The organism is Marinovum sp., from assembly GCF_034669705.1.
Taxonomy (GTDB): domain Bacteria; phylum Pseudomonadota; class Alphaproteobacteria; order Rhodobacterales; family Rhodobacteraceae; genus Marinovum.
The window spans coordinates 1-57,671 of record NZ_JAXMOR010000014.1 but is presented as its reverse complement, the minus strand read 5'-3'; the positions used below and the strand labels follow the sequence as shown (position 1 = coordinate 57,671).

The following is a 57,671-nucleotide window of genomic DNA, read 5'->3' as shown; positions in this document are numbered from 1 at the left end:
CGGGGCGCGATCCGCAGATGTGGGAAGACCCCGACCGGTTTGATCCGAATCGTCACCCGAAGGCGCATGTGGCCTTTGGCGCCGGCCGGCACTTCTGCGTCGGCGCCCCGCTGGCGCGGCTCGAATTGCGCATCGGCTTGCAGGTTCTGTTCGCGCGGTTTCCCGCGCTGCGGCTGGCCGAGACACCACGCTATGCAAACCTCTACCATTTTCACGGGCTTGAGCGGCTCGTGCTGTGCCGGGAATGAACCGGGACGCGCGATATCGCCGTCTTGTCAGGCGGCGGGGTCGGCATACCTCTGCCGGGATGATATGTGGCATATTGGCCGGACGTGACGTTGCACGTGGAAAAAATTCACGTTTAGCGCTAACAGTGCCGCAACGAAACCGCTGTGAGCAGGTAAGATGAAAGACGAAATTCTCCACCATATCCGTTATTCGCTGGGCAAGGACGCCGAGCATTCCTCGGTCTACGACTGGCGCATCGCGCTGTCGCTGGCCCTGCGCGACCGCATGGTCGACCACTGGTACCGCTCCACCCGCGAGACCTATGCCGCGAACACCAAGCGGGTCTATTACCTCTCGCTCGAGTTCCTGATGGGCCGGCTGGTCGAGGACATGGCCGCCAACCTCGGGCTCGACAAGGAGGCCCGCACCGCCATCGAGGCGCTGGGTCAGGACTACGAGGAAATCGTTCATGACGAGCCCGATGCGGCGCTAGGCAATGGCGGCCTGGGCCGTCTGGCCGCGTGCTTCATGGACTCGCTGGCGACGCTCGGCATCCCGGCCTATGGCTACGGCATCCGCTACGAGCACGGGCTCTTCGAGCAGAAATTCTCTGACGGCAAGCAGGTCGAGACCGCCGAAACCTGGCTGACCCAGCGCCACGCCTGGGAATTCGAGCGCCCCGAGGTGAAATACCGCATCCAGTTCGGCGGCCATGTGGAGCACCACGAGGGCCAGGCCCGCTGGATTTCCTCCGAGACCGTGCTGGCCACCGCCTATGACACCCCGGTGATCGGCTGGAAGGGCACCTGGGGCAATACCCTGCGGCTCTGGTCGGCCAAGGCGCCGGGCGCCTTCGATCTGGAAAGCTTCAACCGCGGCGATTATCTGGCCGCCGGCCGCAACGAGGCGCTGGCGCGCACGATCTCCCGCGTGCTCTACCCCGATGACACCACCGATGCCGGCAAGCAGTTGCGGCTGAAGCAGGAGTATTTCTTCACCGCCGCCTCGCTGATGGATCTGATGCGGCGCTACCTGTCGGATCATGACGACATCCGCGCCCTGCCCGATCACGTCGCGATCCAGCTCAACGACACCCACCCGGCGATTGCCGGCCCGGAACTGGTGCGCCTGCTGGTCGATATGCATGGGCTCGAGATGCCCGAGGCGATCGAGATCGCCCGCAACTGCCTGGGCTACACCAACCACACGCTGTTGCCCGAAGCGCTGGAGAAGTGGCACGTCGGTCTGATGGCCTATGTGCTGCCGCGGCACCTCGAGATCATTCGCGCAATCGACCACGCCCACCAGGAAGAGCATCCCGGCAGCCCGCGGATTATCGATCATGACCACGTGCACATGGGCGAGCTGGCCTTCATCATGGCGCATAAGGTCAACGGCGTCTCGGCGCTGCACAGCGAGCTGGTCAAGGAAACCGTGTTTGCCGACCTGCACAAGATCCACCCCACCCGGATCATCAACCAGACCAACGGCATCACCCCGCGGCGCTGGCTCTATACCTGCAACCAGCCGCTGTCCGACCTCATCACCCGTGAGATCGGCGAAGGCTGGGTGGCCGATCTGGAGCAGTTGAAGAAGCTGAACGCCAAGGCCGACGATCCGGCCTTCCTGGCCGAGTTCCAGGCCGCCAAGCGCGCCAACAAGGTGCAGCTGGCCCAGTGGATCAAGCAGACCTGCGGCGTCGAGGTGAACCCCGACGCGATGTTCGACGTGCAGATCAAGCGGATCCACGAGTACAAGCGCCAGCTGATGAACATTCTCGAGACCATCGCGCTGTGGAACGAGATCCGCGACAACCCCAACGCGGAATGGACCCCGCGGGTCAAGATCTTTGGCGGCAAGGCGGCCCCGGGCTATCACGTGGCGAAACAGATCATCCGGCTGATCAACGACGTCGCCGCCAAGATCAACAATGATCCGGTGACCGGCGATCTGCTCAAGGTGGTCTACCCGCCGAACTACAACGTCACCATGGCCGAGGACCTGATCCCCGCCGCCGACCTGTCCGAGCAGATCTCGACCGCCGGCAAGGAAGCGAGCGGAACTGGCAACATGAAGTTCGCTCTGAACGGCGCGCTGACCATCGGCACGCTCGATGGCGCCAATGTCGAGATCCGCGACCATGTCGGCCCCGAGAACTTCTTCCTGTTCGGCCTGACCGCCCAGGAGGTGCAGGAGCGCCGCCGCGAGCACGGCTTTGCCCGCAACGCGATCGAAGCCAGCCCGCGCCTCAGCCGGGTTCTGGGGCAGATTGTCGACGGAGTGTTTTGTCCTGACGAAATTACGCGGTACCATGAGCTTGTCGGGAATCTCTACGATCACGACTATTTCCTCGTGACCTGCGATTTCGACAGCTACTTCGATGCGCAGCGCCGCGTCGATACCGCCTATCGCGACGAGAGCGGCTGGGCGGCGATGGCGCTCAGGAACACGGCCAACATGGGCTGGTTCTCGTCGGACCGCACGATCCAGGGCTATGCGCGTGACATCTGGCACGCGGGCCCGGTCAACAATGGTGGAATGGAGAAAACTGCATGACTGACGCCCCCCTGATCCACCCCGAGGAAGCAACCGCCCTGTCGGATGGCTCGCATGGCGATCCGTTTTCGGTGCTGGGACTGCACGAGGCCGGCGGCAAGCTGGTCATCCGCGTGTTCCGGCCCGAGGCCGACAGCGTCGAGGTGATCGACGCCAAGACCGGCAAGGCGGTGGTTCCTCTGGAGCGGGTCGAGGGGGGCGACGGCGTCTTTGCCGCGGTGGTGCCGCGGCGCAAGAGCCGCTTTGCCTACAAGCTGCGGATGACACGTGGCGGCGACAGCTGGACCGAGCATGACCCCTATTCCTTTGGCAACGTGCTGGGCGAGTTCGACGAATACCTGTTGGGCGAAGGCACCCATGGCTATCTCTGGAAGGCGCTCGGCGCGCATGTGATGACCCATGAGGGCGTCGACGGCACCCACTTCGCGGTCTGGGCGCCGAACGCGCGCCGGGTCTCGGTGGTGGGCGATTTCAACGGCTGGGACGGGCGGCGCTTTATCATGCGTCGGCGCGGGGCCTCGGGCGTGCATGAAATCTTTCTGCCCGGCCTCGCCGACGGCACCACCTACAAATACGAGGTTCTGGGCATCGACGGCCAGCTGATGCCGCTCAAGGCCGACCCCGTAGGCTTTGGCGCCGAGTTGCCGCCGCGCACGGCTTCGGTGGTGCGCGACCTGTCGGACTACGACTGGCAGGACGGCGCATGGATGTCGAAACGCGGCGGCGAGCACCGCATCGATCGGCCGATCTCGGTCTACGAGGTGCATTTGGAAAGCTGGCGGCGGGTGCCGGAGGAGGACGCCCGCTCGCTCTCTTACCGCGAGATGGCCGACGAGCTTGTGAGCTATGTCAAGGAGATGGGGTTCACCCATATCGAAACCACGCCGATCAGCGAATACCCCTTCGGCGGCTCCTGGGGCTATCAGCCGGTCGGGCTCTTCGCGCCGACCTCGCGCTTCGGCACGCCGGATGACTTCCGCTATTTCGTCGATGCCTGCCACCAGGCCGACATCGGGCTGATCATCGACTGGGTGCCGGGGCATTTCCCGACCGACCAGCACGGCCTCGGCCGGTTCGACGGCTCGGCGCTCTATGAGCATGCCGACCCGAAGGAAGGCTTTCACCCCGACTGGAATACCCTGGTCTACAACTACGGCCGCACCGAAGTGGCGAACTACCTGATCGCCAACGCGAAATTCTGGGTGCAGGAATATCACATCGACGGGCTCAGGGTCGATGCGGTGGCTTCGATGCTCTATCGCGACTATTCCCGCAAGGAGGGCGAATGGGTGCCCAACGTCCACGGCGGGCGCGAGAACCTCGAAGCGATCAGCTTCATGCAGCGGATGAACGAGGCGGTCTATGCCGACGAGCCCGACATCATGACCATCGCCGAGGAAAGCACCGCCTTTCCGGGCGTCTCGGCGCCCACCGACACCGGCGGGCTGGGCTTCGGCTTCAAGTGGAACATGGGCTGGATGAACGACACCCTGCGCTACATGGGCGAGGATCCGATCCACCGGAAGTACCACCACGACAAGATGACCTTCGGGCTGCACTATGCCTTCAGCGAAAACTTCGTGCTGCCGATCAGCCATGACGAGGTGGTGCACGGCAAGGGCTCGATGATCGACCGGATGCCGGGCGACGAATGGCAGAAGTTCGCCAACCTGCGGGCCTATTACGGCTTCATGTGGGGCCACCCGGGCAAGAAGCTGCTCTTCATGTCCTGCGAGTTCGGCCAGTGGGACGAGTGGAATAACGAAAAGAGCCTCGACTGGCACCTGCTCGACTACCCCACCCACAAGGGCGTGCAGTCGCTGGTCCGCGATCTCAACCATCTCTACCGCGACACCCCGGCGCTCTACGAGCTCGACAGCAAACCCGAGGGCTTTCGCTGGATCGACGGCGGCAATGCCGGCGAGTCGATCTTCAGCTGGATCCGCGAGGGCAAGGAGGGCACCGACCCGGTGCTGGTGGTCTGCAACTTCACCCCGGTCACCCGGCCGGGCTATCGCATCGGCGTGCCGCGCGCGGGGGTCTGGGAGGAAGCCCTCAACACGGACGCGACCGAGTATGGCGGCAGCAACCAGGTCAACGCCACGCCGCTCAGCACCAGCGCCGAGCCGGCGCATGGCTGCGAGCAGTCGATCGAGCTGACCATACCGCCGCTGGCCGCGACGTTCCTGCGCTTCAAGGGGGCGTGATTTCATCAGTTCATTAGATCATTCGATCAAGTCTGGGAGGACCCGATGACAGAACCAAGACATATCCTGGCGCAGCAGACCATGGCCTATGTGCTTGCCGGCGGACGCGGCAGCCGGCTCAAGGAAATGACCGACATCCGCGCCAAGCCGGCCGTCTATTTCGGCGGCAAGACGCGCATCATCGACTTTGCCTTGTCCAACGCCGTCAACTCCGGCATCCGCCGCATCGGGGTGGCGACGCAATACAAGGCCCACAGCCTGATCCGCCACCTGCAGCGCGGCTGGTCGTTCTTTCGCGCCGAGCGCAACGAGAGCCTCGACATCCTTCCCGCGTCGCAGCAGATGGGCGCCGACAACTGGTATGAAGGCACCGCCGACGCGGTGACGCAGAACATCTCGGTGTTGCGCGGCTACGGCCCGAAGTACATCCTCGTGCTGGCCGGAGACCACATCTACAAGCAGGACTACTCGGTGATGATCGAGCAGCACGTGCGGACCGGCGCCAAGGTCACCGTGGGCTGCATCGAGGTGCCGCGCGACGAGGCCAAGGCCTTTGGCGTGATGGGCGTGGATGAGAGCGACAAGATCCTCGAATTCGTCGAGAAACCCGAAAATCCCCCGGCGATGCCCGGCGACGAGAGCCGGTCGCTGGCCAGCATGGGGATCTATGTCTTCGAGGCGGAGTATCTCTATTCCCTGCTCGAGAAGGATGCCGCCGACGAGTCCTCGAGCCATGACTTCGGTCATGACATCATCCCCGACATCGTGGCACAGGGCGGCGCCTATGCGCATCCCTTCGGCCGGTCCTGCGTCATGTCGGGGCTGGAAGACACGCCCTACTGGCGCGACGTCGGCACGATCGATGCCTATTGGCAGGCCAATATCGACCTCACCGATTTCCGGCCCGAGCTCGATCTCTATTCCCATGACTGGCCGATCTGGACCTACTCCGAACTCGTGCCGCCGGCCAAGTTCATCCACAACGAGGAGGGCCGCCGCGGCTCTGCCACCTCGTCGATGGTGGCCGGGGGCTGCATCATCTCGGGCTCTGCGCTTGACCGCTGCCTGCTGTTCACCGGGGTCTGCACCCACAGCTTTGCCGAGCTCGAAGGGGTGATCGCCCTGCCCTACGTCGATGTCGGGCGCAAGGCGCGGCTGAAGAACTGCGTCGTCGACCGTGGCGTCAAGATCCCGGACGGGCTGGTCGTCGGCGAGGACGCCGAGGCCGATGCCAAGCGGTTCCGCCGCTCCGAAGGGGGCATCTGCCTGATCACCCAGGCGATGATCGACAAGCTGGATGGCTGAGATGAATGTCCTGATGGTCACCTCGGAATGCGCGCCCTTCATCAAGACCGGCGGGCTGGCCGATGTGGCGGGCGCCCTGCCGGGGGCGCTCAAACCTCTCGGCATCGAGGTGCGCACCATGCTGCCGGCCTATCCGGCGCTGATGCCGCTGGTGGCGCGCGGCACCGAGGTGGCCAACTTCGGCGATCTGCCCGGCGGTGCCGGGCGGGTCGTCCAGGTCGAGGCCGAGGGCATCACGCTGCTGCTGCTTGACGCGCCGCAACTGTTTGACCGGCGCGGCGGGCCCTATACCCACGAGGGCGGTCAGGACTGGAACGACAACCACCGCCGCTTCGCCTCGCTGGCGCAGGCGGCGGCGCGGATCAGCTTTGACGGGCTGGCCGACTGGAAACCCGACGTGGTGCACGCGCATGACTGGCAGGCCGGTCTGACGCCGGTCTATCTCAAGCAGCCCGGCCTGCCGGTGCCCAAGACGGTGATGACGATCCACAACATCGCCTTTCAGGGCCGCTATGCCCCCTTCGAGGGCCAGCAGCTGGGCCTGCGCTGGGACTGGTTCACCCCGGAGGGGATGGAATATCACGGCGACATCTCTTTCCTGAAGGCGGGGCTGGCCTATGCCGACCGGATCACCACCGTCAGCCCGACCTATGCCCGCGAGATTCTCTCGCCGCGGTTCGGCATGGGGCTCGAAGGGGTGCTCAACGCCCGGCAGGAGGTGCTCTCGGGCATTCTCAACGGCATCGACACCGACGCCTGGAACCCCGCCACCGACCCGGCCCTGGTGCGGCCTTTCGATGCCACCAGCCTTGCCGGCAAGCAGGCCAACCGCGCCGAGATCTGCGCCCGCCTCGGGCTCGACCCGGCGCATGAGGGGCCGCTGTTCTGCGTCATCAGCCGGCTGACCGAGCAGAAGGGACTTGATGCCCTGGCCGAGGCGATCCCGCATCTGGTGGAAAACGGCGGGCAACTGGCGGTGCTGGGGTCCGGCGCGCCAGAGCTCGAGACCGCCTTTCGCGAGGCCGCAGAGACCCATGCCGGCAAGGTCGGCACCTATATCGGCTATGACGAGGGCTTCTCGCATCTGCTGCAGGGCGGCAGCGACGCCATCCTGATCCCCTCGCGGTTCGAACCCTGCGGGCTGACCCAGCTCTACGGTCTGCGCTATGGCACCCTGCCGATCGTGGCGCGCACCGGCGGGCTGGCGGACACGGTGATCGATGCCAATCTCGCCGCGCTGCGCGCCGGCACCGCCACCGGTTTCCTGATCGACGAGGTCAGCGCCACCGGGATTTCCGACGCGCTCGACCGGGCCTTCAGCGTCCACGCCGCAGGCGATGACTGGCAGAGGATGCAGCGGGCGGCTATGTCTCAGGAAGTGGGCTGGGACATCTCGGCCCGTGCCTATGCCGATCTGTACAAAGAGGTTCTGACCGAATGAATACCCGTGCGCCGATGACGGTCGAAATCCGTCCGGGCCGCTCACATCAACTCGGAGCACATTTCGACGGCGAAGGCACCAACTTCGCCGTCTTTTCCGAGAACGCCACCAAGATCACGCTCTGCCTGTTCTCTCCCGACGGCAAGCGCGAGGAGCATCGCATCGAGCTGCCCGAACGCAACGGCGCGGTCTGGCATGGCTATGTGCCGGGGCTGATGCCCGGCGCGCTCTACGGCTACCGCGTCGACGGCCCGTACGAGCCGTCGCGCGGGCACCGTTTCAACGCCAACAAGCTGCTGGTCGATCCCTATACCCGAGAGTTGCACGGCAGCTTTGCCGACCATCCCGCCACCTATGGCTATGACGCCACCGGCGGCGACGACCTGAGCTTCTCCGACAGCGACAGCGCCCCGCATGTGCCGAAATCCGTGGTCTCGGACCCCAAGCTCTTTCCGCTCGATGCCAAGACCCTGACCTGCGGCCATGACGGCGGGCTGATCTACGAGGCGCATGTCAAGGGCACCACCATGCTGCACGACGGCGTGCCCAAGGACCTGCGCGGCACCTATGACGGCATGGCCTCTGACGCGATGCTCGAACACCTGACCCGGCTGGGCGTCGATGCGGTCGAGCTCTTGCCGGTGCAGGCGCTGAAATCAGAGCCGATGCTCAAGGGCAAGGGGCTGGTGAACTACTGGGGCTACAACACCATCAGCTTTTTCGCCCCCGAACCACGCTATTTCGGCCCCAAGGGCGTCGCCGGCTTCCGCGCCATGGTGGAACGCTTCCACAAGGCCGGGATCGAGGTGATCCTCGACGTGGTCTACAACCACTCGGCCGAGGGCGATCAGCTGGGCCCGACACTGAGCTTCAAGGGTTTCGACAACGCCTCTTACTACCGTCTGCTTGACGGTCAGCCGCGCTATTACGTCAATGACACCGGCTGCGGCAATACGCTCGACACCACGCACCCCTTCGTGCTGCGGATGATCATGGACTCCTTGCGCTTCTGGGTGCAGGCGATGGGTGTCGACGGCTTCCGCTTCGATCTGGCCACCACGCTCTGCCGTTCGCGGCAGGGGTTCGACCAGGCCGGCAGCTTTCTGACCGCGCTGCGCCAGGACCCGGTGCTGGCCGGCGTCAAGATGATCGCCGAGCCCTGGGACATCGGCCCGGGCGGCTATCAGCTGGGGAACTTCCCGCCGATCTTTGCCGAGTGGAACGACCGCTACCGCGATACCGTGCGCCGGTTCTGGCGCGGCGATGGCCACAGCGCGCAGGATCTGGGCTCGGCCCTGTTGGGGTCAGCCGATCTGTTCGACCAACGCGGCCGACGGGCCTGGTCCTCGGTGAACTTTGCCGCCGCCCACGACGGCTTTACCCTCGCCGACACCACGGCCTATGTCGAGCGTCACAACGAGGCCAACGGCGAGCACAACCGCGACGGCCACCACGCCAACCACAGTGACAACTTCGGCGTCGAGGGCGAGACCGACGACCCGATGATCATCGCCGGGCGCAAGCGACGCCAGCGCAATATCCTGGCGACGGTGATGCTGTCGCAGGGCACGCCGATGATGCTGGCGGGCGATGAGGGCGGCCATTCCCAAGGCGGCAACAACAACGCCTATTGTCAGGACAACCCGACCGCCTGGATCGACTGGAACGCGCTCGACCAGGAGCAGATCGGTTTCACCTCGGCGCTGATCCGGTTCCGCAAGGCGCACCTGCTGGTGCGGCAGAAATGCTTCCTGCACGGCGCCGAACGCCCCAGCGACGGCGAGCGCGACGTCTCGTGGATGGCCTATGACGGCGGGCCGCTGAACTGGCGCGATCCCGGGCTCTCGAGCCTCTGCCTGATCCTACGCGGCTGTGCCGAGCACCCGCTGGGCAACGTCCTGTCCGACACCGTGCTTCTGGCCTTCAATCGCGAGGCGCGGACCGAGGTGCTGGTGCTGCCGGAGCCCGGCGAGAGCCGACAGTGGGTGCGCGAGATCGACACCTCCCAGGCCGACCAGGCCCCGGCGGTGATGCCGGTGCGCCGGACGCGGGTGGCGGCCAATTCGGTGGCGGCCTTCGTGCTGCGTGACCTGCCGCGCGACGAGGCCCCGGAATGAGCGCCGATGCGGCCCTGCGCCAGCTTGCCCTCGCCTGCGGCGTGCATCTCGACTTTCACGACCTGACCGGCACCCGCCGCGAGACCCCGGTGCCCACCCTGCGGGCGCTGCTGCGGGCGCTGGGGGTCGAGGCCGAGAGCGGCGCCCAGGTCGCCGAGGCGCTGGCCTGCCGGCAGGCCGACACCGCCGACCGCCACCTGCCCGAGGAAATGCTGCTGCGCGCCGGCCAGCCCACCGAGATCACCCTCGCCGCGCCCTGCCGCTGGCAGGTGGTGGGCGAAGACGGGCGCGAACTGGCCGCCGGCAAGGCCGAGACGCAGCTGACGCTGCCGCCGCTCGAGGTGGGCTATGCCAGCCTGCATCTGACCGGCGAAGGCTGGCGCGAAGAGAGCTTCCTGCTGCTGCGCCCGCCGCATGCGCCGCTCTTGTCAGAGACCTCTGGCCATCACCGCAGCTGGGGCGTCACCGCGGCGCTCTACGGGTTGCGCTCGGGCTCGAACGGCGGGCTCGGCTCCTATGACGACCTCGCCAAGGCCGCCGGCGCGTTGGGCCGGCACGGGGCGCAATTTCTCGGCATCAACCCGGTCTCGGCGCTGGGCTGGGCGGCCGAGGACACCATCAGCCCCTATTCGCCGACCCACCGCGGCTTCTTCAATGCCGATCACATCGCCGTCGAAGGCGGTCTCGGACCCACGCCGGAAAACGCGCTGATCGATTACAAGGCGTTCAGGGCGCGGCAGCGCCCGGCGCTTGAGGCCGAGTATGCCCGCACCGCGACGAGCAAGGATTTCAAGGCGTTCTGCGCCAAGGCGAATGCCTCGCTCGAGGATTTTTCCTGCTACGAGGCGATCAGCGAGCGGCACGGCACCGATATCCGTCAATGGCCCGCCGCACTGCAACAGCCGGGCCCCGCGGCGATCAAGGAGGCCGGCCGCCGCGCCGAGTTCCACCGCTGGCTGCAATGGCGCGCCGAGCGCGAGATCGACGCCGCCCAGGCCGCGGCGCGGACCTCCGGCATGTCGCTTGGCCTCTACCTCGACCTGGCGGTGGGCGCGCGCCCCGGCGGCGCCGAGGCCTGGATGCATGACGACACCATCGCCCGCGGCGTCACCATCGGCGCGCCGCCTGACCAGCTCAGCCCCGAGGGCCAGTCCTGGGACCTGGTGGCCCATGCGCCGGGCCGGCTGGCGCAGGCCCGCTACACGCCGCTGCGAACCATGCTGCGCAAGCTGATGGAGAAATGCGGGCTGCTCAGGATCGACCATGCTCTGGGGCTGATGCGCAGCTACTGGCTGCCCGATGACGGCAGTCCGGGTGCCTATGTCACCCAGCCGTTCGAGACCCTGCTGGCGGTGATTGCCATCGAGGCGCATCGCGCCCGCTGCGTGGTTGTGGGCGAAGACCTCGGGCTGGTGCCTGACGGGTTCCGGCAGACGATGAACACCGCCGGGCTCTATTCCTACGCGGTCTGGCAGTACGAGACCTTCGACGACGGCACGCTGCATCCCGCCTCTGACCTGCGGCCGTTCAGCCTGGCCTGTTTCTCGACCCATGACACCCCCACCCTGCGCGGCTTCTGGTATGGCGCCGATGTCGAGCTCTGGCGCGACATGGGCTGGATTTCCGACGCCGAGGCCGCCGGTCGCCATGGCCATCGCAGCCACCAGCGCGCCGGGCTCAGGCGCGATTGCGCCATCGCGCCCGCCGCCGGCCCGGAAGAGATCGCCGGGGTGATCCACGGCGCGCTCACCCGCTCGCCGGCGGCGATGGTGGCGGTGCAGCTTGATGACCTGCTGGGCCAGACCGATGCGCCCAACCTGCCCGGCACGATCGACGAACACCCCAACTGGCGCCGCCGCACCGGCCTGGCCGTCGAAGATTTCGCAACCGCGCCGCAGCTTGCCGAAAGTGCCGCCACGATGCGGACCGGCAATCGCCAACCTCCTGTTCCAGCAGAGAAAGGACCGATATCATGTCCAGAGTAACCCGCTCCTGCACCCCGTTCGACGGCCAGAAACCCGGCACCTCCGGCCTGCGCAAGAAGACCCGAGTCTTCATGCAGGACCACTACCTCGAGGCCTTCGTTCAATCGATCTTCAACGCCATCGGCGGCGCCGAGGGCAAGACCTTCGTGATCGGCGGCGACGGCCGCTATTTCAACGCCGAGGCGATCCAGACCATCCTGCGCATGGCCTCGGCCAATGGCGCGACCCGCGCTGTCGTCGGCCAGAACGGGCTGCTCTCGACACCCGCCGCCTCGAACCTGATCCGCCAGCGCGGCACCGACGGCGGGCTGATCCTCTCGGCCAGCCACAATCCCGGCGGCATCGACGAAGATTTCGGTCTCAAGTTCAACACCCCCAACGGCGGCCCGGCACCGGAAAAGGTGACCGAGAAGATGTTCGAGCAAACCAAGACGCTCTCGGAATACCACACGCTCGAGACCGCCGACATCGACCTCGGCGCCATCGGCGAGACCAGCCTTGGCAAGATGGCGGTCGAGATCGTCGACCCGGTCGAGGATTACACCGCGCTGATGAAGACGCTGTTCGATTTCGACGCCATCCGCGCCCATATCAAGGGCGGCTTCAGCCTGAAGTTCGACGCGATGCATGCGGTCACCGGCCCCTATGCCACGGCGATCCTCGAGGGGGAGCTGGGCGCGCCAGAGGGCACGGTGATGAACGGCGTGCCGAAGGTGGATTTCGGCAAGGGCCATCCCGATCCCAACCCGATCTGGGCCAAGCCGCTGGTCGATCTGGTGATGAGCGCCGATGGCCCGGATTTCGCGGCCGCCTCGGATGGTGACGGCGACCGCAACATGATCCTCGGCAAGGGCCTTTACGTGACGCCGTCTGACAGCCTTGCGGTTCTGGCCGCCAATGCACATCTGGCGCCGGGCTATGACAAGGGGCTGGCCGGGGTGGCGCGTTCGATGCCCACCTCGCAGGCCGCCGACCGGGTGGCCGAGAAGCTGGGGATCGAGTGCTTCGAGACCCCCACCGGCTGGAAGTTCTTCGGCAACCTGCTTGACGCTGGCCGCGCCACGCTCTGCGGCGAGGAGAGCGCCGGCACCGGCAGCGACCATGTGCGCGAGAAGGACGGGCTCTGGGCGGTGCTGCTCTGGCTCAACATTCTGGCGGTGCGCAAGGTCTCGGTGAAAGAAATCCTGATGGATCACTGGCAGACCTATGGCCGCAACTACTATTCGCGCCATGACTACGAGGCGGTTGACAGCGACAAGGCCAACACGCTGATGGCCGATCTCGAGGCGAAACTGGCCGATCTGCCCGGCACCGAGGTGCATGGGCTCACCGTGAGCGAGGCCGATCAGTTCGCCTATCACGACCCGGTCGACGGCTCGGTCAGCCGCAACCAGGGCATCCGCATCCTCTTCGAAGGCGGCTCGCGCGGGGTGCTGCGGCTCTCGGGCACCGGCACGGAGGGCGCGACGCTCAGGGTCTATCTCGAGCGCTACATGCCGGCCGACGGCGATCTGGAGATCGAGACCCAGGCGGCGCTCAAGGACGTGGCGGCGGCAATTGGCGAGATCAGCGGGCTGCACGCGCGGACCGGCCGGGACGCTCCGGACGTGATGACCTGACGGAGGGTGGGTTTCCAACCCACCGTTCCGCGCGGTACAGTCACCGGCGAGGGCGGCGAGAACGCGGTGTTCCGCGTAGGGTGGGTTTCCAACCCACCTTCCGGCGGCCACGTTGATACAAAGGTGGGTTACAAACCCACCCTACGTGTGCCGCGCGCGGGACGGCGAGCGGCCCCGCCCTGCCGCCTCACCCGGCCTGACATTCCGGTCTTGCAGACCCGCGCACCTCGGGCGAAACATGCGCCATGAGGAACGAGGAGACACCCATGGTCTGGACCGCATCCGACACCCGCTACGACACGATGACCTACCGCCGCTGCGGCAAGTCCGGCCTCAAGCTGCCGGCGATCTCGCTGGGGCTGTGGCACAATTTCGGCGACGACACCCCGCATGAGACAAAGCGCGCGATCACCCGCACCGCCTTTGACCACGGCATCACCCATTTCGACCTCGCCAACAACTACGGCCCCCGCCCCGGCGCCGCCGAGCAGGCTTTCGGCGCGCTGATGCGGCAGGACTTCGCGCCCTATCGCGACGAGATGATCATCTCGTCGAAGGCCGGATATCGCATGTGGCCCGGCCCCTATGGCGAGATGGGCAGCCGCAAGTATCTGGTCTCCTCCTGCGACCAGTCGCTGAAGCGGATGGGGCTCGATTACGTCGACATCTTCTATTCCCACCGTTTCGACCCCGAGACGCCGCTGGAAGAGACCATGATGGCGCTCGATCACATCGTCCGCTCGGGCCGCGCGCTCTATGCCGGGATCTCGTCGTACAACGCGCAGCGCACCCGCGAGGCGGCGGCGATCCTCAAGGACCTCGGCACCCCCTGCCTGATCCACCAGCCGTCCTATTCGATGCTCAACCGCTGGGTCGAGGAGGACGGGCTGCTCGATGCGCTCGACGACCTCGGCATCGGCTCGATCGTCTTCTCGCCGCTGGCGCAGGGCATGCTGACCAAGAAATACCTCGGCGGCATTCCCGAAGACAGCCGGGCGGCGCAGGGCAAGTCGCTGCGCGAGGGCTTCCTGACCGAGGAGGCGCTGGACAATGTGCGCGCGCTCAATGCCATCGCCGAAGAGCGCGGCCAGACCCTGGCGCAGATGGCGCTGGCCTGGGTGCTGCGCGGTGGACGGGTGACCACGGCGCTGATCGGCGCGTCGAAACCGTCTCAGGTGGTGGATTGCGCCGGCGCTGTGGGCAACCTCGAGTTCTCCGAGGACGAGCTGGCGCGGATCGACCAGCACGCCAAGGATGCCGATATCAACCTATGGGCCGCCTCGGCCGAGCGCGAGGGCCCGTCGCGCTGATGCGCGCCTCGCTGGAGATCATCGAGACCGGCAGCGGCAAGACCCGGGTGGTCTTGCAGAGCGACCGCCACATCGAGGCGCCGAACTGGACACCGGACGGCACGGCGCTTCTGGTCAACGCCGAGGGCCGGCTCTACCGGGTCGACCTTGGCGATCCGGCGCTTGTGCCGGTCGACACCGGCCGGCACGGGCGGCTCAACAACGACCACGGGATCTCGCCGGATGGACGCCTGCTGGCGTTCTGCGACAAGACCGAGACCGCGGCCTCCTGCATCTACACCATGCCTGTGGCCGGCGGGGTGCCGCGGCGGGTGACGCCGCGCTGCCCGAGCTGGTTTCACGGATTTTCGCCGGAGGGCACGCGGCTGGCCTATGCCTGCGTCCGCGACGGGCAGTTCGGCATTGCCAGCTGTGCGCTCGACGGCAGCGACGAGACGCTCTTGGTGACCAGTGCGCATCACTATGACGGGCCGGATTACACGCCGTGCGGGGAGTGGATCTGGTTCAACTCCGACCGCGAGGGCGCGATGAGCCTGTGGCGGATCCGGGTCGATGGCAGCGGGTTGGAGCGGATGAGTTTCGGGGGGTCTGTTGACTGGTTCGCGCATCCTTCACCCGATGGGGAGCAGGTCTGCTACCTGGCCTATGCGCCGGGGACCGAGGGGCATCCGGCGGGCTGCGACGTCGAGCTGCGGTTGATGCCTGCCACGGGCGGTGCGCCGGAGACCCTGCTGGCGTTTCACGGCGGGCAAGGCAGTCTCAACGTGCCGAGCTGGGCGCCGGGCGGCGGGCGGTTTGCCTTTGTGAGGTATGCAGCGTCCGCTTAAGCCCCCAAGCGCGCTAAACACGACCGCAAGTTGCCGCGCTGGCTGCGATTGGTTCCCAGCGCGTTGACGGCGGACTGCAAGCCCGCCGCGCATCGTCATGCCGTAGGCATGCCTCTGGCAGGACGCCGCCCCCAGGCGCGGCGATTTGGCTGCCGCAACCGCGACGACCTGAGCGCTTACGGGCTTTGCAGGGATAAACTGCCATACAGAAAAGTCGGATCGCCGCACCGCGGCCCGGTAATGCGCAGCTTCGCAGCGACCGCGCAAAAAAAGGCCGGGGAAACCCCCGGCCTTTCAAACTCAAGCAGCCTTGCGGCGACGCGGGCGGCGGCGTTTGCCGCCGTCACCAGCGGGCGCCGCGGTGTGGCCGCCCTGCGGACCCCGCGACCGGCCACGGCCACCGCCGCCACCACCACGACGCTGGCCACGGTTGCCGCCACGGGTCGGATCCTTGACCGCTTGGGGCATGGTGCCACCGGCCACCGGGATCTCGATCTTCATCAGCTTCTGGATCTGCAGCAGCAGATCGACATCTTCCGCCGAACACAGCGCAATCGCCTCACCCTCGCGACCGGCCCGCGCGGTGCGGCCGATGCGGTGGACATAGCTGTCGGGCACTTCCGGCAGATCATAGTTGACCACATAGGCCACACCCGGAATGTCGATGCCGCGCGCGGCGACATCCGTCGCCACCAGCACATTGATATCGCCGTCGCGGAAGCCCTTGATCGCGCGGTCGCGCTGGCCTTGGCTCTTGTTGCCGTGGATCGAAGCGGCGTTGTAGCCATCGGCCACCAGCCCCTTCATCAGCTTCTCGGCACCGTGCTTGGTGCGCGAAAACACCAGCGTCAGGGCATCGAGGTCGCGCGACAGGATCTCGCGCAACTTGGTCGGTTTGGCGGCCTTGTCGACAAAGATCACCGACTGGGTCACCTTGTCGGCGGCCTTGCCCGGAGGCGAGACCTGCACCCTGCGCGGATCGGTCAGATAGGCGCGCGACAGCTCTTCCATCTGCTTCGGCATGGTGGCCGAGAACAGCATCGTCTGGCGCGGCGTGCCCAGCCGCGGCGCGATTTTGCGCAGGGCGTGGATGAAGCCGAGGTCGAGCATCTGGTCGGCCTCGTCGAGGATCAGGTGACGGACTTGCCCGAGGTCGACCGCGCGGCGGTCCATCAGGTCGATAAGACGGCCGGGCGTGGCCACCAGTATATCGGTGCCGCGCGCCAGAGCGTTGATCTGGCGGTTGATCGACTGGCCGCCAACCACGGTGACCACCTTGATGCGGGTGTCATGGGTCAGGGTCTTCAGGCTCTCGGCGATCTGGTTCACCAGCTCGCGGGTCGGAGCAAGGATCAGCGCCTTGGAGGTCTTGGGCAGCGGCTTGCCCGGCTCGGCCAGCATGTGGTCGATCAGCGGCAGCCCGAAGGCCAGCGTCTTGCCGGTGCCGGTCTGGGCCAGACCGAGGATGTCATGGCCTTCCATCGCCAGCGGGATCGCCTTGGCCTGGATCGGGGTGGGTTTGTCGAATTTGGCGCGGGTCAGCGCATCGTTGAGCGCGGGCGCGAGGCCCAGCATGTCGAAATCGAACAAGTCATATCCTTCGGAGCCACACCGAAAGCGCCGGCGGGCCCGTTATTGCAGGCCGCATCCGCAGCCTAGGGAGGGTGCGCGGGGCCTCTGGAGGCACGGGCGTGTCCCGTGGCATCCGGCCGTCGCGTCAGGAACCCTGCGTGATGGGGAACTGAAACAGTGTGTCGCCGGGAGCCCCTCGAAGGGGCGGCATGCTCACGCGGCAGCGCAGCGACACCTGTCAGATGCCCTCTCGCGGCAGGAAAGTCAAGCGGTGTGACAGGGGTTTGCCCAGGACGGACCCCGACAGTGACCCTACGTCACACCCACGGTTGACCCCGGCCCTTCGGCTGGCGCAGGGTGCCGGGGCCGGCCGGAGGCAAGGCGCGGCGGTGCCAGTCCAAAGGAGGCCCCATGGCAGACCCGGAGATCACCCGCGAGCAAACCCAGAGCAAGGGCCGCTACAGCCTGACGCAGGAGGGGCATGAGGCCGAGCTGACCTATTCCCGGGTCGGCAGCAGTGCGATCATCATCGACCATACCGGCGTGCCGGAGGCGTTGCGCGGCACGGGCGCGGGACGCAGGCTGGTCGAACGTGCGATCACCGATGCCAGGACCGAGGGCCTCAAGGTGATCCCGCTCTGCCCCTTTGCCAAGGCCCAGATCGAGCGCACGCCTGAGTGGCAGGACGTGCTGCAGGGCTGAGCGCTCAGAACCGGTCGACGCGATAGGCCGACATGTCGATCGGCGGCGCTGCCCCGGTGACCAGATCGGCCATCAGCCGCGCCGTCGTCGCGGCCTGGGTCATGCCAAGGTGGCCGTGGCCGGTGGCATAGAACACCCCCGGCACGCGTGCCGAATGCGAGATCACCGGCACGGTGTCGGGCAGCGACGGGCGGTGGCCCATCCAGCGGCTGTGATCCACCACCTTGAGCCCGGGCAGGATCGACCGCGCCCGCTCGACCGTGATCCCGGCGCGGCGCCAGTCGGGCGGTGCGTCGAGGCCGGCGAACTCCACCGTGCCGCCAATGCGGATGCCGCCGCCGGTGGGCGAGACCATGAAGGCCCGCGCCGGCCAGATCAGCGCATGCCGCAGCTCGATCTCCGGGCGCATGATCTGGGTGTGATAACCGCGCTCGGTCTCGAGCGGGATCGGCTCGCCCAGCCGTCGCGCCAGCGTCGCGGTATGGGCGCCGGCGGCCAGCACCACGTGATCGGCCTCAAGACTGTCGCCGCTTTCGAGCCGCAGCCGGGTGAGGCCGGCGTCGCTGGGGATGACTTCGGTGACGGTGTCCCGCAGCAGGCGGCCGCCGCGCGCCGCCACCACCTCGGCCAGCCGGGTGACCAGCGCAAAGGGATCGCGCAGGGTGCGGTTGTCGGGCATCAGAACCGCCCGGTGGAGGCCCGGCCCGAGCGCGGGCTCGAGCTCGCGAAGCGCATCCGGGGTGAGGATCTCGTGGCGAAAGCCGAAGCGGTCGAGCATCTCGAGCGCGGCACGGTCGGCAGAGAACTCGCCCGGGGTGGCATAGAGCGAGAGGCAGCCGGTCTGGCTCAGGTGATCCGAGAGCCCGATATCGGCCAGCAGCGCCCGGGTATCGCCAAGCGCGCGGCCGCAGAGCGCCGCGCCCGCGGCCTGCAACTGCCGCAGCTTCTCGGGTCGACCGGCCCAGAGGAACCGCAGGATCCAGGGCGCCACCCGCGCCGCATAGCCAGGCGCCACGCGGATCGGTCCGCCGGGGTCGAGCAGCCAGAGCGGTGCCTGCAGCCAGACCCTAGGCCGTGACATCGGCATGAAGCCCGAGACGGCGATCGAGGCCATATTGCCGAAGGAGGCCCCCTTCCCCGGCGTGCCCCGATCGATCAGCGTGACCGCATGGCCGCGCTGCTGCAGCGCATGGGCGATGCTGGTGCCGATGATCCCCGCACCCACCACCGCGGTTCTGGTCTGCCCGTTCTGGTTCACGCCTTGTCTCCTGCCGCGTCGCGCCCGCCCGATGAGCGCCACTGTGCGACAATTCGGCGACGCGACGACAGTCTTTTCGACGCCGCGGCGCCTCGAAGGCGCCGAAACGGACAGAACCGAAGCGCCGGCGGGCGCGCTGATCCATCTTGGCAGTGCACGCCTAACATACGCCGGCGGCCGCGATGGCGCGCGCTTCGGGCCTGACAGCGCATCGCCGGTGGGCTGCCTGCGCGGCGCTCAGCCCATCCGCTCGGAGGCGTAGGAGCCCGGCGAGGCCGGGAAGACGACCGTCTTGTTGCCATTGAGAAACACCCGGCGGTGGATATGCGCATGGATCGCGCGGGCCAGCACCTGACTTTCGACGTCACGGCCGAGCGAGACATAATCCTCGGGCGATTGCGCATGGGTGACGCGGACGATGTCCTGCTCGATAATCGGCCCCTCGTCGAGATCGGCGGTGACGTAATGCGAGGTCGCGCCGATCAGCTTCACCCCGCGCTGGAAGGCCTGCTTGTAAGGGTTGGCGCCCTTGAACGACGGCAGGAAGGAATGGTGGATGTTGATGATCCGTCCCGACATCTCCTTGCACATCCGGTCCGAGAGGATCTGCATGTAGCGCGCCAGCACGATCAACTCGGCGCCGGTGTCCTCGACCACCTGCATGATCGCCGCCTCGGCCTGCGGCTTGTTCTCTTTGGTCACCTTGATGCAGTGGAACGGGATATCGTGGTTCACCACCACCTTCTGGTAGTCCATGTGGTTCGAGATCACCGCCACGATATCGATCGGCAGCGCGCCGATGCGCCAGCGGTAGAGCAGATCGTTCAGGCAGTGGCCAAAGCGCGAGACCATGATGATGACCTTCATCTTCAGGGCCTCGTCATGGAAATCCCAGGTCATGTCGAATTTCTTCGCGGTCTCTTCAAAGCCTGCGCGCAGGGCGTCGAGGTCCACCCCCTCCTCGCTGGTGAAGCTGACGCGCATGAAGAAGTTGCCGGTCTGCATGTCGTCGAACTGGGCGCTGTCGGTGATGTTGCAGCCGTTGTCGACCATGTAGCCGGCGATGGCGGCGACGATGCCGCGGGTCGAACGGCAGGCAACGGTGAGGGCGTATTTGCTCATGTGAGGCTCCGGGGGGTGAAGAATGTCCTGCGGCGCGAGGCGCGCCGATGTCATGCGTTTCCCACCACGCCCGGGCGGCCGGCGCCAGACGGAAACGACAGGCTTGGGGCGAAAACAGGTGCGTCGCGGACGTCGTCTCGTTCCAATGGCGGCGGCAGGGTTCCTTTAGTGGACGACCGCCCCGATCAGGAACGCTCCGCGGGGCGGCGCGGGCGATGGGGTTTGCACTTCTGGGGGGACTTGCTTGAGGCGGGTACCGTGGCGGAGGAGGTGTCTGCAGCACTATATGCATAACACATTGGTACTCACGAATTTCCTACGACAGCATGAAAATCGTACAACACGTCCTACCACACATGGGCTGAGAAATGGCGTTTTCGGAGCGAGCTGCCGCGCGCTCTTTTTGGTCGGCAAGTGGCCTGATGAAATCACTCTTTCGTATACCTCGCAAAACCGCGTTGAAACAGGGGGGTATGGAAAAGTCTTCAGGATATGCATCAGGGACTGGAGGGGTTGCCGTTTTTTCGCGCAACCACAATTGAGGAATTTTGCCAGGTCCCATCACCTGCCAGTTCTTTGGTTTTGAATGCTCTCAAGGTAGATGACCAGATCGATTATTGCCTGGCTCGTCATAATGAGAGCGCCGGTTTCATCTTGAACCGTGACACCTTTGCCTTCGAAGAAATCACGATAAACCGGCATCGGACTTCCGTGTGCAACTAGGGTGTCCCGGCCATCGATTCGGGCGATTACATCCAATATTGGAAAGACGCCTTTGTTAAGGTCCGACAATTCGGTCAAGTCCGGCGGCGGAAGCACAGGGCTCGGAGCCATTGGCCCATTGCCGGTCGCATCGTGTCCGTGGCAGGCAGCACAATATTGAAGAAAGTCCTCCCGGCCCTTTCCAAGGTCCTGAGCCGATAACGGGGCGGAGAGCACGCAGAGTGCCGCAAGTGTGGATCTCAACTGCATGTCGGAGCCTCCTTTCCTGTCCGAGTGACCAAGGCTACGATCATCGCGCCTGAAGACTCGCGCCATGATCGAAGTCAAACTCGGCAGAGAAACGTGCCGGTGGGGTATGCGAATTCTACGCCTCTGAGTGTCACCGCGGGTAGCTATTCAACGAAAGCCATGTTCCATGCCTATGGCTGGACAGAAGGTCCGCAGGCGGGCATCAGGAAAATTTGAAATCCCCAGTTCAGCCTGTGGTGCCATCCCTTACATCCCCTTCATTGACACGACCGCTCGCATTTTCGGTCATCCCGCCTCTTCGGCAGAGATCCGCGACCGGGCGTTCCGTGCCCGCCCTACGTCGAGCCAAACATCTTCTGCGTTTCCGAGAACCTCGATGATTTCATGCGGTTCTGCTCCTCTCCCAGCCAGGATATCTTAGCCGAGAACCCCAGCTTGAGACGGGCTAGTTCTCAGGGTGCAGAGCAGCCTTGTCGATCCTTTCAGAGCGCACGCGCGCCTTGCGCTTTGGCTCTTCTTGCCTGATTCTCCGAGATCATCTTGAGCCCGCGCAGGTTCAGATCCCACGCAGTTTCTAGTTGGCCGGCCACCGCCGCGCGGGCCGCCTCGGGTGTGGCGCCGCTCCGAAATGCGTCTGTCAGGAGCCGGGTTTGACGAAATAGTGAGCCCAGCCCCGTTCCCATACGCGGCGCCCATTGGGCGAGCGCGTCTCCGAGTGCAATCCAATTCGGTAGTCCGGAGACAGGATATTCCAGACGACGCATCTGGGGTGCAATGGTCGACGTTCGCCCCATAAGTTGGGCGCCGCGAGGAATCAGGCTTGCGACCCGTTCGTTCACCATGCTCCGCAAATCCTCGGAATTTTTAAGACGCCCCCGCATGTCTCTTCGGATTGATGTTGTAAGGCGCATCTTGCGCCCATCGATGTCACCATAGAGCGCACCGGTTGGCTCATCCATCGGCACGCTGCCCCAATGCACCTTGCCCGCAGGCTCAGGCAGCGCGAGTTCGAACGTTTGATAGAGGGCGGGACGTCCGGCGTCCTCGATCGACGTGGTTATGCCAAGACCTTGCAGCATGGGCAGTGTCGCTCGGTGCGCGCCGGTGGCGTCAATCACCAGGTCAAAGACCTTTCGATCTTCCCGGCTTGTTGCTTCAAGGCGATTGCCGTGCCGAGCTGTAATGGTAACATCGTCCCAGCTTTCTAACGCAAGCTGCGCAAGCCTCGCGTCCAGAACGGCAACGATCGCTTCGCGCGTGAGGCGCCCAGCCTCGTAACTCGACCACCCTGTGCCGTTGTCGCCGCGCCACTGCCAGCCCGGTTCGATACTGGCGCTAAGCGCCGCGCCCAGCCCTTCGTCGATAACAGAGGCGTTGATCTGTATATCGCAAGATGTCACATGCGTATGATTGCGCGTCGCCGGCAGACCAAGGCCCTTGCGTGGCATGGCCCGAACCACGCTGCCACAACATGCGTGCAGCGCAATGGATGCAAGGCGCGCCGACGGCCCATCTCCGAATATCAGAACGTCCACTGGCACGCCCCTTGCCAATTCCGACCGCTTCGCGCCGGGTACCAATTTTTGTTGCGTTTCAGTTCAAGTTTACTAGTGTTGACCCGTTTACCCTAAAGCGCAATCACAAATTAAAACTGAGGATCGCAATCATGGCGACAGAAGATTTTACCTTCGTATACATCGTTGTTGGCGGCATGGCGCCCTTTCTGGATGTCTTTAACCTAGGCCCCATTGATACCATCGCAAACGAAGTCGACGGGACAATCGACAGTTCGACCGCCATCGGTGATCCGATCGATGAGAGCACCGGCAACCTTGCTGCCTTTGCCGGCGCCCAGCCCCCTTATACACTCGCCGCGACCACTGAAGCTCCCAGTGTCGGAGAGCCGGTACTAGTAGACGTCTTCGGCGACAGGTACATTCTCTCGAACAACCCGATGCTGGGGTCGCCTGTGCTCGTCCAGACCACAGATCCCTACACCTATTGTTTTGCCGCCGACACGCAAATTGCCACCCCGGACGGTGAACGCGCAGTTCAAGACCTCGCGATTGGCGAGGCCATTGTCACAGCTTCAGGCAAGGCCGTCGCCGTTAAATGGATCGGTCGCCAGACGCTCGGCAGACTGTTTGGCGGTCCGGGCCGGCAGCCCGTCCGAATCCGCGCCGATGCACTCGGCAAAGGCTTGCCGCACAGCGACCTGACCGTCACTGCCGATCACGGCATTATCGTGGACGGTTTCGTGATTAACGCCGCCGCTTTAGTTAACGGAGGCTCGATCGACTGGGTGCCGTTGACGGAACTGCCAGAGCGGGCCACGTATTATCACATCGAGACCGAGAATCACGATGTCATCCTCGCAAATGGGGTGGCGGCCGAAACCTTCGTTGATTACGCGGCACGGACGGCCTTTGACAACTACAAGGAGTATCTCGACCTCTATGGCGCAGAACGAATCGTTGCCGAAATGGACCGGCCACGAATTTCGTCAAGTCGATTGGTTCCAAACGCAATCAAGGTCCGGCTCGGTATCAAGACAGACGCCGTGGGATTTGAGGGTTTCGAGAACCTCAGCCTAAGATCTTAAAACGCTTTTCCAGCCCTTGTGCCGGCAATTTTCCAGTTGCCGGCATTCTCTTCATCGAACAGGGCAATTCCACGCATCCTGCTCGGTTGGGCGAAGCTTGCGCGCTCTGCAACCCACGGCCTATGCGCCGGGTCTCAAACGCCCCAATGCAACTATGCTATGAGGCGATTACTCTTTCGCGGCGCGGCCGACGACATCCCCGACAATCGCCTGCCCGCCTTCATTGACGGTCACACGCTCCACCCGGACCACCTGTTGCGCCTTGCGCCGGTATTTCTTCAACGCTTCCATCTGGTAGATATAGAGGCGCGCCAGACGGCACATGAATTTTCCGTTGGCTTCCCGAAATCGGAGGTCGGTTTGAAAGGTCATGCGCCCGGCCGCCTTGGTCATCGATAGATGCGTCGCCGTCATCTGCGCCACCAGCATCGCCTCCGCCGCGTCGACAGGTTCCAGTTCAGCGAACATGGCCGACGCCATGTTGCCGGTATCCTCCACGCCCTTACCCAGCGCTTCCAGCACGGTGCTGAACACCACATTGGCCGCTTCGGGGGTCTTCATGCCCAGCAAGGCCGGGATGGTCTCGTCAGACGCCACAGCGATGTTCAGCCTGCCGTCTCCGTCCATCGTCACCGTTGAAAAATTCCGCGCCTCGGAGCGTGCTGCGCCCGTCTTGTCCACTTCATGTGCCATGCCTCTTTCCCTGCATTGAGTGGTTGGTATCAGTGTTCCGATCCAGAACCGTGCCGCCCCTTGGAAACAGGCCTGACGGGTCTTGAAATGGAACCTGACGCGGCGCTACGGTTTCCGAACGGAACCACACGCGCCCCGCTCTGGCCCGTACCAGAACCGCGTTCCAAATTTTCGCGGCGGTAGCTGCGCCAGTCATGCGTCGGGGTCTCGCGACCGCGCGGGGTCTGCACCGGCTTTGTCGTGATGCGCCATTCGTGCGCCTGCCGATGATACCAGTTGCCTTCCTTCATCAGCACCACCAGCCCCTTGTCCTGAAAGTCCCGGAACGCGCGCTGAACGGTCGCCTTGCCCAGACTTAGCTGCCCCGCTGCCTCGGCAAAAGACAGGCGCAGCCTGCCGTTGTTGCTGCCGTTGTAGCGGGTGTGGAGGAGGAGGAAGACTTTCACCGCAGCGCCCGACAGGTCCAGCCAGGCATCGCTGAGAAGGAGCGCGTAGAAGAGAGGGGCGTATTGCCCCTCCCCTGATTTCTTGCTGCTGCGCCTAGCCATCGGCATCACCTGCCGCGCGATCTATGACACTGCGCCCGAGCGCCTTCATCTCGGCCCGCACCTGCCGGGCCGACCTGGGGTAGTCGAGCGTCAGCACGTTGCAGCCATCCGGCAGGCGATAGTAGGCCACGCGCTCCCTGCCCCGGCATTCCACCTCGATGGGCCAGCCATAGCGGGTTTTCAGCGTGTGGATGATAGCGCCCAGACGCCAGCCCCGCCGCTCCGCGATTTCGTCGCGGTGCGTGAGCGTGCGGCCCATCGCCAGCGCCCGACAGGTCCAGGCTCTCTGCGTCGGCTTGCTGAACCACGGCTCATTCATGGCAGACCCTCCCCAGGTGGAGCGTCAGCGGCTGAACCGAATTGCTGAGGCGATCCCAGTAGAACCGGGCCTCGGACGGGGTTGCGTGAGCGGTGCCGCATGTGGCATCAACTGGACTTGCTACGGTGGCAGTCGATGTCACACGAAAGGCCCCGGCCCCGCCTGCGGTGTTGGGGCTTTTCATTATGCGGCCTCCCCTTTCGGGTCGACGCGCTGGGCGTTGAGATAGGCGTTCAGGTCGCTGCCGTGATAGGCGATGCGCCGCCCGATGCGGATGAAAGCAGGCCCGCGATTGCGGTGCCGCCATTGCGCCAGCTTCTCCACGCTGCCCAGAACGCGGAGTTCTAGGTCTTCGGGGAAGAAGATGCGGTCTTGGTCGAAGATGTCTGCCATCGGCAATCCCTTTCCTTGGGTTGGTTGCGATGGCGATACGTTCGCTAAGCTAGCAATATTTGTGAACAGGTCGGAGTGGAAGAAATTGGAAAGAAGGAATTATTTCGAAACTCTTCCATTCTTCTCGTAGCTCAAAATAGATCGGCCGGTTATCGGAAAACCGGCCTCTGTAAGCTCAGCAGCAATGGCCTCAGCGCTCAGTTCACTCGGAATTCCGCCGGGATATCTCCTCTCGAACTCCCGCTTGGCCGGGGAAGGCTTGGCGCCACGTTTTTTTGACCCTTTCGAAACCTGAGACCTCTCACCCGTATTCTTCCAGTGCCTGTTAACCAACTGGATGGACTCAAACAAACCAAAGAGATCCTCAGGGAAAAGGTCCTCGCCCCATACTACGTACCATCCAAGAAATGGCTTCACGTACCTTTCAAACACGCCACCGTCAGGATTTCCATCCATGGTCCCGCAGAAGTAATTCTCAAAATTTCTTTCGGTTTGGTTTTTCTGCTTTATTAACCCGGTATCACCATCTAGGCAGGAGTACCGGTTCCATAAGTCGTCAGCCCTCATCCTTTTCGCGTCATACTCTTCGAAAATCGTGGATAACTCCGGCATTTGCCTTAAGGGGAATGAAAGGTAGAAATAGAAAAATTGGTCTGGATGAAAGAAAATTGGATGACTAGCCCTTAGCAAATTGCCAGCCGGGGAGCAGATGGCCGCGCCGTAATCTTCGTCAAGCCTGTTCATTATCCAGAACGCGATTAGTTTTATTTCGAATTCTACATCCTCCAGACGCAGTTTATTCTGCGCCGATACATTCTCGCCCAGCGAGAAGACCGCGCGAGCAGGGTTTAGCTCTTCGTCCAATGCTCGCTGAGGGTCTTCGCCCAATATTTCGTATGCGTTTGCCAAGTAAACTCGGCTAGGCTCTGGACTCATTGAGTTTCATAGCCAGTAGATGACGAGTGCGGCCAGCGCGATGGCCGAGAGGAAGACCTTGGGACAGCGGTCGTACCGGGTTGCTACGCGGCGCCAGTCCTTCAGCCTTCCGAGCATGATCTCGATCCGGTTGCGCCGCTTGTTCCGGCGCTTGTCGTATTTGATAGTTTTCTTGCGCTGCTTTCGACCTGGGATACAGGCGCGTATCCCTTTGTCTTCCAACGCTTCTCGGAACCAGTCGGCGTCATAGCCGCGATCTCCGAGGAGCCAATCGACACTTGGCAGGCCGTTCAGAAGCGCCCGTGCGCCGATGTAATCGCTGACCCGCTGCCCGGCAGTTGAAACGCAGTTTCAATGAGAGGGGGACCGGCGGTGACGAACAGATTTAGAGGCCGCCCATGGCTGTCGCAGATGGCGTGCAGCTTGGTGTTCATGCCGCCTTTTGTGCGCCCGATCAGGCGGCCACGCCCCCCTTTTTCACGCCCATGCTGGTCGCTGTCCGGTGGGCTTTGAGGTAGGTCGCATCAATCATCACGGTCTTCTGTTCGCCGTGGTCAGCGGCCAGACCGGCCATCATCCGGGCGAAGATGCCTTTGTCACTCCATCGCTTCCAGCGATTGTACAAGGTCTTGTGCGGACCGTACTCCTCGGGTGCGTCTCGCCATCGCAAGCCATTGCGATTGATGAAGATAATCCCGCTTAAAACTCGTCGGTCATCGACACGGGGCTTGCCGTGGGACTTGGGGAAAAAGGGCTCAAGACGCGCCATCTGGACGTCGCTCAACCAGAAAAGATCAGACATGTTCACCGCTCGTTTTCGAGCCGTGAATCATGCTGTCCGCCGGAAATCAATGGGTCCAGACCCTAGCCCAAGCGTGCGCTAGCGTCTTTACTTCGTGCCAATTTAGATAACCCGGCGGACAGTACATCTTACTTATTACTCCTCTCTCACAGCGCCAACGAATCCACACCACGATGCAGCAAGCGCCCGCCGCCGCTCCAACAAATCCGACCGTGCGTAAGCCCGCTCCACATCCGTTCCGAACTGATGCGCCAGCGCCGCCTCTGCCACCTCACGCGGCGCGCCTGCCGCCTCTGCCGCCCAATCGCGGAAGCTGCTGCGAAAGCCATGCACGGTAAAATCCCCGCGCCCCATACGCCGCAAAAGCATCAGCATCGACATGTTCGACAAAGGCCGGTGCCGCTTCTGCCCCTCGAAGACATAGGTGGACGCCATCGTCCGCATCGGCGTAAGTATCCGCAGCATTTCATCGGTCAGCGGCACCCGATGCGCCACGCCGGTCTTCATCCGCTCTGCCGGGATCGTCCAAAGCCGCGCTGTCTCGTCCACTTCCTCCCACGTCATGCCCAGCACCTCGGAGGTGCGGCAGGCGCTGAGAATGGTGAATTGCAGCGCCTTGGCCGCAGTGGCCGTGCGCCCCTCCAATGCGGCATAGAAGGCTGGCACGTCGCGCCACGGCATCGCGTCATGATGCACCGCCTTGGCTTTCACCTTGGGCAGAACCTCGGCCTCCTTCACCGCCGTGACCGGGTTCTCTCCGTCGCGGAAGCCTGACGACTTGGCCACGTCCAGCACCGTCTTGAGGCGCTGCATCAGCCGCCGCGCAGTTTCATGCTTCACCGTCCAGATGGGCGACAGGCACATCAGCACTTCGGTCTGACCGATGCTGTCCACCGGCATCCGGCCAATCTTGGGAAAGGCATAGTCGCGCAGGGTGTTCAGCCATTGCTGGCCGTGCTTCGGGTTTTTCCACGTCGGCAGGCGGTCGATATGCACCTGCCGCGCCAGTTCTTCGAACGTCGGCACCTCGCGCCGGGCGTTGAAACGCGGGTTCAGCCCCGCCTTGGCCATGCGGCGATATTCCAGCGCCCTCTCGCGGGCTTGGTTCAGCGTGACCACATCCGCTCCTCCCAGGCCAAAGTCGGTGCGCAGCGGCGCGCCCGCGCGGTTTTCCTGCCCCTTCACCGTGACGCGGACAATCCAGCGCCGGGCGCCCGACGGATCGACAACGAGGTACAGCCCCGCGCCATCGCCATGCCGCCCCGGCCCCAGGTTCTCTACCAGCCTTTTCGTGAGTTTGCCGCCAAGCGCCGCCACGGAAGATACCACCATTCATACCACACAAGGAAAGCATACAGGCAGTGCCGAACGAAACCCAACGAAACCTCAGACAAAGAGAAATCCCCGCGTTTGCAGGACTTTGAGCATCTCATGTGCGTTCAGGGAAATCAGGGAAAAGGTGGCCGTGGCGGAGGAGGTGGGATTCGAACCCACGGTACGCTTTCACGCACGCCGGTTTTCAAGACCGGTGCATTCGACCACTCTGCCACTCCTCCGCGTGACGTCTCGTTAAACACCGCCGAGTGATTCTGCAAAGCGCTCTGATGCAGGATTTCCGCCGATCCCGCCTCGCGGGCCTTTTCTTGCATGCAGGCAGAGGATAAGCTGTCGGCGCGCGCAAGGGCGCAGGCAGTCGACAAAAGACCGGAAAACCGGCAAGGCCCCCGAAGGGGCAGCATAGGCAAAAAGGGCAAGATGATGATTTCTCAGCGAGTTAACGCGGTCCGCCGAAGATCCAGGCCGCGCGGTGCGCGGCTGCTGATGGCCGGTACCGCGATCTGGCTGCTGGCAGCCTGCGAAAACGGCGCGCAGCTTCCGGGCTTCCTGCAACCCAAGGACAGCGAGACCAGCGCCGCCGCACCGGCCAGCCGGTCGACCCGGCTGGTGGAACGCGATGTCGAGGCGCCCGACGTCTTTCAGGTCACCGAAAGCGGGCTCTGGGACGGCCGGCCCTCGCTAGGCGGGGTCTGGGTGGCCCATCCCGACGTCCGCGAGCCCGAACGGGTGATCATCCGCAACCCCTCCAACGGCAAGTTCGTGATCGGCGCGCTGTTCCGCAAGGAGCGCGCCACACCGGGACCGGAACTGCAGGTGTCGTCTGACGCTGCCGATGCGCTGGGGCTGGTGGCCGGCCAGCCGACCAATCTCAACGTCACCGCGCTGCGCCGGGAAAAGACACCCGAGACGCCGCAGGTGCCCGAGACCGTCGACCCGGCCGGGCTCGATGCGCCCGATGCCGTGACAGCCACCGAGCTCGATGCGCCCGCCGCCGTGGCCGAGGCCGCGCTCGAGGCCGCGCCCGCCACCCCGCCGAAACCGAAACCGGCACCGGCCCCCAAAACCTCGAGCCTCGACAAGCCCTTCATCCAGCTCGGCATCTTCTCGATCGAGAAGAACGCCGAGAATACCGCCGCGGCGATGAAATCGCGCGGGCTGGCCTCGGTGATCAAGAAGCAGTCGAGCCAGGGCAAGACCTTCTGGCGGGTGCTCGTGGGTCCCGCCGCGACAGCCTCGGAGCGCGCCGCGGCGCTCAAGACGATCAAGGCGGCGGGCTTCACCGATGCCTATGCCGTGAGCAATTAACCGCCCCGCCGAGGGCCAGAGCCAATCGGACATGCCATGACGAGACATTTCGCAGCCCCCCTCCTCGCCTTTGTGCTGGCCGCCTCGACGGCGCTGCCGGCGCAGGCCTTCGACACCCGCGCGGAATCGGCCTTCGTGGTCGATCTGACCACCGGCACGGTACTGCTGGCCAAGGACGCCGACACCGCTCTGCCGCCGGCCTCGATGTCGAAACTGATGACCCTCTACATGGCCTTCGAGGCGATCCGCGACGGCAGGCTCGACCTGCAGGAGAAGCTGCCGGTCTCGCAGCACGCCATGTCCTATGGCGGCTCGACCATGTTCCTCGACACCACCGACCGGGTCTCGGTCGAGGATCTGCTGCGCGGCATCATCGTGCTGTCGGGCAATGACGCCTGCGCGGTGATCGCCGAGGCGCTGAGCCCCGATGGCACCGAGGCCGGCTTTGCCCGCTACATGACGCGGCGGGCACAGCAGCTCGGCATGACCAACTCGACCTTCACCAATTCCAATGGCTGGCCGGCGGCAGGACACCGGATGTCGACCCGGGATCTCGCGCTGATCGCGCGGCGGATCATCGAGGATTTCCCCGAGTTCTACCCGATGTTCGCCGAGCGTACCTTTGCCTTCGACGGCCGCGCGCCGCAGAACGTCAGCAACCGCAATCCGCTGCTGCGGCTGGATATCGGTGCCGACGGGCTCAAGACCGGCCACACCCAGGAGGCGGGCTACGGCCTCGTCGGCTCTGCCAGCCAGGGCGACAGGCGTGTGGTCTTCGTGGTCTCCGGGCTCGACAGCGAACGCACCCGGGCCGAGGAAAGCGAGCAAATCGTCAACTGGGCCTTCCGACATTTCAGCCAGTCCAAGGTGGCCAGCCAGGGCCAGGTGGTGGCCGAGGCCGACGTCTGGATGGGCTCGGCGGTCAAGGTCGGCCTGGTGCCGGCCGAGGATGTCGAGATGCTGGTGCCGGTGCTGGCCAGCGGCAAGGTCAACGCCGAGGTGGTCTACAACTCGCCGATCGAGGCGCCGGTGGCCAAGGGTGACAAGCTGGGCGAGATGATCATCTCGCTCGAGGGGCTGCCCAAGACGACGATCCCGCTGGTGGCCGACCGCGACGTGGCGGCGGGCGGGTTCATGAGCCGGGTGACCACCGCGGCCAAGGTGTTGCTCAAGCAATGGGGCGCCCCGGTGCCCGGCCTCACCTGACGCGGCGGGCGGGTGTTCATCTCCTTCGAGGGCATTGACGGCTCCGGCAAATCCACCCAGGCCCGGCTTCTGGCCGAGCATCTGCGGGCCGAAGGCCGCGAGGTGGTTCTGACCCGCGAGCCCGGCGGCTCGCCGGGCGCCGAGGAGATCCGCGCGCTGGTGCTGCAGGGCGATCCCGACCGCTGGTCGGCCGAGACCGAGATCCTGCTGTTCACTGCCGCCCGGCGCGATCATCTGGAGCGGACCATCCTGCCTGCGCTGGAGGCAGGCAAGGTGGTGATCTGCGACCGTTTCGCGGATTCGACGCGGATGTATCAGGGCCTGTCGCGCGGCGATCTGCGCGGTATCGTCGACCAATTGCATGCCCTGATGATCGGCCGCGAGCCCGACCTGACGATCCTGATCGACATGGACCCTTCGATCGGGCTGGCGCGGGCCAAGGGGCGCGGCGGCGTCGAGGAGCGGTTCGAGGATTTCGGTGCCGGGCTGCAGGAGCAGATGCGCGCCGGTTTCCTGGCACTGGCGAAAGAGTTTGCCGCGCGCTTCCGGGTGATCGACGGCGGGCGCGACATCGACGTGGTGGCGCGCGAGGTGGCGGCTTTGGCGGCGCGCGAGGGGCTGTAGGCTACGTGACGCGTGCCGCGCAGCGACGGGTCGTGGTGTGGCGATCCAACGGGACTGCTGCTCAGAGTATTGTAGTCAAACCCCTACGACCTCCGACGGATGCGCTTGCGACCGCTAGCTCGCTGCCTTGCCTGCCCCCGAGGAGGTGGCGAGCCGCACATCGCCGGGCCGCGGTACGGCGATCCGACGGCTCTGTAGGCAGTTTATCCCCGCAAAGCCAGTGGAACATCGGTGCGTCGCGTTGCCTGCAGCCACATCGCCGTGCCGTCCGGGCGGCGTCAAGCCAACGGCATGCCTCCGGCATGACGATGCGCGGCGGGCTTGCAGCTTGCTGTTAACGGGCATGCGGTCGCCATCAACGCCCACGCGCCGGCCCTTGCGCCGGGACCTTCCCGCTATCAACCAAGCCCCCTGACCACATCCGCGGCGCCCCCCATGAAACCCCGCCACCCACCAGTTCCCCCTTTTCCCCATCGCGCCCCCGCACTACACCAGAGCCCATGAGCGACGACCGCCCCCAGCCCGACCAGATCGAAGGCGCGCCCCATCCGCGCGACACCCCGCACCTGATCGGACAGGCGGCGGCCGAACAGGCATTTCTCGAGGCGGTCAGCTCTGGCCGCATGCACCACGGCTGGATGATCGCCGGGCCCCGCGGCACCGGCAAGGCGACGCTGGCATGGCGCATCGCGCGCTATCTGATCGCCAATCCGCCCGGCGCCGGCGACGACGGGCTCTTCGGTGCCCCGCCGCCACCCGCCTCGCTGGAGATCGCCGCCGATCACCCGGTCGCCCGCCGCATCGCCGCCGGCTCGGAGCCCGGGCTGTTCCGCCTCACCCGGCCCTGGGATGACCGCGCCAAGCGGCTCAAGGCCGAGATCACCGTCGACGAGGTGCGCAAGCTGAAATCGCGCTTTGCGCTCTCGGCGGCCGATGGCGGCTGGCGGGTGGTGATCGTCGATGCCGCCGACGAGATGAACCCCAACGCCGCCAATGCCCTGCTCAAGCTGCTCGAGGAACCGCCGGCCCGTGCCACCCTGCTGCTGGTCACCCACCAGCCCTCGGCGTTGCTGCCCACCATCCGCTCGCGCTGCCGGATGCTGCACCTGCGCCCGCTCAGCCCGCCCGACATGGCAGCGGCTCTCGACCAGGCCGGCATGACCGTGCCTACCGCCGAGGCCGAGGCGCTGGCGGCGCTCTCGGCAGGCTCGGTGGGCGACGCCATCCGCCTCTCGCTCAACGAGGGGCCGAAACTCTATGCCGCGATCCTGTCGCTGCTGGGCTCCCTGCCCCAGCTCGACCGTGCCCGCGCCCTGGCTCTGGCCGAGGCCGCCACCGCCCGCGGCGCCGAGGACCGGGTCGAGACCATCTTCTCGCTGCTTGACCTGGCGCTGATCCGGCTGGCCCGCGCCGGTGCCTCGGGCCGGATGCCGCATCCGGCCGCCGCCCCGAACGAGGCCGAGGTCTTTGCCCGCCTCGCGCCGGATCTGCGTCGCGCCCGGGCCTGGGCCGTGATCGGCCAGCAGATTTCCGAGCGCAGCCGCCACGGCCGGGCGGTCAATCTTGACCCTGCCGCGCTCATCCTAGATACGATGATCAAACTCCAGAAAACGGCGTCCGACCTGGCCGCCTGAGGCGGAAGATGAGCAACCCGAAGATCACCGACAGCCACACCCATCTCGACTTTCCCGACTTCGACGGAGAGCGCGACGCCATCGTTGCCCGCGCCGTCGACGCGGGCGTGCACCGCATGGTGACCATCTGCACCAAGCTGAAGAACGAGCCGCAGGTGCGCGCCCTGGCCGAGCAGTACGCCCCGGTGTTCTATGCCGCCGGCACCCACCCGATGAGCGCCGTCGACGAACCGCTGGCTTCGGTCGAAGCGCTGATCGCGCTGGCGCAGCATCCGAAATTCGTGGGCATCGGCGAGACCGGACTCGACTATCATTACACCGCGGACAGCGCTGATATCCAAAAGAAATCCCTGCGCATCCACATCGAGGCGGCGCAACAGACCGGCCTGCCGCTGATCATCCACGCCCGCGCCGCCGATGACGACATGGCCGATATCCTCGCCGCGGAACATGCCAACGCACCCTATGACTGCGTCATGCACTGCTTCTCCTCCGGTGCCGCGCTGGCCAGGCGCGCCCTCGATCTGGGCTTCTACCTGTCGATGTCCGGCATCACCGCCTTTCCGAAAAGCCAAGACCTGCGGGACATCTTTGCCGCCGCCCCGCGCGACCGTATCCTCGTCGAGACCGACGCTCCCTACCTCGCCCCGCCGCCGCGCCGCGGCAAGCGCAACGAGCCCGCCTATACCGCCCACACCGCGCGCCGCGCCGCAGAGACCTTCGGTCTCGACTACGCCGAGTTCGCGGCCCAGACCGAGGCCAATTTCGAGCGGCTCTTTGCCAAGGCCGCCGCGTGGTCACCGTCATGAGCGATCACTACCGGTTCACCATCCTCGGCTGCGGCTCCTCCGGTGGCGTGCCGCGGCTTGGCGGGCATTGGGGCGACTGCGACCCGGCCAACCCGAAGAACACCCGCCGGCGCTGCTCGATGCTGGTCGAGCGCGAGGGCGCCCATGGCACCACCACGGTGCTGATCGACACCTCGCCGGACCTGCGCAGCCAGCTGCTGGATACCGGGACCGGGCGGCTCGACGGCGTGATCTTCACCCATGCCCATGCCGATCACACCCATGGCATCGACGACCTGCGGATGATCGTCTTCAACATGCGCAACCGCCTGCCGGTCTGGGCCGATGCCCCGACCCAGGAGGCGCTGCTGGCGCGTTTCGGCTATGCTTTTGTCCAGCCGGACGGCTCGCCCTACCCGCCGATCCTCGATCTCAACCTGATCGACGGCGATGTCACCGTCGAGGGCGCTGGCGGGCCGATCACCTTCACCCCCTTCGCGGTCAACCACGGCACGATCGACGCGCTGGGCTTCCGCATTGCCGGGCTGGCCTATGTGCCCGATGTGGCCGAGATCCCCGATCCGGTCTGGCCGCTGCTCGACGGGCTCGACATCTGGGTGGTCGACGCGCTGCGCCGCAAGCCGCATCCGACCCATTCCCATCTCGAGCGCACCCTCGACTGGATCGCCCGCGCCGCCCCGAGGCGCGCCGTGCTCACAAACATGCACATCGATCTCGATTATGCCACGCTCGAGGCCGAGACGCCCGAACACATCACCCCGGCCTACGACCTGATGCAGCTGACCCTGCCGATCACATGACCCGCTCCAGCTTCATCTTGCCGCGGGGCTCCGCCCGTTCGCAGGCAAAACGCGCCACCGGAGCGTTTTCAAGGCGCCTGCTCACCCCACCGCCGGAGGCTTCCGTTCCCTCCACCCGCGTCGGCGCCTGAAATGCAGGCGCTGCTCGAAGTCATCCTGCCGGTCTTCTTGGTGATCGGCGCCGGCTATCTCTCGGTCTGGCGGCGCTGGATCAGCGACGGCGCGATCGACGGGCTGATGGATTTCACCCAGAAGATCGCCATTCCGATGCTGCTGTTCCGGGCAATCTCGACCCTCGATCTCGGCGCGCATTTCGACGTCGCGCTGCTGGTCAGCTTCTACACCGGTTCGCTCACCGGCTTTCTCGTCGGGCTGCTGGCCGGGCGATACGTCTTCAAGCGCGCCTGGGAAGATGCGGTCGCCATCGGCTTTTGCTGCCTGTTTGCCAATTCGGTCATGCTTGGCCTCGCCATCACCGAAAGCGCCTATGGCACGGCGGCGCTGGGGCCGAACTATGCCATCGTGGCGATGCATTCGCCGTTCTGCTACGGGCTGGGCATCACTGCCATGGAGATCGCCCGCTCGCGCGGCACCCCGGCGCGGCAGATGCCGGCCAAGGTGCTGAAGGCGATGTTCCGAAACGCGCTGGTGATCGGCATCCTGCTGGGCTTCGTGGTCAACGTCTCCGGGCTCGGCCTGCCGAAAGTGGCCAGTGACGGTCTTGACCTGGTGGTCAGGGCGGCCATTCCCTGCGCGCTTTTCGGCATGGGCGGGGTCATGTACCGCTATCGCCCTGACGGCGATTTTCGCATCATTGCATTGGTTTGCGGCGTGTCCCTCATCCTGCACCCGACGATCACCTACAGCCTGGCCACGTTCAACGGCCTCTCGACCGAGGCGCTGCGTGCGGCGGTGCTGACGGCGACCATGGCACCTGGGATCAACACCTATGTCTTTGCCAACATGTACGGCGTGGCGCGGCGGGTGGCGGCCTCATCGGTGCTGATCGCCACCGCGCTCTCGATCCTGACGATCTGGGTCTGGCTGTCGATCCTGCCCTGAACCGGTGCGGCCCTCGGTCTTGAGCCGCCGCGCAAGGGCGCTGAGCCCGTCATAGAGCGCGCCGGCCTCCGGGTGCCAGGCGCGCAGCGCCGCGCCCTGTGCCGCGACCACGGTGCTGTCGCCGCGCGCCGCCGGCCCGGTGAGCGCCGCCTGCGGGCCCTGCGCCAGCACGTTCTCGACCGTGCTCCTGAGCAGCGCCGCATGCAGCGCCCGGCGCGCCTCGGGCGGCACGCCCGCCGCCTCCCAGGCCTCCTGCGCCAGCGCCTGCAGCACGGTGGTGAAGTTGTTCGAGATCACCGCCCCCGCATGGTACAGCGCCTTGGCCTCGCTGCGGATCGGAAAACAGCGTGCGCCAAACTTGGCAAAGACCGCCTCCAGCGTCTCCGAGGCCGCGCCCTCGACGCCACAGTAGCAGCCCGCGAACTGCGCCACCGCCGCAGCGGGATCGGCAAAGGACAGCACCGGATGGGCGCTGCCGGTCTGCCAGCCGGCCGCGGCCAGCGGGGCCAGCAGGCTCGCCGGGTGAAAGCCGCTGCAATGGGCGGCGATGGCGGGGGGCAGGTTCTGCCCGGCCAGCGTCTCTGCGACGCCGGCCAGGTGATCATCGGGCACGGTGAGCAGGAAGAGATCGGCCGGGCGCAGCTCTGTGACACTGTGGATCGCGCGGCCGCCGCCGGCGAAATCCCGCGCGGCCGCGGCGGCCTCTGGCCGTCGGGCGAGGATGTCACCGACCGCCAGACCCGCCGATTTGTGACATAGGCGCAACAGGGTCTGACCCACCTTGCCGGGGCCGATCACGGTGATCCTCAGAGGGGGGGTCATGGCTCTCTCTCCTGCAGGCCGAGCCGAAGAGTGGTGCGGGTGAAGGGACTCGAACCCCCACGCCAAAGGCGCCAGAACCTAAATCTGGTGCGTCTACCAATTCCGCCACACCCGCATCCAAGCGCCCGAAAATCCGCGCGCGCCCGCCGGTCTCTAGCAAAGCTGACAGCGGGATGCGAGGGGATTTCGGAAGCGCCGCGACAAAATATCAGGACATTCACCGGATGTTGAGATAGCCTGTGAAAAAAAAGAGCAGATAAAAACAGGTATGCCCATGGAACCCAAAGAGGTCGGGCGCGCAGTAGAGCATGTCATTCCGACGGTCACCGTCGGGACCCAGCAGCGCGCGGAACGTGACACCCCCGGTGTCAGCGAACACAGCACCCCCGGCGGTGGCCGTGAGACACGCGTCAGCCATCGAGGAAGTGCGCCCGCGACTGTCGTGAGCGGCCTGCTGGCCGGCACCCGGCTGTGGACGATGGAGGGCGACCTCCCGGTGCAATACCTGAGCCCCGGCGACCGCATCATCACCCGCGACAGCGGCATGGTGCGGCTGGGCTCGGTCACCCTGCGCGAGGTGAGTTGCGTCACCGTTCGGATCAAGGCCGGATCGCAGGGCCACACCCGCCCCGAAGATGACCTGGTGCTGCCAGCCACCCAACCGGTTCTGGTGCGCGACTGGCGGGCGCAGGCGCTGTTTGGCGCCAGCCAGGTGATGGTGCCGATATCCCGGCTGGTTGATGGCCAGTTCGTCACCCTCGGCGCGCGCGAGACCCTGCGACTGATCGAGCTGCGGTTTGATCGCCCGCATATCCTTTATGCCGACGGGATCGAAATCGCTTGCGCCACCGCCGCGCCTCAACCGGCGGCCTGAAGCGCGCGCAACACCTGCGGCAGCGCCTCCGGCAGATCCTCGGCAATCAGGCCCGGGCCGATCCGCAGCGCGCTCTCCACATGCAGCCAGGTGGCGGCCTCTGCCGCCGGCATCGGTGCCATCCCGCGCGCCAGCAGGCCAGTGACGAAACCGGCCAGAACGTCGCCGCTGCCTGCGGTGGCAAGCCAGGGCGCGGCGCGGTCATAGACCGCGGCATTGACGACGGCGCGGCCCTCTGGATCGGCGATCACCGAGTCGGGGCCCTTCAGCACCACCGTGCACCCCGCACGACCGGCGGCGACGCGCGCCGCATCGATGCGCGAGAAGGCCGGGCCGCTCTTCGGCGCCTCGCGGAGCCTCTTCGCGAGATCCGGAAACAGCCGGGCAAACTCGCCATCATGCGGGGTGAGCACGCAGCCCGCGTGCAGCCGGGCAAACAGCGCGTCCGGGTCCTCGCGATAGGCGGTCAGCGCATCTGCATCCAGCACCACGCTGGGCCGCGAGGGGTCTGACTGCCCGCTGGCCAGCGCCACCGGCACCAGCGCCCGCGCGCGATCAAGCCCCAGCCCTGGCCCGAGGCAAAGCGCGCCTATCCGCCCGTCCTGCAGCACCTGCGCCAGACCGTCAGCGTCTTCGACCCGGGTCAGCATCAGCCCGGTGATCTGGCAGGCCACCTCCATCTGCGCCGCGCCGGGGGCGCCCAGCGTCACCAGCCCCGCACCGATCCGCAGCGCGCCGCGCGCCGCCAGACGCGCCGCGCCGGTCCGCCCGAAGCCGCCGGTGAGCACAAGCGCGTGGCCATGAGAGAACTTGTGCCCCGCGTCCTTGCCCAGGCCCTCTGGACGGCCGGTCAGGCGCAGGGTCTCCGTCCCAGGCCCCTCCGCATCAAGGCCGATGTCCTTGACCACCAGAGCGCCGCAGAGCTCGGGGCCATCCGACAGGACATGCCCCGGTTTGGCACTGTGAAAGCTGACCGTCAGGTCCGCCCGGACAGCCGGCGCCGCATCGCGGTCCGCCAGCAGCCTGCCACTGTCGGCGCAAAGGCCGCTCGGCACATCCACGGCAACGCGGCGCGGCCAGTCCTGCGACGGCCGCCCTTCGAGTGCTGCGGCCAGTTCACCCTGCAGCGGCCGGGTCAGCCCGGTGCCAAAGAGCGCGTCGACACTAAGATCGCAGACGCCCCGCGCGGCCAACGCCGCACCGGTCAGCGGCCGCACCTCGCCCAGCTCGCACCAGCGCTGGTGGTTCGTCCGCGCGTCCGGGGGCAGCTTGGCGGCGTCACCGTAGAGGAACACCGACACCTGCCAGCCGCGCGCCCGCAACAGCCGGGCCACCACGAACCCGTCGCCGCCGTTGTTGCCGGGGCCGCACAGCACGGTCGCGGATCGCGCGCCCTCGGCCAGCTCCGGCCATGTCTCGAGGACCGCCGCAACCACCCCCTGCCCGGCCCGCTCCATCAGCGCGGCACCGGTCACCGCGCCGCTTTGGATCGCGGCCCGTTCGACGGCGCGCATCCCCGCGGCGGTCAGCAAATCCCTCATCATCCCTCCGGATTCATTTCTGCTTGATTATTACGCAAATCGCCCGTTCTTTAGGCGCATGTATTTCACCGCTGGCCAAAACCGCCGCTCCCGGACCCTACACAATTGTAGCCTCAGGTGAGAAGTGGTCTGAGCGGCTCAACACCCTTTGCGAGGAGGCACCACATGAAGAAAATCGAGGCGATCATCAAGCCGTTCAAGCTTGATGAGGTCAAGGAGGCGCTGCAGGACGTTGGCGTCCAGGGCCTCAGCGTGGTCGAGGTCAAGGGCTTCGGACGGCAAAAAGGCCATACCGAGCTCTACCGCGGCGCGGAATATGTGGTGGATTTCCTGCCCAAGGTGAAGATCGAGGTTGTGCTCGACGACGATCAGGTCGACGGCGCGATCGAGGCCATTGTCGAGGCCGCCAAGACCGACAAGATCGGCGACGGCAAGATCTTCGTCACCCCGGTCGAACAGGCCATCCGCATCCGGACCGGCGAAACCGGCTCCGACGCCCTCTGACACAGGACCTCGCGCGCCCCGGACCCCGGTCCGGGGCCTCCTGCAGGGCGTGACCCATCGTGCGATCCCGGACCGGCTCCGGGACCGCGACCAACCAAAGCAACAAGGGAATGACCAAATGAGCGCAAAAGACCTGCTCAAGCTGATCAAGGACGAAGACGTCGCATACGTCGACATCCGCTTCACCGACCCGCGCGGCCGGCTGCAGCACGTGACCGTGATCGAAAGCGAAGTCGACGAGGATTTCCTCGAAGAGGGCTTCATGTTCGACGGCTCCTCCATCGCCGGCTGGAAGTCGATCGAAGCTTCTGACATGAAGCTGATGCCCGACACCGAAAGCGCCTATATCGACCCGTTCTATGCCGAGAAGACCGTCTGCGTGCATTGCTCGGTCGTCGAGCCCGACACCAACGAGGCCTACAACCGCGACCCGCGCGGCACCGCCGAGAAGGCCGAGGCCTACCTCAAGTCCTCCGGCATCGGTGACAGCTCGTTCTGGGGCCCTGAGGCCGAGTTCTTCCTGTTCGACGACGTTCGCTTCTCGAACACCATCAACAAGGTCTCCTACGAGGTCGACGCGATCGACGGCTCGTGGAACACCGACACCGAATACGAGATGGGCAACACCGGCCACCGTCCGGGTCTCAAGGGCGGCTACTTCCCGGTCAACCCGACCGACGACGGCCAGGACATCCGTTCCGAGATGCTCTCGACCATGAAGCGCCTCGGCATGAAGGTCGACAAGCATCACCACGAAGTGGCCTCCTGCCAGCACGAGCTGGGCCTGATCTTCGGCTCGCTTACCAAGCAGGCCGACGAGATCCAGAAGTACAAATACGTGGTGCACAACGTGGCCCAGGCCTATGGCAAGTCGGCGACCTTCATGCCGAAGCCGATCTATGGCGACAACGGCACCGGCATGCACGTCAACATGTCGATCTGGAAGGACGGCAAGCCGCTGTTTGCCGGCGACAAGTATGCCGACCTGAGCCAGGAAGCGCTGTACTTCATCGGTGGCATCCTGAAGCACGCCAAGTCGCTGAACGCCTTCACCAACCCGTCGACCAACAGCTACAAGCGTCTGATCCCCGGCTTCGAGGCTCCTGTTCTGCGCGCCTATTCGGCCCGCAACCGCTCGGGCTGCGTGCGCATCCCGTGGACCGAGAACCCCAAGGCAAAACGCGTCGAAGCCCGCTTCCCCGATCCCTCGGCAAACCCCTACCTGTGCTTTGCCGCGCTGCTGATGGCCGGTCTCGACGGCATCACCAACAAGATCGATCCCGGCGAGGCGATGGACAAGAACCTCTACGACCTGCCGGCCGAAGAGCTCGAAGGCATCCCCACCGTCTGTGGCTCGCTGCGCGAGGCGATGGAAGAGCTGCAAGCCGACATGGACTACCTGCTGGCTGGTGACGTCTTTACCAAGGATCAGATCGAAGGCTACATCGAGCTGAAGATGGAAGAGATCGAAAAGTACGAGCACACGCCGCACCCGGTCGAGTTCGGCATGTACTACAGCTGCTGATCGGCAGCGGTGGGCCGCAGCGCCCACCCAAGGTTTCGGAGAGGGCGTCCCGCGCGGGGCGCCCTTTTCACATCGCGGGAAAATTTCTGGACGCAAGCCCTTGGGCCGCTACACTTCATGTCTATAGCACAGTAGCCAACAGGATAGTTTTCATGCGCCGCTTCACCATCGCTCTGTCACTCGTCGCTGGCCTTGCCGCACCGGCCGTTCACGCCGCGCAATGCATCACCTCGCAGGGGGGCTTCAACGGCTACAAGTCCGGGCTGGCGCGCGATGCCCAGGCCAACGGCGTCGGCCAGCGCGGGCTGCAGGCGCTGCAATCGGCCCAGCTCTCCGGCATCACCTGGCGGTTCGAGTCGAACCCGTCGAGCCAGAGCGGCACCCTGCAGCGCGACCCCGCCACCTTCCTCGCCAAGCGCTCGGGCAGCTCGGCCGACGCCTTCATCCAGCGCACCCGCTCGAAGATGGCCGCCAACCCCAATACCTTTGCCTCGATCGAGCGTCGCTTCGGCGTGCCGGGCAGCCTGCTGGCAACGATCTGGGGGCTGGAGACCAGCTGGGGCGGCTACCTCGGCGAGACGCCGATCGTCGGCGGCGCGGTGACGCTGGCCTCCTACTGCCGCCGCCACCCGCGGTTCGAGAGCCACGCCATCGCCGCGCTGTCGCTGGTCGATCGCGGCATCATCACCGCCAACACCCGTGGCGGCCCGTCTGGCGAGCTTGGCCACATGCAGTTCCTCGCCGGCAACTGGCTGCGCTACGGCGTTGACGGCAATGGCGACGGCCGCGCCGATCCCTACAACGCCACCGATGCGCTGGCCTCGGCCGCCAACATGCTGGCCCGCAACGGCTGGCGGGCCGGAGCGCCCTTTGGCGAGGGCACGGCAAACTTCCGGGTGCTTTCGGCCTGGAACGACAGCGGCAACTACCAGCGCGCCATCGCCTATGCGGCGGAACGCGCGCAGTAAGCCAAGACGGACATGACAAAGCCCGGGCGCCTCACCGCTCCCGGGCTTTTCATCATCAGTCAGACATACGCGCTCAGAAGCGGCGCAGCGCCAGCACCGCGTTCAGCCCGCCGAAGGCAAAGGCATTCGACAGCGCCACCTCGACCTTGGCCTCGCGCGCCTCGTTGGGCACCACGTCAAGGGCGCACTCCGGATCGGGCTCCTCATAGCCGATGGTGGGCGCGATCACCCCGTCACGCAGCGCCATGATGCAGGCCAGAAGCTCGACCGCGCCGGTGCCGCCGATCAGGTGGCCGTGCATCGACTTGGTGGACGAGATCATCAGCCGGTCGGCATGGGCACCGAAGACATCCGCCACAGCCGCGCTTTCGGTCTTGTCATTGGCCGCGGTGCCGGTGCCATGGGCGTTGATATAGCCCACCTCGGAGGCGTCGAGCCTGGCATCGACCAGCGCGCCGCGAATGGCCCGCGCCGCGCCGCTCTTGGAGGGCATGACGATATCAGAGGCGTCGGAGGACATGGCAAAGCCCACCACCTCGGCGAGAATCTCGGCGCCGCGCTTCCGGGCGTGCTCAAGTTCCTCGAAGACAAAGACCGCCGCGCCCTCGCCCTGCACCATGCCATTGCGGTTGGCGCTGAACGGCCGACAGCCGTCCTTCGACATCACCCGCAGCCCTTCCCAGGCCTTGACCCCGCCAAAGCAGAGCATCGCCTCGGAGCCGCCGGTGACCATCGCCGGCGACATGCCGCCATGGACCATCTGGAAGGCCTGGCTCATGGCGTGGTTCGACGAGGCGCAGGCGGTCGAGACGGTAAAGGACGGGCCCTTGAGGTTGAACTCCATCGAGACATGGCTGGCCGCGGCATTGTTCATCAGCTTGGGCACCACGAAGGGATGCACCCGGTTCTTGCCCTCTTCGTAGACCGAACGGTAATTCTCGTCGAGCGTGGTCATGCCGCCGCCGGAATTGCCGAGGATCACCCCGGCGCGGGCCGCCAGATCGTCGGTGAACTCGAGACCGGACTGGCCCAGCGCCTCGCGGGCGGCGACGAGGGTGAACTGGGTGAAGCGGTCATAGAGCGACAGCTGCTGACGGTTGAACCAGGCCTCGGGGTTGAAGTCGCGCACCTGGCCGCCGATCTTGATCGCCAGCCGGTCGACATCGGCGATGTCGAGCGGTCCGATGCCGCAGCGCCCTTCGCGCATCGCCTCGAGCGTGTCGGGCACGTTCTGGCCGAGGGCGTTGACAGTGCCGGCGCCGCTGATGACAACCCGTTTCATTGGACCTGCCCCGCTTTCATGCTCAGCCCGCGGCCTGGCCCTTTTGCTCGGCAATCAGGCGCTCGATCCCGGCCACGATGCTGCCGACGCTGGAGATGTCGAAATCGCTCTCGGCAGGCTCATTGGCGTTGAACGGGATCGAGATGTCGAAGGCTTCCTCGATGGCAAAGATGCTCTCGACGAGGCCGAGACTGTCGATCCCCAGATCCTCGAGCGTGTTGTCCATCGCGACATCGGATTTCTCCAGAACCGCCTGTTCGGCAATGATCTCGACAACCTTGTCCTTGACGTCCATCGGATGGTCCTCTGCCTTGTGATCCTTGGGTGATTTAGTCGCTCTCGCCCTGCTTGGAAACCGCTTTTTTGAGCGCTGCGACCTCGCGCAGCAGGCGTGGCAACCGGCGGATTGCCTTGTAGCTTTCGGTCTGGATATCCATCTTGGTCGCCGGATAGCCCAGCATCACCCGGCCGCTCGGCACGTTCGACAGCACCTTGGAGCCGCCGCCGGTGATCACGTTGTCGCCGATCAGCAGATTGTCGGCGATGCCGGTCTGGCCGCCAAAGACGCAGTTGTTGCCGGTCTTGACCGAGCCGGCCAAGGCGGATTGGCCGCACAGCAGGCAGTCTCGGCCGATGATGCAGTTGTGGCCGACCTGAACGAGGTTGTCGATCTTGGTGCCGGACCCGATCATCGTGTCGCGCACGGTGCCGCGATCGATGCAGGCATTGGCGCCGATCTCGACGTCGTCGCCGATGCGCACCGCGCCCAGCGAATGGATCCGCGACCAGGGCTGCGCCGCGGTCTCGCCCTGATCGCCCATCGTCTCGCGGGCACGTTCGGCGCCGCTCTTCTCGGGGGTGACGAAGCTGAAGCCGTCGGCGCCAACGCGGGCGCCCGAATGGCCGATGAAACGCGCCCCGATGCGCACGCCATGGGCCAGGGTGACTTGCGGGTGCAGCAGCGCCCCCTCGCCCAGGTGCACGCCGGCACCGACAAAGCAGTGCGGGCCGATCATCGCGTCGGCCCCGATCACCGCCCTCGGGCCGATCACCGTGAAGGCGCCGATGCTGGCGCCGATGCCGATCTCGGCCGAGGGATCGATCACCGCCGTCGGATGGACGCCCTCGGCGAACTCCGGCCCCGGGTCCATCATCTGCGACAGGCCGGAGAGCGCAAAGCGCGGCCGTTGGGCAAAGATCGCGGCCTCGAGCCCCATCGCCTGCCAGTCGGCCCCGGCCCAGAGCAGCGCGGCGCGGGCCCGGCCCTTGGGCAGCGTCTCGGCGAACTGGGGTTTCATGGCGAGGGCCAGATGCGCCGGCCCGGCCTCGGCCGGTTCGCGCACGCCCTCGATCAAAATGTCGATGGCGCCCGCTGCCTCGCAGCCGAGCGCCACCGCTATGTCCTTCAGACTGTAGCTCATCGCGCGCCTCGCATTGGTTGCGCGGCCCGGTCTAGCCCTGAACCGAGGACAGCGCCACCCCCGCGTTCTGCAGCGCGCGATAGACCTGGGCGTCGCGGCCGTAGATGTCGGCGCGGAATTTCACCCGGCCGCGGGCGTCGGTATAGGCAGTGCGATAGATCAGGTGCACCGGCACCGGCTCTTCCAGCGTGACGCGGGTGTTCTGGCCCGATTGCAGCCGTGACTGGAAGTAGTTGACCGGATCGTCGACCTGCTTGGCCAGCAGCGCATAGGCGAACTCGAACGGCTCGCTCAGGCGGACACAGCCATGCGAGAAAGCCCGCACCTCGCGAGAGAACAGGCTCTTGGCGGGGGTGTCATGCAGGTAGATGTTGTACTTGTTGGGAAACATGAACTTGACCAGCCCCAGCGCGTTGCTGTTCGACGGCGGCTGGCGCAGGTTGAACGGAAAGGTCCGGCCGGTATAGCGCGCGAAGTTGATCGCCGAGCGCGGCACGATGTTGCCGCGGCCGTCGATCACCTGAAGATGCCCTGCGGCGTTGCGGTTGCGGCGCATCGCAGGCAGATATTCCTCGGTCGCGATCGACCGCGGCACGTTCCAGTACGGGTTGATCTCCATGTATTCCATGACGTCCGAGAATTCCGGCGTCTCGCGGTCGGGCTGGTCCTTGCCCACCACCGAGCGGGTCTCGAAGGTGACCTTGTCGTCGTCGATGATCCGCGCCTTGAAGTCGGGGATATTGACGAGGATGTGCCGCTTGCCGCGCGGCTTGTTAAGCCAGCGCTCGCGTTCCATCGCCACCAGAACCGATTTCAGCCGTTCCGAGGCCGGCACGTTGATCGCGCGCAGGGTCGCCGGGCCGGCAACACCATCGGGCTCGAGCCCCTGATCGCTCTGGTATTCCTGCACCGCCTTTTGCAGCGCGCCGTCATAGACCGCGGTGTTGGAGCGGTCGAGGTAGCCCATGGCAATCAGCCGGTTGCGCAGCGCCACCACGGCCGGGCCACCGTCGCCGGGGCTGACCTTGTCGGATTGCACCTGAGCCCCCCAGCCGCCACCGGCGACGGTACGCTCGAGTTCGAACTTGGCGCGCACCAGTCGGGTATATTCGCCGGAGGTCGGCACGATGGTGCGGAAGAAGGCATCCGGATCGCCTTCGGTGAAATCGCGCAGATAGGAGATCGGATCGCGCAGCGGCGCGTCGCGCTTGATGCCCGACATGAGCTTGCGCGGGTTGAGAATGCCGGTCTGCATGTGGCGCGAGAACAGCACCAGCGTTTCGCTCAGCTCGACCTCGAGCGCGCCAAGTGCGCGTTCGCCCTGAACCGAGGCCATCCGCGCACGCAGTTTCTCGGGGTCGTAGTTGTCGGTCGGCAGCCCGTAGAGCCCGGCCCGGGACACCGCCACCAGAAGGGCGGCGCGACGGGCCCGGTGCAACTCGTTGTCACCGGTCCAGATCGGCTCGAACTTGGTCTCGCGGTAAAAGGCAGCGATGTCGCGATTGACCGAAGCGGTCTCGGCCACGGCCTGCTTGAAGGCGGTCACCTCTGCCAGCGCGGCCCGGGGTTCGATCCCCAGCGCCAGAACGGCCAGCGCCGCGCCCCCCATGAGTGCCTTGAACCGACCGATTGTCTGCGACTGCGTCATACCGTCCCTCCGGACCTCAATACATTAACCAAACCAGCATCTAGTCTGCGATATCCCACTGTCTACTCACATATTCTTAAGCACTGCAATGCACACTTCCGATACTTGCCCGGGAATTGACAGAGGTTGGGAATCGGAGGTTTTGTGCGCATTCTTGCCGTGGGTACATCAGATTGAGCAAGTTTTCGCCCAGTTCCTGCATGACGCCAGCCCTGAGGGAATCTGCGGTTGGCGAAAAAACCCCGCTGTGGCATACAGACCACGCATCTGGGGATGAGATGGCAGGTTCCGCGTAACATCGCGGGCTGAACTTTTAGAGAGCGACAGACAGGCGCAATACAACATGACAGAACTTCGCGGCAGCGGTATCTCGCGGCGTGGCCTATTGGGCGCGTTTGCGGCAACTTTGGTAACAGCAGCACCGACTTACACCAACGCAGCAGGCTTCCTGCGCGGCGGTGGCGACATTCGGCGCATCAAGATGTACTCGGCCCGGACGGGCGAGCGGCTCGACATGATCTACTGGGTCGAGGGCGATTACATCAAGGATGCGGTCGAGGAGGTGCACAAATTCATGCGCGACTGGCGCACGAATGACGTGAAATACATCGACCTGCGAACCATCGACATTCTGGCGGCGTCGCACAATCTTCTGGATGTGCCGGAGCCCTATATGCTGCTCTCGGGCTATCGCAGCCCGAAGACCAACGCGATGCTCCGGGCCCGCTCCAGCGGCGTGGCCAAGAACTCGCTGCACCTCAAGGGACAAGCCGCCGACGTCAGCCTCAAGGGCCGCTCGGTCAGCCAGATCGCCAAGGCCGCCTCGGCCTGCCGCGCAGGCGGCGTGGGCCGTTACTCGGGCTCCAACTTCGTGCACATGGATTGCGGCGCGGTCCGCGCCTGGGGCCGCTAAGGCTTATCTGTCAGCATGACCGACCTGTCGACGCCGTCCCCTCGGGGCGGCGTTTTCCGTTGTCGTCATCCTTGATGGCTTGATGGCTTGCTGGGTTCCACCTTGTAACTCACCCCTCTGTTCTGTCGAGGGCCGCGGCATCCGGGGAGAGCATGCGACAGACCATCGGGCAGCACAGGGACAGAGGGGCGATCACTCTGCCGTGTGGGCAGCAAACGAGTTCTTTCCGGCCTTCCCAGTTGCGATACACTTCCCAAACCGATGAAACCGCCGGAGGTTCCCAGTGCGTGCGATTATTTTTACCGTCACCCTCATTTTTCTTGGCCTCGCCGCCCAGGCGCAGGATCGCCCCGCCATCGAGCGCCAGTTCCGCAGCTGGATCGAGGCCGAGATCTGGCCGCGCGCGCAAGCCAAGGGCGTGTCGCGGCACACCTTCGAGACCGCCTTCGATGGTGTGACGCTGAACTGGGATCTGCCTGATCTGGTTCCCCCCGGCACGGCGCCCGAGACCCCGAAACGCCAGCGCCAGGCCGAATTCGGCGCGCCGGCGAAATACTTCAACCGCAACTCGATCGACGGCGCCACCCGCATCGGCAAGCAGATGGCCCGCACCCATGCCGCGGCTCTGGCCGAGACCGAGCGCCGCACCGGCGTGCCGGGCCGCATCATCCTTGCCATCTGGGGACGCGAGAGCGGTTACGGCCGCGTGGCGATTCCGCACAACGTGTTCGAGGTCTTGGGAACAAAGGGGTTCATGTCGACCCGCGCGGGCTATTTCAGCGATGAGCTGATCGCCGCGCTGCAGATCGCCGAAGCCGGCCATGCGCCGGAAAGCGCGATGAAGAGCAGCTGGGCCGGGGCGCTGGGGCAGCCGCAGTTCATGCCGACGAGCTTCCTGCGGTACGCCGCCGACGGCAATGGCGACCGCAAGGCCGATATCTGGCGCTCAGAGGCCGACACCATCGCCTCGATCGGCAACTACCTGGACGAGCACGGCTGGGTCGCGGGCCGCGACTGGGGGTTCGAGGTCACCGTGCCGGACCGGGTCTCCTGCACGCTGGAGGGGCCTGACCAGGGCCGCAGCATCGCCGACTGGGCCGCCATGGGCATCACCCGCGTCTCTGGCCGGCCCTTCCCGGCCCATGAGCTGCAGGGCGAAGGCTATCTGATGATGCCTGCGGGGCGGCTTGGCCCGGCCTTCATCGTCACGCCGAACTTCTACGTGCTGAAGGATTACAACACCTCTGACCTCTACGCGCTGTTCGTGGGCCACGTCGGCGACCGCATCCGCTATGGTGTCGGCGATTTCAGCGAGGCCTGGAGGCGGATCGACACGCTCTACCGCTCTGACATCGCCGCCGCACAGCGCCAGCTCGAGACGCTGGGCCATGACGTGGGCGGCGCCGACGGTTTGCCGGGCTACAAGACCCGCCGCTCGATCGGCCGCTGGCAGGAGGCTCAGGGTCAAGGCGCGAGCTGTTTCCCGAACAAAGGGAACGTCGCGGCGCTTGGCGGGTGAGATCGGGCGGCGGAAACCGAGCCATCATCACCGGACCGTCTACAGGGGATTGGCGCACCTGAGAGGATTCGAACCTCTGGCCTCTGCCTTCGGAGGGCAGCGCTCTATCCAGCTGAGCTACAGGTCGGTTTAAGCCTAACCGGCTATAAACTGGGGAAAATTTTTCAATTTCCCGCCTGCGATCCTTCTACCCAATATCCTATTGCATCCACCGTCTACGTAACAGGAAGAGCCCCAAAACAGCAAGATGGGTAACAATGTGTGCCAAAATGTGTGCCACATCAGACTGCCAAGGCCGGGCAAGGTTGCTATACCCCAACCGGCGTGCAAGGCTCCGCAATAAAGCGGGTGACGTAATGGCGAAGTGTAGTGATTGTGGAGCCAACTTAGGAACATTCAGTTCTTATGGACCCGGCGGAACGCTATGCAAGAACTGCAACAAATCTAGACTCGGTGGGCCAGGAAAGGCGCAAGCCATTGCGACCATGAATGCTGAAATCGAAGCAGTTATCCTGACCACTGAGACAGCCCCAAATCTACCAGTCATAGAACGTATCGAGATCGTCACCGCTGAGTGTGCTTTCGGCATGAACATGTTCAAAGACCTGTTCGCCGGTGTCCGAGACATCTTTGGTGGTAGGTCCGAAGCTGTGCAGAGCACGATGCGAGATGCCCGGAGAACTGCTCTTTACGAACTTAAAAAAGAAGCCCATGCTGTTGGTGCGAATGCTGTTGTAGGCGTTGATTTGGATTATGTCGAACTCAGTGCAGCAGGCAGTATGGTGATGCTTGTTGCTTCTGGAAACGCCGTATCATTGGATACTCGACAACAATAATACCAGCCACGCAAGACGCAAACTTCAGGTATCCGGCCATCGGACTTCGCAAAGCATAGTTTACCCGCACCGACCGCATCATACACCTGCACTATTTTAAGGGCCAGATTTGCCATGCGAATATCTCTCCTAATCCTCTACGCTCTTGCACTATCTGCGACAGGGTCTCATGCAAGCGCCGAAAGGCGTTTCTTTGAATGCAATCGATCCTCATTTATCAGTGATACGGCACGACTAGAGGAATTTTCCAATGACATTCTATCTGGAAAGATCGTGCCTGATTCAAATGTTGAAGGGGCTTGGGCGGCAAAATGCCTAGAGGCCGCAACAGGAAAACCATACACTTTCGATATTTCTACAAAGTCCTTTTCGGCAAAAACAGATGAAGAAATAAGAGCAGAGAACGAAGAGAGAAAGCGAATTTCTGAAGAAGCCGAAGCACGCAAGCGTGAACAGGAACGAAGAGATGCCGAACTTCTGAAAGCCCACGGAGATGAAGAGCGCAGACTTGAATGCTCTTTAACGTTAGCCGAGAAAAACTTAAGGACAGCTGAATATCGAGTCAACGCCGCCAAGGGACAGCGAAGTCGAGAAACAGAAAAGATGGTTCAAACAACCTGCGAGAAATTATACCGAAGAGATCGAAGAGAGGCTATTCTGAACCCCATTTGCCTAAGTGTATTCAGAGAGTTTGGACTGCCAGACTCTAGTGTTGAGATTAACGCTACTCGCGACGAACTTTTAGATGCGCGCCTTCAAGTTTTGCAAGCGCGACGGCAACTTCAGGAGTTTCGCGGATACAAACTGGAAAGCTCTATCACTTCCGAAAATGAAGTAGGCGACTGCGAATACCTATTAAATACCGATGAGTAGCCACTCGTTGGCCTCTCGACAGGCCAGCGCTGGAAGCTGATGACATTAGAGGATCAGATAAAATCCTCGAAACATAAGTGGAACAATAAACGACCATTAGAACAATTTCTTCAATTATTATTATCGCTTCTCTGGCATCAGGTTGCATGGGCACATCTCCAAGCGAGATAGGAAAGCCGAAAAGTGAAATCGTTGTTACGGAAGACAAGTTCACCGGAAAGAGAACTATCAAAACTCCCTTTCGTTTGAGCCAACAGGGGTTCACCGACGATTTCCCAGTAAAACTGTCACTTCAAGCCGATTTGACACAAGTAATTCGAAGCACAGCTCAATTGCTCGTTAAGGCATCCGGGACTGACTGGGGGTTCTACAAATCGGCAATAGGAGAAGACAGGACCAACTTCAAACTGGTTCCTATCGATAGCGGAACGTCAACTGCCGCCGGAATGGTTACTACCGAAGAGTACTTTGTATTGGAGATGCCCATATCGAAGCTGCAGAAAGCTTCGGGGCAAGACTACGAAATAAAGATATATGGGAAACGCAACAGCGGAACGTTTGTACTTCCGTCCAGCCTCTCACGCTCGTTTCTCGCAAAACTCAGGGGTTCTGTGTAATTTTTTCCTAGAACTCCGAGGTGGATGCCCAGCCAAAACAGGATCACCCCACAGTAATCTCAAGGGACCCTACCGCATGGATGGGGTCTCTCTCACTCAGTAAATTCCCTTGACCTACCCGTTTAATATTCGATGGACTGACATACGGCTAATGCCCATATTCTCAGCAATCTTGTAAGTAGACAGCCCTTCTTCCTTCAGCTCTCTCACTTTGTCGTATCTCAGGAGGGGAATCGAACCTCCACGTCCATACGGACACTAGCAACTGAACCTCAGGCGAGCCGCATTCGCGCTGCGCCCTCAAACCCGCAAAAATCGAAAGTTCTGCTGGCTCAACAGAGCTATCGTCATCCCCTTGCGTCCAAATGCGTAGCTGGACAGGCCTTTGTGTTGTTAGTCGAGTTCAGCAACGGTAGCTGGCAGCCCAAAGCTGAAGTAAGTTTCCAGCACGGTGGACGGAGAACTCCCATTTTCTGCGATCAGTACCAGCGACACTAATGCGCATCGGTGTCTTTGCAAAGTTTCTCGAACTGCCCTGAGCTACCGTTCATGCAAAAAGGGTGGAGCAACTGTTTTCTATTCGGGGCATGTTCGAAGACTTGAATTGAGTGAGTTCAATGCAACCAAGACGCTCCATGACTTGCCTTTCTCAGGTTTTCACTAAACCTGTCTTGCGTCATACTCAGGTCGCACCTTTGAAGCACTGTTTTGTATATTGCTTCTGCATAACCTTGGATGCTCTCGGCTTCGTGCTTAAGCACACTCCGGCTTCCAGTATGAACGATAGCAGAGCGCAATTCATATAGCTTTTTCAGATCATAAAAGATGCCAAACCGATCTTCGACGTCATTGGTCAGGATGACCGCAGCATGACGGCAGATCGTTTGAACTACAGGGGCTCCTTTGTCCGACGACGACAATAGAGATTCCAGTGACGTTGCAAATGAAAGGACTCTTTGTGCGCCGTCCAGTGCCTGCCGCCCTCGCGTCATCCAGCCCAAACCATTTCCGATTCTTTCAGCCAAACTTTGTTTTTTAGGTTTGAAAATATGGCGCGCATTTTCCTGAACTTTAGGATTCCTTAGATCCGCCGCGACAGCACTGTCGATTTCGTACCAATGTGGAACCTCAGAGCCACCAACCGCAAGGCTTTCGTTGTCGTATGTCACAGTTAGATCACGATGCTCTGTACGCACTGTTGGTAAAGGCTCTATTTCGCCCAGCAATGGGTAGTGTCCCTTCCAATGATCGGACGATAATCGCATGAGACTTATGGCAACTTCGATTTGCCACCGTGCTTCAACGGGAACATTTGCTTTTGTTGCAGATACTTCAACTGCCCAGGCTGATCTGGTCGCTATGAATGGTCGTTCTGCGCCCCTAATAAATAACCCACCCTTAGGATTTTCGATTTCCAGCGTTATCCGCTTGTTGTCTCCAAGCTTTGTTTCACCCAGTACATTTTCGAGGGGAAGCAACCTCACCGGGCCAACTGCGACCGTCTCTTGGAAACTATTCGTGAACCTTGCAACGTAACATTCGCAAACGTGAGTATATTCTCTGCCAGCCTCCGATAGGATTGTTTCAACCAGTTCTTCGGCAGTAGACTTGTTGCTGCAGCCGGCTGAAACTTGGCGACACGAAGCCATAGCAGCATCTTGAATTGTTTTGCGATTGGCGGCTTTCGAGCCCAATATTTTTGAAGCGGCAGCTTCTAACTCATTCAGTATTCTATCAAAATCTTGAGTGAGAATAATGACCCCATTGCTCGAAAAAAGGCGTCGATAATTTGCTTTGTTGGTGGCTTTAAGAATATCATCAACACAGCCCAGTTTAAGTTCGCTCAGAAGACGCTTTGATATCTCCACAAGTGTACGCTTGTGCTGTTGCTTAGGGTTCAATGAAGACTTCCTCTCATATCAAAAAAACGCTTAGAGCTAACTACGAAAGGTTGTTGATGGTCTCTCTGCCGCAATTAGATCGATCGCGGCATATTCGCCAGACCCATCGCACGCCCCAAACGTGGACGGTCCAAAGCCGCCGTTTGCATTAGATCCGCCTAAGGTCCGCTCCAAGCCCCTAAAACGGACTCTTCACAAATTAGGTGTCTCCATATGCGCGGTTGACGAGGTCTGTGTGCTCCGGCAGTTCAAACTTCGCGAATGTCTTGCCAGCTTCGATCAATAGAGGTGGGCTTGGAAGGTCAGGGAATATCTCTGCAAGCAAGTGCCCCATGGCCTCAGATGATAGGATAAAAATCATCATGATCATAGTTGTTGCTTCATCCAGATTCCTTGCAAGAGAGCCCGCTGCCGCGCTGTCCGAAAATAGGAGGGTCGAATGATAACTGCCGTGCACGATCTCTGATGAAGTCGCATGACCTGCTTGCTCAACCGATTCAAAAAGCATACCCGCTTTACTACTTCTTGTTCCAATTATCTTACATCTGGCATGCCTATCGAGCTCACACTCGAGATTTGCGTTCTTTTCTTTCTCAAAGTAATCAATGGCTTCAGCCACTATTTTAGACTTGCGTGAAATACGATACCCTGCTGGAATCACCTCGCGATAATTCCCGGCTGAGTAGTGTCTCTTTTGGTTTCTGAAGGCACTATATACGGAATATAGAATCGAGCGCTTAGCGGCCTCTCCGTTGTCCGACAGCACATATGCTGCCGACAGCAACCGCTCATAACACATTCTTGCTATCGGAAACGCATAAGGGAGGCGAATTGACTTTTCCTCGATAAGCTCAGAAAGGAGCGTTCCGACAGCGCACACAGAGTGGATTAGGCTGCCAGAAACTCGAAATTGATCTTCATTGAGAACCTTATTCAGATGCGATTCTACGGTGAGTTCAACACATACTCTATTGAGTAAAACGAGTAGCAAGTTTGCCAGTTCTGCATATTGCGCCGACTCTTCAGTCGGGTTCGTATCGAAATGAACTTTCTTCAAGCATCAAACTCCATCAAGGGTACCGCATTCTGTCAAGCATATAGAAATAGGCTACTTCAATTTTCGCAATACATGCCATAATTATGTCTACTTACGGGAAATGGTTGCAACTTTGCAAAGGGTGCTTTCTGCGCTGTGCGGACATCCGGCAACCAGGCTAGGCTCAAGTACCCACCGAAACCAAAGCACACACGCGTGACCTCAAAAATTTTTCCTCGGACCCGGAAGTGGCTGACCCGAATGGCAAAAACCTCCCTTCTAGAACTTCAGGGGACCCTAGGCCGGGTCCCAACGTAGTTCAGATTTCAACCAGATTAACCGTTCAGAATACGATGTACCGACATCCGGCTGATGCCCATAGTGTCCGCTATCTTGTAAGTCGAAAGCCCATCGGCCTTCAGTTCCTTCACCTTGTCGCGGTCGATGGTGGGCTTCCTGCCCTTGTAGACACCCTTTGCCTTGGCCTTGGCGATCCCCTCTGCCTGCCTCTTGCGGATGATGTTCCTCTCAAACTCGGCAAAGGCTCCCATCATCTGAAGCTGTAGCTTGGCAAATGCGTCGTCCTTATCAGACGAAAAGGTCAGCCCTTCAGACAGAAAAGCGATGGTGGCTCCCATGTCGTTGACTGTCTGGATAATGTCCTGAAGGTCTCTGAGGTCGCGGGCAAGACGGTCGATGGCGTAAACCACCACCCTGTCACCCTCACGGATGTAGTCGAGCATGGCTTGCAGCGCTGGGCGATCTTTGGCGCTCTTACCTGAGAGCTTCTCTTCAAACACCTTGTCCACTTGACCCAAGTCTTGACGGTCCAAGTTCTGATCTATGGTGCTGACACGACGATAACCAACACAAGCCATAATATTCTCCGATCCAGTAACATTTGAATCTAGAGTAAGGTGATTCTAGTAACATTTGCAAGCAAATCAGCCCTAAAGTTACCACCCAGACAGTAACAGGTTTCGATAACGCTAGGCTCTACCCTAATGGCGCCGATGGCCCAGAAATTATCGGCTATGGGATTTCCAAATCAAAGCAGGAGCTGGAGCTGGAGCTGGAGCTGGAGAATCTGTCTCTGACGTGTCGAAAAAAGGGGTTCGCACTGTCAGCCGATCACGATTCTTCCTAGCAGCTGCAACGGAGGCCCACCCGACTATGGGTCCGCCCTTTGTCAACATGACCTGAGTGTGCGAGGCCAATGAGTGACCTAACAAGATGGGAGCATGACACCTGGGATCACCTGATTACCACAGACCCAATATGGGTTGACTCAAATAACTAAATGCAATCAGGATACTAATTCTGAAAGGCCCCGCCGGATGGACGTTGAGCAAGATCTCCGACGGAGCTCCAAATTTGTTATTATTGCTCTCGCTGAACTTGGCGAACAGAAGAATAGATCATCAAGGCGACCACCGCTACAAGAGCCACAACGGCAAACCCGGCACCATTGCCGCTACCGCTACCGCTCCCGCTACCACCGGAGGGAAGCTCACCTGCACCAGCTGGCGACAACGAGAGCGCCATGGCGACTACAGCCGCCGCAACCAACTTCATCGGTTTCATATAACCAGTTTCCTATTTTGAGAGGAAGTACCCGATTAAGTTAAACCACAGCCTCTTCGCGCGGGTCCGCGACGAGCAACTCAGTAATCACGCAATTGCCTCGAGGGAAAAAGTTGAGAACAAGAAGTGTTTTATCACCTCAATCTTTGATTCCACGCATTAAGATGTATACAAGCATGCTTTTTTTGGGCAATCAATAAGCTTCGCTCAGGATAAGCTCTAACCCTTTTTGTCTTCGTGCACCTCAACCCAACATTGCAACCCCGTCGATAGCTTCTCCCAGAGCCTTGTCTCGTCATCTTGGCGAAGAAAGCACGAGCGCAATGACTCAGGACAAAGCGCGAACATATTTCTTGACGTAACCTACTACTGTTGAGGGTAGCCAGTTGCTTCGGTGTGTAATCTTCACCGTGCGTGCTTTGTCCCTGCTCTACAGCCCCTGTAGCCAAAGACACGTATGCAAGTAATTTCTGTCAAGCCTTTTCATGAAGTGCGACCCGTGGTTACTGCGACAATAGTGCCACGGGTCGAATAACCGCTTTCCGTAGGTCCGTCGCATGCGCCTCAACCAAGCATCTCACGGCGTTCATCTTAACCCAAACAGCATCCTGCTAACCTCCGTTCCCGACCAACCCCCTACATCTACGGCAAAAAACTATTTAGGTCAGAGACTTAAGCCAGTTGCCCAGGAGCGTGATTGCTTACAAGGGCGCCCCCTCTCAAACAGCGAAAATCAGACTGTCGAGAATCACACCTAAACTCAGAAAACATATTCGCTTTCATGAATTTGATTGACAGTCAATGGCTACTCATGCTAGACACTGTATTCGCTGGGCGTGAATCACGCTTGGGAACTACCGACACAGCCCCCGCCCCGCAAGGATCGCGGGATTTTTTGTGTCAAATGCTTGGGCGCGGTAGCGGCCATGCTTCCCAACAATTCAACCAATGCACCTATGGTGTGCAGCCCTCTTGAGGGCTTTTACTGTTTGAAAGGAAGAAATTTGAAAGACGAGAACCGCACGTACACAACTGTCTCGGATCAGTTCGGTGAGCTGATAGAGGGAACCCGCCAAGTTTATTGCGAATTTGAACCAAGAGACGCAACAACTTTTGGAGCACTAGAATTTTGGCTCACGGAATTAGGCATATACCCGACCCGCAAAACCTCTTTAAAAAAGTACATCCGAGCACTTTCCGACCTATATATGGCAGCGAACAATAGTATTGATGGCCGGATTTTCTGGCCCAGTGCGAACTCGGAACTTACTGGTTGCCCATATTCAACGAGTATTTCTAGATCCCTTCGGAGAGCGCTTGAAGGGCGATACTTAAAGCGAATTCAAAGATCTTCTAAGAAAGACAAGTTGTGTGCAGTCTATGAGGTTTGACGTGCCCCCCGCAAAATCCCTCACCATGAAGTAGAGTTTGCCCAACCTATGTAGGAGCAGACGAATGCGAAAGAGCCGTTTCACCGAGGCGCAAATCATCGGGATGATCAAAGAGCAGGAAGCC

The 57,671-nt window shown here is 63.1% G+C and carries 48 protein-coding genes, 2 tRNA genes and 1 pseudogene (1 of these 51 running past the window's edge); 27 read left to right on the top strand and 24 right to left on the bottom strand.

Annotation, left to right across the window (positions count from 1 at the left end; genetic code table 11):
- The 10 genes from VOI27_RS11670 to VOI27_RS11625 all read left to right on the top strand — a co-directional run.
- A protein-coding gene (locus tag VOI27_RS11670) for a cytochrome P450 (protein ID WP_323765522.1) crosses the window boundary here: on the top strand, positions 1 to 248 show its 3' portion. The gene continues 937 nt to the left of window position 1, outside the view; only the last 248 of its 1,185 coding nucleotides appear in the window; its start codon lies beyond the left edge, outside the window; its stop codon occupies positions 246 to 248.
- Positions 249 to 405: 157 nt separating this feature from the next.
- The gene (locus tag VOI27_RS11665) at positions 406 to 2,784 is read left to right on the top strand and encodes a glycogen/starch/alpha-glucan phosphorylase (protein ID WP_323765521.1); all 2,379 of its coding nucleotides are present in this window, start codon (positions 406 to 408) and stop codon (positions 2,782 to 2,784) included.
- Complete coding sequence (glgB, locus tag VOI27_RS11660) at positions 2,781 to 4,991, top strand: 1,4-alpha-glucan branching protein GlgB (protein WP_323765520.1); 2,211 nt, start codon at positions 2,781 to 2,783, stop codon at positions 4,989 to 4,991. Before VOI27_RS11665 ends, glgB begins: the two co-directional genes overlap by 4 nt.
- 45 nt (positions 4,992 to 5,036) lie before the next feature.
- Entirely contained in the window at positions 5,037 to 6,296 is a 1,260-nt protein-coding gene (gene glgC / locus VOI27_RS11655; RefSeq protein WP_323765519.1) for a glucose-1-phosphate adenylyltransferase, read from the top strand.
- A 1-nt stretch (position 6,297) separates the two neighbouring features.
- Positions 6,298 to 7,737, top strand: coding sequence for a glycogen synthase GlgA (glgA, locus tag VOI27_RS11650; RefSeq protein WP_323765518.1), 1,440 nt, complete (start codon positions 6,298 to 6,300; stop codon positions 7,735 to 7,737).
- Positions 7,734 to 9,854 carry a glycogen debranching protein GlgX gene (gene glgX, locus VOI27_RS11645; RefSeq protein ID WP_323765517.1) on the top strand — a complete coding sequence of 707 codons (2,121 nt, stop codon included), beginning with the start codon at positions 7,734 to 7,736 and terminating at the stop codon, positions 9,852 to 9,854. Before glgA ends, glgX begins: the two co-directional genes overlap by 4 nt.
- Positions 9,851 to 11,839, top strand: a complete 1,989-nt coding sequence (locus VOI27_RS11640; RefSeq protein ID WP_323765516.1) for a 4-alpha-glucanotransferase — start codon at positions 9,851 to 9,853, stop codon at positions 11,837 to 11,839. Before glgX ends, VOI27_RS11640 begins: the two co-directional genes overlap by 4 nt.
- Entirely contained in the window at positions 11,827 to 13,458 is a 1,632-nt protein-coding gene (locus tag VOI27_RS11635) for an alpha-D-glucose phosphate-specific phosphoglucomutase (protein ID WP_323765515.1), read from the top strand. Before VOI27_RS11640 ends, VOI27_RS11635 begins: the two co-directional genes overlap by 13 nt.
- A gap of 266 nt (positions 13,459 to 13,724) precedes the next feature.
- Positions 13,725 to 14,768 (top strand): L-glyceraldehyde 3-phosphate reductase, encoded by a 1,044-nt coding sequence (gene mgrA / locus VOI27_RS11630; protein WP_323765514.1) that lies wholly within the window; start codon positions 13,725 to 13,727, stop codon positions 14,766 to 14,768.
- A complete protein-coding gene (locus tag VOI27_RS11625; RefSeq protein WP_323765513.1) occupies positions 14,768 to 15,595 on the top strand; it encodes a hypothetical protein in 828 nt (275 codons plus the stop codon). Before mgrA ends, VOI27_RS11625 begins: the two co-directional genes overlap by 1 nt.
- A 300-nt stretch (positions 15,596 to 15,895) precedes the next feature.
- On the opposite strand, the gene VOI27_RS11620 is transcribed toward VOI27_RS11625, so the two are convergent.
- A complete protein-coding gene (locus tag VOI27_RS11620) occupies positions 15,896 to 17,185 on the bottom strand; it encodes a DEAD/DEAH box helicase (protein ID WP_323765512.1) in 1,290 nt (429 codons plus the stop codon).
- A 393-nt stretch (positions 17,186 to 17,578) separates the two neighbouring features.
- Here VOI27_RS11620 and VOI27_RS11615 point away from each other — a divergent pair, with 393 nt between their 5' ends.
- Entirely contained in the window at positions 17,579 to 17,869 is a 291-nt protein-coding gene (locus VOI27_RS11615) for a GNAT family N-acetyltransferase (protein WP_323765511.1), read from the top strand.
- A gap of 4 nt (positions 17,870 to 17,873) precedes the next feature.
- Here the strand turns inward: VOI27_RS11615 and VOI27_RS11610 are convergent, their stop codons facing one another.
- The 4 genes from VOI27_RS11610 to VOI27_RS11595 all read right to left on the bottom strand — a co-directional run bounded on the left by VOI27_RS11610 (position 17,874) and on the right by VOI27_RS11595 (position 22,756).
- Positions 17,874 to 19,127 (bottom strand): FAD-binding oxidoreductase, encoded by a 1,254-nt coding sequence (locus VOI27_RS11610; protein ID WP_323765510.1) that lies wholly within the window; start codon positions 19,125 to 19,127, stop codon positions 17,874 to 17,876.
- A 237-nt stretch (positions 19,128 to 19,364) separates the two neighbouring features.
- Entirely contained in the window at positions 19,365 to 20,249 is an 885-nt protein-coding gene (purU, locus tag VOI27_RS11605) for a formyltetrahydrofolate deformylase (RefSeq protein ID WP_323765509.1), read from the bottom strand.
- 561 nt (positions 20,250 to 20,810) lie between these two features.
- Positions 20,811 to 21,221 (bottom strand): c-type cytochrome, encoded by a 411-nt coding sequence (locus VOI27_RS11600; RefSeq protein WP_323765508.1) that lies wholly within the window; start codon positions 21,219 to 21,221, stop codon positions 20,811 to 20,813.
- 482 nt (positions 21,222 to 21,703) lie between these two features.
- Complete coding sequence (locus VOI27_RS11595; RefSeq protein WP_323765507.1) at positions 21,704 to 22,756, bottom strand: hypothetical protein; 1,053 nt, start codon at positions 22,754 to 22,756, stop codon at positions 21,704 to 21,706.
- A 131-nt stretch (positions 22,757 to 22,887) separates the two neighbouring features.
- Here VOI27_RS11595 and VOI27_RS11590 point away from each other — a divergent pair, with 131 nt between their 5' ends.
- Positions 22,888 to 23,823, top strand: coding sequence for a Hint domain-containing protein (locus VOI27_RS11590; RefSeq protein ID WP_323765506.1), 936 nt, complete (start codon positions 22,888 to 22,890; stop codon positions 23,821 to 23,823).
- Between the two features lie 168 nt (positions 23,824 to 23,991).
- Here VOI27_RS11590 and VOI27_RS11585 read toward each other — a convergent pair whose 3' ends face one another.
- The 8 genes and pseudogenes from VOI27_RS11585 to VOI27_RS11550 form a co-directional block, all read right to left on the bottom strand.
- Positions 23,992 to 24,516, bottom strand: coding sequence for a hypothetical protein (locus VOI27_RS11585; protein ID WP_323765505.1), 525 nt, complete (start codon positions 24,514 to 24,516; stop codon positions 23,992 to 23,994).
- Positions 24,517 to 24,545: 29 nt separating this feature from the next.
- Positions 24,546 to 25,064: a helix-turn-helix domain-containing protein gene (locus tag VOI27_RS11580; RefSeq protein ID WP_323765504.1), complete on the bottom strand. Its 519-nt coding sequence runs from the start codon at positions 25,062 to 25,064 to the stop codon at positions 24,546 to 24,548.
- The gene (locus tag VOI27_RS11575; RefSeq protein WP_323765503.1) at positions 25,057 to 25,383 is read right to left on the bottom strand and encodes a hypothetical protein; all 327 of its coding nucleotides are present in this window, start codon (positions 25,381 to 25,383) and stop codon (positions 25,057 to 25,059) included. Before VOI27_RS11575 ends, VOI27_RS11580 begins: the two co-directional genes overlap by 8 nt.
- Positions 25,384 to 25,566: 183 nt before the next feature.
- On the bottom strand, positions 25,567 to 25,776 hold the full coding sequence (locus VOI27_RS11570) for a helix-turn-helix domain-containing protein (RefSeq protein WP_323765502.1): 210 nt from the start codon (positions 25,774 to 25,776) through the stop codon (positions 25,567 to 25,569).
- Between the two features lie 99 nt (positions 25,777 to 25,875).
- Positions 25,876 to 26,685: a hypothetical protein gene (locus VOI27_RS11565; RefSeq protein ID WP_323765501.1), complete on the bottom strand. Its 810-nt coding sequence runs from the start codon at positions 26,683 to 26,685 to the stop codon at positions 25,876 to 25,878.
- Positions 26,686 to 26,718: 33 nt separating this feature from the next.
- Positions 26,719 to 27,514: pseudogene (locus tag VOI27_RS11560) on the bottom strand (IS5 family transposase).
- A 135-nt stretch (positions 27,515 to 27,649) separates the two neighbouring features.
- Positions 27,650 to 28,846, bottom strand: a complete 1,197-nt coding sequence (locus VOI27_RS11555) for a tyrosine-type recombinase/integrase (RefSeq protein ID WP_323765500.1) — start codon at positions 28,844 to 28,846, stop codon at positions 27,650 to 27,652.
- A 134-nt stretch (positions 28,847 to 28,980) separates the two neighbouring features.
- Positions 28,981 to 29,070: transfer RNA gene (locus VOI27_RS11550), tRNA-Ser, on the bottom strand.
- A gap of 265 nt (positions 29,071 to 29,335) precedes the next feature.
- Here VOI27_RS11550 and VOI27_RS11545 point away from each other — a divergent pair.
- From VOI27_RS11545 to VOI27_RS11515, 7 genes are all read left to right on the top strand, one after another.
- Complete coding sequence (locus VOI27_RS11545; protein WP_323765499.1) at positions 29,336 to 30,157, top strand: SPOR domain-containing protein; 822 nt, start codon at positions 29,336 to 29,338, stop codon at positions 30,155 to 30,157.
- Between the two features lie 36 nt (positions 30,158 to 30,193).
- Positions 30,194 to 31,363: a D-alanyl-D-alanine carboxypeptidase family protein gene (locus tag VOI27_RS11540; protein ID WP_323765498.1), complete on the top strand. Its 1,170-nt coding sequence runs from the start codon at positions 30,194 to 30,196 to the stop codon at positions 31,361 to 31,363.
- 12 nt (positions 31,364 to 31,375) lie between these two features.
- Entirely contained in the window at positions 31,376 to 31,987 is a 612-nt protein-coding gene (tmk, locus tag VOI27_RS11535) for a dTMP kinase (RefSeq protein WP_323765497.1), read from the top strand.
- Between the two features lie 500 nt (positions 31,988 to 32,487).
- Entirely contained in the window at positions 32,488 to 33,621 is a 1,134-nt protein-coding gene (locus tag VOI27_RS11530) for a DNA polymerase III subunit delta' (protein WP_323765496.1), read from the top strand.
- Between the two features lie 8 nt (positions 33,622 to 33,629).
- Complete coding sequence (locus tag VOI27_RS11525; protein WP_323765495.1) at positions 33,630 to 34,430, top strand: TatD family hydrolase; 801 nt, start codon at positions 33,630 to 33,632, stop codon at positions 34,428 to 34,430.
- Positions 34,427 to 35,230 (top strand): MBL fold metallo-hydrolase, encoded by an 804-nt coding sequence (locus VOI27_RS11520; protein WP_323765494.1) that lies wholly within the window; start codon positions 34,427 to 34,429, stop codon positions 35,228 to 35,230. The genes VOI27_RS11525 and VOI27_RS11520 overlap by 4 nt, the downstream gene beginning before the upstream one ends.
- A 132-nt stretch (positions 35,231 to 35,362) precedes the next feature.
- The gene (locus tag VOI27_RS11515; protein ID WP_323765493.1) at positions 35,363 to 36,292 is read left to right on the top strand and encodes an AEC family transporter; all 930 of its coding nucleotides are present in this window, start codon (positions 35,363 to 35,365) and stop codon (positions 36,290 to 36,292) included.
- Here the strand turns inward: VOI27_RS11515 and VOI27_RS11510 are convergent.
- A complete protein-coding gene (locus VOI27_RS11510) occupies positions 36,224 to 37,114 on the bottom strand; it encodes a DUF2520 domain-containing protein (protein ID WP_323765492.1) in 891 nt (296 codons plus the stop codon). The genes VOI27_RS11515 and VOI27_RS11510 overlap by 69 nt on opposite strands.
- 31 nt (positions 37,115 to 37,145) lie before the next feature.
- A tRNA-Leu gene (locus VOI27_RS11505) sits at positions 37,146 to 37,229 on the bottom strand.
- Positions 37,230 to 37,388: 159 nt separating this feature from the next.
- On the opposite strand from VOI27_RS11505, the gene VOI27_RS11500 reads away from it, so the two are divergent.
- On the top strand, positions 37,389 to 37,988 hold the full coding sequence (locus VOI27_RS11500) for a Hint domain-containing protein (protein ID WP_323765491.1): 600 nt from the start codon (positions 37,389 to 37,391) through the stop codon (positions 37,986 to 37,988).
- Here the strand turns inward: VOI27_RS11500 and VOI27_RS11495 are convergent.
- A complete protein-coding gene (locus VOI27_RS11495; protein WP_323765490.1) occupies positions 37,973 to 39,529 on the bottom strand; it encodes an NAD(P)H-hydrate dehydratase in 1,557 nt (518 codons plus the stop codon). The two genes, VOI27_RS11500 and VOI27_RS11495, sit on opposite strands and share 16 nt — an antisense overlap.
- A gap of 165 nt (positions 39,530 to 39,694) precedes the next feature.
- Here VOI27_RS11495 and VOI27_RS11490 point away from each other — a divergent pair, with 165 nt between their 5' ends.
- The 3 genes from VOI27_RS11490 (at position 39,695) to VOI27_RS11480 (ending at position 42,526) form a co-directional block, all read left to right on the top strand.
- Positions 39,695 to 40,033 (top strand): P-II family nitrogen regulator, encoded by a 339-nt coding sequence (locus VOI27_RS11490; RefSeq protein ID WP_048531347.1) that lies wholly within the window; start codon positions 39,695 to 39,697, stop codon positions 40,031 to 40,033.
- 118 nt (positions 40,034 to 40,151) lie between these two features.
- Positions 40,152 to 41,558, top strand: a complete 1,407-nt coding sequence (glnA, locus tag VOI27_RS11485) for a type I glutamate--ammonia ligase (RefSeq protein WP_323765489.1) — start codon at positions 40,152 to 40,154, stop codon at positions 41,556 to 41,558.
- Positions 41,559 to 41,710: 152 nt separating this feature from the next.
- Positions 41,711 to 42,526 (top strand): lytic murein transglycosylase, encoded by an 816-nt coding sequence (locus VOI27_RS11480; protein ID WP_323765488.1) that lies wholly within the window; start codon positions 41,711 to 41,713, stop codon positions 42,524 to 42,526.
- Between the two features lie 73 nt (positions 42,527 to 42,599).
- Here VOI27_RS11480 and VOI27_RS11475 read toward each other — a convergent pair whose 3' ends face one another.
- The 4 genes from VOI27_RS11475 to VOI27_RS11460 are packed head-to-tail and all read right to left on the bottom strand — an operon-like array spanning position 42,600 to position 46,877.
- A complete protein-coding gene (locus tag VOI27_RS11475; RefSeq protein WP_323765487.1) occupies positions 42,600 to 43,808 on the bottom strand; it encodes a beta-ketoacyl-[acyl-carrier-protein] synthase family protein in 1,209 nt (402 codons plus the stop codon).
- Between the two features lie 22 nt (positions 43,809 to 43,830).
- A complete protein-coding gene (locus tag VOI27_RS11470; protein WP_323765486.1) occupies positions 43,831 to 44,103 on the bottom strand; it encodes an acyl carrier protein in 273 nt (90 codons plus the stop codon).
- A gap of 34 nt (positions 44,104 to 44,137) precedes the next feature.
- Positions 44,138 to 45,229, bottom strand: a complete 1,092-nt coding sequence (gene lpxD, locus VOI27_RS11465) for a UDP-3-O-(3-hydroxymyristoyl)glucosamine N-acyltransferase (protein WP_323765485.1) — start codon at positions 45,227 to 45,229, stop codon at positions 44,138 to 44,140.
- A 31-nt stretch (positions 45,230 to 45,260) separates the two neighbouring features.
- Positions 45,261 to 46,877 carry a L,D-transpeptidase family protein gene (locus VOI27_RS11460; RefSeq protein ID WP_323765484.1) on the bottom strand — a complete coding sequence of 539 codons (1,617 nt, stop codon included), beginning with the start codon at positions 46,875 to 46,877 and terminating at the stop codon, positions 45,261 to 45,263.
- A gap of 343 nt (positions 46,878 to 47,220) precedes the next feature.
- Here VOI27_RS11460 and VOI27_RS11455 point away from each other — a divergent pair, with 343 nt between their 5' ends.
- The 4 genes from VOI27_RS11455 to VOI27_RS11440 all read left to right on the top strand — a co-directional run bounded on the left by VOI27_RS11455 (position 47,221) and on the right by VOI27_RS11440 (position 51,018).
- The gene (locus VOI27_RS11455; protein ID WP_323765483.1) at positions 47,221 to 47,790 is read left to right on the top strand and encodes a YcbK family protein; all 570 of its coding nucleotides are present in this window, start codon (positions 47,221 to 47,223) and stop codon (positions 47,788 to 47,790) included.
- A gap of 283 nt (positions 47,791 to 48,073) precedes the next feature.
- A complete protein-coding gene (locus VOI27_RS11450; protein ID WP_323765482.1) occupies positions 48,074 to 49,309 on the top strand; it encodes a lytic murein transglycosylase in 1,236 nt (411 codons plus the stop codon).
- Positions 49,310 to 49,794: 485 nt separating this feature from the next.
- Positions 49,795 to 50,145 (top strand): YbjQ family protein, encoded by a 351-nt coding sequence (locus VOI27_RS11445; RefSeq protein ID WP_323765481.1) that lies wholly within the window; start codon positions 49,795 to 49,797, stop codon positions 50,143 to 50,145.
- 273 nt (positions 50,146 to 50,418) lie between these two features.
- Positions 50,419 to 51,018: a hypothetical protein gene (locus tag VOI27_RS11440; RefSeq protein WP_323765480.1), complete on the top strand. Its 600-nt coding sequence runs from the start codon at positions 50,419 to 50,421 to the stop codon at positions 51,016 to 51,018.
- 731 nt (positions 51,019 to 51,749) lie between these two features.
- On the opposite strand, the gene VOI27_RS11435 is transcribed toward VOI27_RS11440, so the two are convergent.
- The 4 genes from VOI27_RS11435 to VOI27_RS11420 all read right to left on the bottom strand — a co-directional run bounded on the left by VOI27_RS11435 (position 51,750) and on the right by VOI27_RS11420 (position 55,450).
- Positions 51,750 to 51,845 (bottom strand): helix-turn-helix domain-containing protein, encoded by a 96-nt coding sequence (locus VOI27_RS11435; protein ID WP_323765479.1) that lies wholly within the window; start codon positions 51,843 to 51,845, stop codon positions 51,750 to 51,752.
- Between the two features lie 404 nt (positions 51,846 to 52,249).
- On the bottom strand, positions 52,250 to 53,536 hold the full coding sequence (locus VOI27_RS11430; RefSeq protein ID WP_323765478.1) for a hypothetical protein: 1,287 nt from the start codon (positions 53,534 to 53,536) through the stop codon (positions 52,250 to 52,252).
- A 199-nt stretch (positions 53,537 to 53,735) separates the two neighbouring features.
- Positions 53,736 to 54,593, bottom strand: a complete 858-nt coding sequence (locus VOI27_RS11425; protein WP_323765477.1) for a hypothetical protein — start codon at positions 54,591 to 54,593, stop codon at positions 53,736 to 53,738.
- 314 nt (positions 54,594 to 54,907) lie between these two features.
- On the bottom strand, positions 54,908 to 55,450 hold the full coding sequence (locus VOI27_RS11420) for a recombinase family protein (protein ID WP_323765476.1): 543 nt from the start codon (positions 55,448 to 55,450) through the stop codon (positions 54,908 to 54,910).
- Between the last annotated feature and the right edge of the window lie 2,221 nt (positions 55,451 to 57,671).

What these genes read in the sequence shown, in the direction of transcription:
- VOI27_RS11665 (WP_323765521.1), top strand. Translation starts at nt 406, where the DNA reads ATGAAAGACGAAATTCTCCACCATATCCGTTATTCGCTGGGCAAGGAC.
- glgB (WP_323765520.1), top strand. Translation starts at nt 2,781, where the DNA reads ATGACTGACGCCCCCCTGATCCACCCCGAGGAAGCAACCGCCCTGTCG.
- glgC (WP_323765519.1), top strand. Translation starts at nt 5,037, where the DNA reads ATGACAGAACCAAGACATATCCTGGCGCAGCAGACCATGGCCTATGTG.
- glgA (WP_323765518.1), top strand. Translation starts at nt 6,298, where the DNA reads ATGAATGTCCTGATGGTCACCTCGGAATGCGCGCCCTTCATCAAGACC.
- glgX (WP_323765517.1), top strand. Translation starts at nt 7,734, where the DNA reads ATGAATACCCGTGCGCCGATGACGGTCGAAATCCGTCCGGGCCGCTCA.
- VOI27_RS11640 (WP_323765516.1), top strand. Translation starts at nt 9,851, where the DNA reads ATGAGCGCCGATGCGGCCCTGCGCCAGCTTGCCCTCGCCTGCGGCGTG.
- VOI27_RS11635 (WP_323765515.1), top strand. Translation starts at nt 11,827, where the DNA reads ATGTCCAGAGTAACCCGCTCCTGCACCCCGTTCGACGGCCAGAAACCC.
- mgrA (WP_323765514.1), top strand. Translation starts at nt 13,725, where the DNA reads ATGGTCTGGACCGCATCCGACACCCGCTACGACACGATGACCTACCGC.
- VOI27_RS11625 (WP_323765513.1), top strand. Translation starts at nt 14,768, where the DNA reads ATGCGCGCCTCGCTGGAGATCATCGAGACCGGCAGCGGCAAGACCCGG.
- VOI27_RS11615 (WP_323765511.1), top strand. Translation starts at nt 17,579, where the DNA reads ATGGCAGACCCGGAGATCACCCGCGAGCAAACCCAGAGCAAGGGCCGC.
- purU (WP_323765509.1), bottom strand. Translation starts at nt 20,249, where the DNA reads ATGAGCAAATACGCCCTCACCGTTGCCTGCCGTTCGACCCGCGGCATC.
- VOI27_RS11600 (WP_323765508.1), bottom strand. Translation starts at nt 21,221, where the DNA reads ATGCAGTTGAGATCCACACTTGCGGCACTCTGCGTGCTCTCCGCCCCG.
- VOI27_RS11590 (WP_323765506.1), top strand. Translation starts at nt 22,888, where the DNA reads ATGGCGACAGAAGATTTTACCTTCGTATACATCGTTGTTGGCGGCATG.
- VOI27_RS11585 (WP_323765505.1), bottom strand. Translation starts at nt 24,516, where the DNA reads ATGGCACATGAAGTGGACAAGACGGGCGCAGCACGCTCCGAGGCGCGG.
- VOI27_RS11580 (WP_323765504.1), bottom strand. Translation starts at nt 25,064, where the DNA reads ATGGCTAGGCGCAGCAGCAAGAAATCAGGGGAGGGGCAATACGCCCCT.
- VOI27_RS11575 (WP_323765503.1), bottom strand. Translation starts at nt 25,383, where the DNA reads ATGAATGAGCCGTGGTTCAGCAAGCCGACGCAGAGAGCCTGGACCTGT.
- VOI27_RS11570 (WP_323765502.1), bottom strand. Translation starts at nt 25,776, where the DNA reads ATGGCAGACATCTTCGACCAAGACCGCATCTTCTTCCCCGAAGACCTA.
- VOI27_RS11555 (WP_323765500.1), bottom strand. Translation starts at nt 28,846, where the DNA reads ATGGTGGTATCTTCCGTGGCGGCGCTTGGCGGCAAACTCACGAAAAGG.
- VOI27_RS11545 (WP_323765499.1), top strand. Translation starts at nt 29,336, where the DNA reads ATGGCCGGTACCGCGATCTGGCTGCTGGCAGCCTGCGAAAACGGCGCG.
- VOI27_RS11540 (WP_323765498.1), top strand. Translation starts at nt 30,194, where the DNA reads ATGACGAGACATTTCGCAGCCCCCCTCCTCGCCTTTGTGCTGGCCGCC.
- VOI27_RS11530 (WP_323765496.1), top strand. Translation starts at nt 32,488, where the DNA reads ATGAGCGACGACCGCCCCCAGCCCGACCAGATCGAAGGCGCGCCCCAT.
- VOI27_RS11525 (WP_323765495.1), top strand. Translation starts at nt 33,630, where the DNA reads ATGAGCAACCCGAAGATCACCGACAGCCACACCCATCTCGACTTTCCC.
- VOI27_RS11520 (WP_323765494.1), top strand. Translation starts at nt 34,427, where the DNA reads ATGAGCGATCACTACCGGTTCACCATCCTCGGCTGCGGCTCCTCCGGT.
- VOI27_RS11515 (WP_323765493.1), top strand. Translation starts at nt 35,363, where the DNA reads ATGCAGGCGCTGCTCGAAGTCATCCTGCCGGTCTTCTTGGTGATCGGC.
- VOI27_RS11510 (WP_323765492.1), bottom strand. Translation starts at nt 37,114, where the DNA reads ATGACCCCCCCTCTGAGGATCACCGTGATCGGCCCCGGCAAGGTGGGT.
- VOI27_RS11500 (WP_323765491.1), top strand. Translation starts at nt 37,389, where the DNA reads ATGGAACCCAAAGAGGTCGGGCGCGCAGTAGAGCATGTCATTCCGACG.
- VOI27_RS11495 (WP_323765490.1), bottom strand. Translation starts at nt 39,529, where the DNA reads ATGAGGGATTTGCTGACCGCCGCGGGGATGCGCGCCGTCGAACGGGCC.
- VOI27_RS11490 (WP_048531347.1), top strand. Translation starts at nt 39,695, where the DNA reads ATGAAGAAAATCGAGGCGATCATCAAGCCGTTCAAGCTTGATGAGGTC.
- glnA (WP_323765489.1), top strand. Translation starts at nt 40,152, where the DNA reads ATGAGCGCAAAAGACCTGCTCAAGCTGATCAAGGACGAAGACGTCGCA.
- VOI27_RS11480 (WP_323765488.1), top strand. Translation starts at nt 41,711, where the DNA reads ATGCGCCGCTTCACCATCGCTCTGTCACTCGTCGCTGGCCTTGCCGCA.
- VOI27_RS11475 (WP_323765487.1), bottom strand. Translation starts at nt 43,808, where the DNA reads ATGAAACGGGTTGTCATCAGCGGCGCCGGCACTGTCAACGCCCTCGGC.
- VOI27_RS11470 (WP_323765486.1), bottom strand. Translation starts at nt 44,103, where the DNA reads ATGGACGTCAAGGACAAGGTTGTCGAGATCATTGCCGAACAGGCGGTT.
- lpxD (WP_323765485.1), bottom strand. Translation starts at nt 45,229, where the DNA reads ATGAGCTACAGTCTGAAGGACATAGCGGTGGCGCTCGGCTGCGAGGCA.
- VOI27_RS11460 (WP_323765484.1), bottom strand. Translation starts at nt 46,877, where the DNA reads ATGACGCAGTCGCAGACAATCGGTCGGTTCAAGGCACTCATGGGGGGC.
- VOI27_RS11455 (WP_323765483.1), top strand. Translation starts at nt 47,221, where the DNA reads ATGACAGAACTTCGCGGCAGCGGTATCTCGCGGCGTGGCCTATTGGGC.
- VOI27_RS11445 (WP_323765481.1), top strand. Translation starts at nt 49,795, where the DNA reads ATGAATGCTGAAATCGAAGCAGTTATCCTGACCACTGAGACAGCCCCA.
- VOI27_RS11420 (WP_323765476.1), bottom strand. Translation starts at nt 55,450, where the DNA reads ATGGCTTGTGTTGGTTATCGTCGTGTCAGCACCATAGATCAGAACTTG.